46 protein-coding genes (2 of these 46 cut by a window edge) are annotated in these 57671 nt (G+C 46.7%); 13 read left to right on the top strand and 33 right to left on the bottom strand.

What is annotated here, in order from left to right:
- The 7 genes from J3P40_RS06475 to J3P40_RS06445 all read right to left on the bottom strand — a co-directional run.
- On the bottom strand, window positions 1-500 hold the 5' portion of the coding sequence (locus J3P40_RS06475; protein WP_256003942.1) for a hypothetical protein. 268 nt of this gene lie to the left of the window's left edge; 500 of the gene's 768 nt are visible here — the first part of the coding sequence; the start codon lies at window positions 498-500; its stop codon lies beyond the left edge, outside the window.
- Between the two features lie 20 nt (window positions 501-520).
- A complete protein-coding gene (locus J3P40_RS06470) occupies window positions 521-1606 on the bottom strand; it encodes a TlpA disulfide reductase family protein (protein WP_256003940.1) in 1086 nt (361 codons plus the stop codon).
- 9 nt (window positions 1607-1615) lie between these two features.
- Window positions 1616-2812 carry a TlpA disulfide reductase family protein gene (locus J3P40_RS06465; RefSeq protein ID WP_256003936.1) on the bottom strand — a complete coding sequence of 399 codons (1197 nt, stop codon included), beginning with the start codon at window positions 2810-2812 and terminating at the stop codon, window positions 1616-1618.
- 4 nt (window positions 2813-2816) lie between these two features.
- On the bottom strand, window positions 2817-4256 hold the full coding sequence (locus J3P40_RS06460; protein WP_256003935.1) for a RagB/SusD family nutrient uptake outer membrane protein: 1440 nt from the start codon (window positions 4254-4256) through the stop codon (window positions 2817-2819).
- A 40-nt stretch (window positions 4257-4296) separates the two neighbouring features.
- Window positions 4297-7740 (bottom strand): TonB-dependent receptor, encoded by a 3444-nt coding sequence (locus J3P40_RS06455; protein WP_256003934.1) that lies wholly within the window; start codon window positions 7738-7740, stop codon window positions 4297-4299.
- Window positions 7741-7955: 215 nt separating this feature from the next.
- Entirely contained in the window at window positions 7956-9059 is a 1104-nt protein-coding gene (locus J3P40_RS06450; RefSeq protein WP_256003933.1) for a FecR family protein, read from the bottom strand.
- A 78-nt stretch (window positions 9060-9137) separates the two neighbouring features.
- Window positions 9138-9707, bottom strand: coding sequence for an RNA polymerase sigma factor (locus tag J3P40_RS06445; protein WP_256003932.1), 570 nt, complete (start codon window positions 9705-9707; stop codon window positions 9138-9140).
- An 85-nt stretch (window positions 9708-9792) separates the two neighbouring features.
- Between J3P40_RS06445 and J3P40_RS06440 the strand changes: the two genes are divergently transcribed.
- Entirely contained in the window at window positions 9793-11616 is a 1824-nt protein-coding gene (locus J3P40_RS06440; protein ID WP_256003931.1) for an MGH1-like glycoside hydrolase domain-containing protein, read from the top strand.
- Here the strand turns inward: J3P40_RS06440 and J3P40_RS06435 are convergent.
- Entirely contained in the window at window positions 11593-14346 is a 2754-nt protein-coding gene (locus J3P40_RS06435) for a glycoside hydrolase family 2 protein (RefSeq protein ID WP_256003930.1), read from the bottom strand. The genes J3P40_RS06440 and J3P40_RS06435 overlap by 24 nt on opposite strands.
- A 133-nt stretch (window positions 14347-14479) precedes the next feature.
- Between J3P40_RS06435 and J3P40_RS06430 the strand changes: the two genes are divergently transcribed.
- Window positions 14480-15490: a LacI family DNA-binding transcriptional regulator gene (locus J3P40_RS06430; protein ID WP_256003927.1), complete on the top strand. Its 1011-nt coding sequence runs from the start codon at window positions 14480-14482 to the stop codon at window positions 15488-15490.
- A gap of 11 nt (window positions 15491-15501) precedes the next feature.
- On the opposite strand, the gene J3P40_RS06425 is transcribed toward J3P40_RS06430, so the two are convergent.
- The gene (locus J3P40_RS06425; RefSeq protein ID WP_256003924.1) at window positions 15502-15828 is read right to left on the bottom strand and encodes a hypothetical protein; all 327 of its coding nucleotides are present in this window, start codon (window positions 15826-15828) and stop codon (window positions 15502-15504) included.
- A 273-nt stretch (window positions 15829-16101) separates the two neighbouring features.
- Here J3P40_RS06425 and J3P40_RS06420 point away from each other — a divergent pair, with 273 nt between their 5' ends.
- Complete coding sequence (locus J3P40_RS06420) at window positions 16102-17814, top strand: alpha-amylase family glycosyl hydrolase (protein WP_256003921.1); 1713 nt, start codon at window positions 16102-16104, stop codon at window positions 17812-17814.
- Here the strand turns inward: J3P40_RS06420 and J3P40_RS06415 are convergent.
- The 5 genes from J3P40_RS06415 to truA all read right to left on the bottom strand — a co-directional run bounded on the left by J3P40_RS06415 (window position 17811) and on the right by truA (window position 23826).
- Window positions 17811-18641, bottom strand: coding sequence for an MBL fold metallo-hydrolase (locus J3P40_RS06415; protein ID WP_256003919.1), 831 nt, complete (start codon window positions 18639-18641; stop codon window positions 17811-17813). The two genes, J3P40_RS06420 and J3P40_RS06415, sit on opposite strands and share 4 nt — an antisense overlap.
- A gap of 12 nt (window positions 18642-18653) precedes the next feature.
- Window positions 18654-19718 (bottom strand): zinc-dependent alcohol dehydrogenase, encoded by a 1065-nt coding sequence (locus J3P40_RS06410; protein ID WP_256003918.1) that lies wholly within the window; start codon window positions 19716-19718, stop codon window positions 18654-18656.
- A 106-nt stretch (window positions 19719-19824) separates the two neighbouring features.
- On the bottom strand, window positions 19825-21246 hold the full coding sequence (locus J3P40_RS06405) for a PQQ-dependent sugar dehydrogenase (RefSeq protein ID WP_256003917.1): 1422 nt from the start codon (window positions 21244-21246) through the stop codon (window positions 19825-19827).
- Between the two features lie 44 nt (window positions 21247-21290).
- Window positions 21291-23063 (bottom strand): ABC transporter ATP-binding protein, encoded by a 1773-nt coding sequence (locus J3P40_RS06400; protein ID WP_256003916.1) that lies wholly within the window; start codon window positions 23061-23063, stop codon window positions 21291-21293.
- A complete protein-coding gene (gene truA, locus J3P40_RS06395) occupies window positions 23056-23826 on the bottom strand; it encodes a tRNA pseudouridine(38-40) synthase TruA (RefSeq protein WP_256003915.1) in 771 nt (256 codons plus the stop codon). The genes J3P40_RS06400 and truA overlap by 8 nt, the downstream gene beginning before the upstream one ends.
- Window positions 23827-23914: 88 nt before the next feature.
- Here truA and J3P40_RS06390 point away from each other — a divergent pair, with 88 nt between their 5' ends.
- Window positions 23915-24367 (top strand): DUF4293 domain-containing protein, encoded by a 453-nt coding sequence (locus J3P40_RS06390; protein WP_256003914.1) that lies wholly within the window; start codon window positions 23915-23917, stop codon window positions 24365-24367.
- 87 nt (window positions 24368-24454) lie between these two features.
- Window positions 24455-26278 (top strand): DEAD/DEAH box helicase, encoded by a 1824-nt coding sequence (locus J3P40_RS06385; RefSeq protein ID WP_256003912.1) that lies wholly within the window; start codon window positions 24455-24457, stop codon window positions 26276-26278.
- 52 nt (window positions 26279-26330) lie between these two features.
- On the opposite strand, the gene J3P40_RS06380 is transcribed toward J3P40_RS06385, so the two are convergent.
- The 3 genes from J3P40_RS06380 to J3P40_RS06370 all read right to left on the bottom strand — a co-directional run bounded on the left by J3P40_RS06380 (window position 26331) and on the right by J3P40_RS06370 (window position 30131).
- Window positions 26331-27329 (bottom strand): NAD(P)H-dependent glycerol-3-phosphate dehydrogenase, encoded by a 999-nt coding sequence (locus J3P40_RS06380; protein ID WP_256003910.1) that lies wholly within the window; start codon window positions 27327-27329, stop codon window positions 26331-26333.
- A gap of 81 nt (window positions 27330-27410) precedes the next feature.
- Complete coding sequence (locus J3P40_RS06375; protein ID WP_256003909.1) at window positions 27411-28754, bottom strand: efflux RND transporter periplasmic adaptor subunit; 1344 nt, start codon at window positions 28752-28754, stop codon at window positions 27411-27413.
- A gap of 39 nt (window positions 28755-28793) precedes the next feature.
- Complete coding sequence (locus J3P40_RS06370) at window positions 28794-30131, bottom strand: TolC family protein (protein ID WP_256003908.1); 1338 nt, start codon at window positions 30129-30131, stop codon at window positions 28794-28796.
- A 64-nt stretch (window positions 30132-30195) separates the two neighbouring features.
- Here J3P40_RS06370 and J3P40_RS06365 point away from each other — a divergent pair, with 64 nt between their 5' ends.
- Window positions 30196-30813 (top strand): polysaccharide deacetylase family protein, encoded by a 618-nt coding sequence (locus J3P40_RS06365; RefSeq protein WP_256003906.1) that lies wholly within the window; start codon window positions 30196-30198, stop codon window positions 30811-30813.
- Between the two features lie 133 nt (window positions 30814-30946).
- Complete coding sequence (locus tag J3P40_RS06360; RefSeq protein ID WP_256003904.1) at window positions 30947-33223, top strand: aconitate hydratase; 2277 nt, start codon at window positions 30947-30949, stop codon at window positions 33221-33223.
- A gap of 44 nt (window positions 33224-33267) precedes the next feature.
- Here J3P40_RS06360 and J3P40_RS06355 read toward each other — a convergent pair whose 3' ends face one another.
- Window positions 33268-35079 carry a MutS-related protein gene (locus J3P40_RS06355; protein WP_256003901.1) on the bottom strand — a complete coding sequence of 604 codons (1812 nt, stop codon included), beginning with the start codon at window positions 35077-35079 and terminating at the stop codon, window positions 33268-33270.
- A 61-nt stretch (window positions 35080-35140) separates the two neighbouring features.
- Between J3P40_RS06355 and rlmH the strand changes: the two genes are divergently transcribed.
- The gene (gene rlmH, locus J3P40_RS06350; RefSeq protein ID WP_256003898.1) at window positions 35141-35614 is read left to right on the top strand and encodes a 23S rRNA (pseudouridine(1915)-N(3))-methyltransferase RlmH; all 474 of its coding nucleotides are present in this window, start codon (window positions 35141-35143) and stop codon (window positions 35612-35614) included.
- Window positions 35615-35768: 154 nt separating this feature from the next.
- Here the strand turns inward: rlmH and J3P40_RS06345 are convergent, their stop codons facing one another.
- From J3P40_RS06345 to namA, 3 genes are all read right to left on the bottom strand, one after another.
- Window positions 35769-36305, bottom strand: a complete 537-nt coding sequence (locus J3P40_RS06345; RefSeq protein WP_256003896.1) for a DUF5606 family protein — start codon at window positions 36303-36305, stop codon at window positions 35769-35771.
- A 1-nt stretch (window position 36306) separates the two neighbouring features.
- Window positions 36307-36744, bottom strand: a complete 438-nt coding sequence (locus J3P40_RS06340) for a peptidylprolyl isomerase (protein WP_256003894.1) — start codon at window positions 36742-36744, stop codon at window positions 36307-36309.
- Window positions 36745-36812: 68 nt separating this feature from the next.
- On the bottom strand, window positions 36813-37877 hold the full coding sequence (gene namA, locus J3P40_RS06335; protein WP_256003893.1) for an NADPH dehydrogenase NamA: 1065 nt from the start codon (window positions 37875-37877) through the stop codon (window positions 36813-36815).
- A gap of 92 nt (window positions 37878-37969) precedes the next feature.
- On the opposite strand from namA, the gene J3P40_RS06330 reads away from it, so the two are divergent.
- Complete coding sequence (locus J3P40_RS06330) at window positions 37970-39199, top strand: asparagine synthetase B (protein WP_256003892.1); 1230 nt, start codon at window positions 37970-37972, stop codon at window positions 39197-39199.
- On the opposite strand, the gene J3P40_RS06325 is transcribed toward J3P40_RS06330, so the two are convergent.
- From J3P40_RS06325 to lpxK, 3 genes are read right to left on the bottom strand one after another with little or no spacing between them, the layout of a single operon-like run.
- Window positions 39196-41208 carry a putative porin gene (locus J3P40_RS06325; RefSeq protein ID WP_256003891.1) on the bottom strand — a complete coding sequence of 671 codons (2013 nt, stop codon included), beginning with the start codon at window positions 41206-41208 and terminating at the stop codon, window positions 39196-39198. The genes J3P40_RS06330 and J3P40_RS06325 overlap by 4 nt on opposite strands.
- Complete coding sequence (locus J3P40_RS06320) at window positions 41208-42023, bottom strand: purine-nucleoside phosphorylase (protein WP_256003890.1); 816 nt, start codon at window positions 42021-42023, stop codon at window positions 41208-41210. Before J3P40_RS06320 ends, J3P40_RS06325 begins: the two co-directional genes overlap by 1 nt.
- Window positions 41965-43056, bottom strand: coding sequence for a tetraacyldisaccharide 4'-kinase (gene lpxK, locus J3P40_RS06315; RefSeq protein ID WP_256003889.1), 1092 nt, complete (start codon window positions 43054-43056; stop codon window positions 41965-41967). Before lpxK ends, J3P40_RS06320 begins: the two co-directional genes overlap by 59 nt.
- 62 nt (window positions 43057-43118) lie before the next feature.
- On the opposite strand from lpxK, the gene pruA reads away from it, so the two are divergent.
- Window positions 43119-44750, top strand: a complete 1632-nt coding sequence (gene pruA, locus J3P40_RS06310) for an L-glutamate gamma-semialdehyde dehydrogenase (protein ID WP_256003887.1) — start codon at window positions 43119-43121, stop codon at window positions 44748-44750.
- Window positions 44751-44809: 59 nt separating this feature from the next.
- Here the strand turns inward: pruA and J3P40_RS06305 are convergent, their stop codons facing one another.
- From J3P40_RS06305 to J3P40_RS06290, 4 genes are all read right to left on the bottom strand, one after another.
- A complete protein-coding gene (locus J3P40_RS06305) occupies window positions 44810-45481 on the bottom strand; it encodes a carbonic anhydrase (RefSeq protein WP_256003885.1) in 672 nt (223 codons plus the stop codon).
- 8 nt (window positions 45482-45489) lie between these two features.
- On the bottom strand, window positions 45490-47094 hold the full coding sequence (locus J3P40_RS06300) for a SulP family inorganic anion transporter (RefSeq protein ID WP_256003884.1): 1605 nt from the start codon (window positions 47092-47094) through the stop codon (window positions 45490-45492).
- 105 nt (window positions 47095-47199) lie between these two features.
- Entirely contained in the window at window positions 47200-47475 is a 276-nt protein-coding gene (locus J3P40_RS06295; protein ID WP_256003883.1) for a hypothetical protein, read from the bottom strand.
- Between the two features lie 157 nt (window positions 47476-47632).
- On the bottom strand, window positions 47633-48823 hold the full coding sequence (locus J3P40_RS06290) for a porin (RefSeq protein ID WP_256003882.1): 1191 nt from the start codon (window positions 48821-48823) through the stop codon (window positions 47633-47635).
- An 85-nt stretch (window positions 48824-48908) separates the two neighbouring features.
- On the opposite strand from J3P40_RS06290, the gene J3P40_RS06285 reads away from it, so the two are divergent.
- Genes J3P40_RS06285 through J3P40_RS06275 form a run of 3 tightly spaced genes read left to right on the top strand, consistent with a single transcriptional unit; the run spans window position 48909 to window position 52525 of the window.
- Window positions 48909-50450 carry an acyl-CoA carboxylase subunit beta gene (locus J3P40_RS06285; protein ID WP_256003881.1) on the top strand — a complete coding sequence of 514 codons (1542 nt, stop codon included), beginning with the start codon at window positions 48909-48911 and terminating at the stop codon, window positions 50448-50450.
- Between the two features lie 25 nt (window positions 50451-50475).
- Window positions 50476-51591: a M42 family metallopeptidase gene (locus J3P40_RS06280; RefSeq protein ID WP_256003880.1), complete on the top strand. Its 1116-nt coding sequence runs from the start codon at window positions 50476-50478 to the stop codon at window positions 51589-51591.
- 34 nt (window positions 51592-51625) lie between these two features.
- Window positions 51626-52525: a nucleotidyltransferase family protein gene (locus J3P40_RS06275; RefSeq protein ID WP_256003879.1), complete on the top strand. Its 900-nt coding sequence runs from the start codon at window positions 51626-51628 to the stop codon at window positions 52523-52525.
- A 51-nt stretch (window positions 52526-52576) separates the two neighbouring features.
- On the opposite strand, the gene dnaK is transcribed toward J3P40_RS06275, so the two are convergent.
- From dnaK to rpsD, 5 genes are all read right to left on the bottom strand, one after another.
- Window positions 52577-54496: a molecular chaperone DnaK gene (gene dnaK / locus J3P40_RS06270; RefSeq protein ID WP_256003877.1), complete on the bottom strand. Its 1920-nt coding sequence runs from the start codon at window positions 54494-54496 to the stop codon at window positions 52577-52579.
- A gap of 150 nt (window positions 54497-54646) precedes the next feature.
- A complete protein-coding gene (locus tag J3P40_RS06265; protein ID WP_256003874.1) occupies window positions 54647-55837 on the bottom strand; it encodes a class I SAM-dependent methyltransferase in 1191 nt (396 codons plus the stop codon).
- An 83-nt stretch (window positions 55838-55920) separates the two neighbouring features.
- Window positions 55921-56460: a 50S ribosomal protein L17 gene (gene rplQ / locus J3P40_RS06260; protein WP_256003872.1), complete on the bottom strand. Its 540-nt coding sequence runs from the start codon at window positions 56458-56460 to the stop codon at window positions 55921-55923.
- Between the two features lie 87 nt (window positions 56461-56547).
- Window positions 56548-57540 (bottom strand): DNA-directed RNA polymerase subunit alpha, encoded by a 993-nt coding sequence (locus J3P40_RS06255; RefSeq protein ID WP_256003871.1) that lies wholly within the window; start codon window positions 57538-57540, stop codon window positions 56548-56550.
- 71 nt (window positions 57541-57611) lie between these two features.
- Window positions 57612-57671: the 3' end of a 30S ribosomal protein S4 gene (gene rpsD, locus J3P40_RS06250; protein ID WP_256003870.1), read on the bottom strand. The gene runs 549 nt beyond the window's last position; 60 of the gene's 609 nt are visible here — the last part of the coding sequence; its start codon lies off the right edge, out of view — the gene reads right to left on this strand; it ends in the stop codon at window positions 57612-57614.

Below are 57671 nucleotides of genomic sequence, written 5' to 3'. Positions count from 1 at the left end.
ATTTTACCCTCCTTAATGGATTCCAGCCGTGTATATTGCTGTGTTGTCGGCGCAAGGATATCGACGATAAAACCCGGAATCTCCACCACGATACCGTCGCCCAGTATGTCTTTCCCGGGAATCAGCCAGGTTTGTGTAGTTATTTTTTTCGTACCGTTTCTCCGGTTAACGGAGGCGATGACCTCTATGTCGACAAACGTCGGATCTGTGAGCTCCAGCGAAGCTTCAAACTTCGAGGTGCCCGCGTCGGCAAGCTGCTGATTGCGCTTAATAGCCTCTGCCATAATCACATCGGTGTTTCCAGATCCGCCTGTTGCCATACCCTTAGCCATAACCTCACCTGTCATATTGTTCCGAATGGTTACATGTACGCCAAGCGATGCAGGCAGGAACTTAGCATCTTTCGCTTTCGCTCTTACGATGATTTTGGTTGTTTGGGCGAGGCTAACCGCTGCATAAAGAATCAGTAATATGGCTATCCATTGTACTTTCACTTGCATAGTATGGGGGGCTTAACTGCTTATTTCGCTTTTTTTCCGAATAATTCCTCAAGTTTATGATTGAGCATCTCTCCGCGGAGGTCTTTTGCGATAATATTGCCTTGAGGATCTACCAGCAGCGTGCTCGGGATTCCGTTGATGCCGTAGTACTGCGACACCTCGTTCTTCCAACCCTTAAGATCAGATAGCTGTGTCCACGGCATCCCGTCGTCTTTGATCGCTTTCTTCCAGTTTTCACCTTTATCGTCCAGTGAAATGCCGACTACCGTAAAGTTCTTGTCTTTGTAGGTGTTGTATGCTTTCAGCACGTTGGGGTTTTCGGCGCGACAAGGTCCGCACCAGCTAGCCCAGAAGTCGACCAACACATATTTGCCTTTGAAAGCAGCGAAAGTAACGGGCTTACCGTCAACGTCGTTCTGAGTAAAGTTCAGCATTGGGGTACCGATGTCACTGCGCTTTAGAACCGTTAGACGCTCGGCGAGGCGCTGACCTTCGGCCGTTGCCTTTGCCTTTGGACCGAGCTTGTTGTAGGCCGATTGTATGTCTTTGTAACTGCCCATGCTTGCACGGTCGGTAACCAGACTAAGGCTTAAGGCACTTTCGGGATGCGCAGAAATGTATTTGTCGGCCAGCTCCCTTCTCTGACGTCTGATATCATCAAGTTTCTGCTCAATAGCAAGCTGCTCCTCCTTACTCACCTTTCCGTATTTCTCGTACAATGGCATTTGCTGATCGTCAAGAAATTTCTGCGAGGCAGCAAACACATCGGCCTCTGCCTGCGTTTTAGAACCTGTGACCTTTAGGGCATATAGAGAATCTGCTGTCCCTTTTATGGAAATATTCCCGGGTTCAAGGAATACCCATGCGGCCTGCCGCGGAAACATGATGGTCACTTTTTGCGGTTCCTTGAAATTGCCCGTCCAGGTAAACTTTCCGTCCTTCGTTTGCACCGTACCCGTTTTCGTTTCTTTGCCTTCGTAGTAGTAGATGTTAACTTCTACGTCGCCAAGGCCCTTGATGTCGCCCGTTACTTTAGTCTGCTGAGCATACACTCCGCCTACTACATAGAGGAGGCAGGCGCTTAATAATGTTCCAGTTTTTTTCATGATTAAATGTTAGTTAAATATTTCTGCTAGTTTTTTATCCATAGCCTCGTCGTTTTCACCACCTCCGCCGTAGCGTCCTACAATAACGCCGTTCTTATCAATAAGTATTTTCGTTGGCAGGGAATGAATAGCATAAGCATCGCTAAGATCCGATGACCGGTCGAAGTCGTTACCTACCCGCTTAAGGCCGCGTAGTACATGACGCCATACACCTATTTGATCCTGGGCAACAGCCTTCTTCCAGGCTCCAGGATTACTGTCGTCGTCAGACACGCCTACGATCTCAAGTCCTTTATCTTTGTATTTGCTGTAGAGCGATAAGAGGTGCGGGTTTCCTTTCCGGCAGGGTACACACCAACTGGCCCAGAAATCGAGTAATATGTATTTCTTGCCGCGGTAGTCGTTCAGGTCGAGCTGCTGTCCGTTGATATCTGTAGCTCTAAACAGATTGGCCTTTGCACCCGGAGATCCGCCTTCCAGGCTTCTAAGTTCCTCAGCAATCTCTTTCCCCTGGCTGGTTGCTTTAATTCTGTCAGACAATCCTGCATAAAGCGCCTTGCCCTCCGAAAGCGGCATACCCGAAACCCTCCACCGTAAGGCATAAACAGAGTAGTACGAATCTGGGTGCGTTTTGATATACTCCATATCAATTTTGTCCATCGCTTCCCTGTACGGATCCATTTGATCTTTAATATCGTTCGCTTTTTCTTTGAGCGCATCAAGTTCCGTCTCCGATTTCCCAGCTTGTCTTGCCTCGATATAACGTTTGTTGGCCTCATCATAAGCCGCACCTATTTTTGCGATCTGGTCGAGCTGCGCTTTCTTTTTGCTTTGTAAGTCAGCATACTCCTGGTGTGTTTTTGAACCTGTGACCTTCAGATTCTTGAAGTCGCCGGCGGTCAACTCTACCGATTGAGTCGCCGGCTCAAGGAAAAACGAGCCCACATTGGGATCGTCCATGGCACGGCCAGCATTGGGGCCGATAATGTAAGCCATTGCAGGTTCACCAAGCGAACCCTTAAAGACGAAAGAACCGTTGTTTATAACTGCGCTATCCTGTACATATTTGCCATTCGCAGCGTAATTAAGTTTGATATAACCGGATGATTGCCCTTTTATCTTTCCATTAAGAACAAAAGCGTTTTGTTGCGCGAGCGCTGGCATGAAGCCAGCGCTGATAATAAATGCGATTAAATGTTGTTTCATAGTTTTAGTTTTTAGTGTATCCTGTGTTTTGCTCACCAAATAGCGGATTGTACCGGAATTCGGTTACTGGTACCGGAATGATGTACTGTATCTGACTGGTAATGCTTGGCTTCAATTGCTGAACGGTTGCGAAAGGCAACCTGAGTAAAGCCATCCACTCGCTGCCGTCCTCACCTACAAGGCTTTTCGAAGTCTCTTTGTAAATTTCTATTAAGAGCGCTTCCGGAGAGTTTGCCGCTTCGACTGCCAGATATGGAATATTATTGGTAGTCGCAGTTATTCCCGCTTTTTCCTGGATCTGGTGTACCAGCCCTTTGGCAGTAGCCAGACTACCGCCAGATCTGACGATCGCCTCAGCTTTAAGCAGGTACACCTCAGTCAGACGTATCGCATAATCTGTTTCAGTAAGCAGAGACGGCGTTCCGTTTACTAGCTGATATTTAGTAAAATAAAATGTGTTCGGCGATGAAGTTGAGGGATTAGCAATGCCAATAACCCAGTTTTGCCGGGGATCGTTTGCGTACAGGTCTTTCAATTTTGCCTTTGCAACATACAAAGCCGATGCAGATGGCCAGTATTGCCTGCTTTTGCTATAGGGATCGGAAGGCTGGAGCGCTTGTGGTTTTACGCCCAAGATTACTTCTTTACTAGCCAGACCATTTTTATGAAATATGTCCTCTGCAATTGGCTCCAGTACAAAAGGACTATTTTGGATGATGTTATCAGCAAGGCTTATCACCTCGGCATAATCACCTTGCTGCCCCCGATTGATTAATACCCGCATTTTCAAGGCCATAGCCGCCCATTTGGTGGCATAATGATTTGGGTTTGTTGACGGTGCATTTGCAATGGCTTCATCGAGGTCGGAAAGGACAAAGTCGTAGCTTTCCTTTACTGTACTGCGCTTTTTAGCAATATTCGTCAACGTCGATAGCTCGTCACGAAGTAACACACCTTGGGTGCTGCCTATTTTGTACCACTCTGCGTAATAGCTCAGTAGCTTAAAATGGGAATAAGCCCTTATAAACTTGGCTTCGCCCAGGATTTCCTTTTTCCGGTTGCCTGTGAAAGCGTTATCTGGCAGCGCATTGACTCCCTTTAATACGCCATTTGCAGCATTTAGAGACCGGTATGACTCATCCCAAAAAGTTCCTGAAACGCTCAAAGTCTGATTATCTTCCTGTGGTAGCTGACCAAAGCCGTAGCCAAGGTAGCCGGCAAACATGGCTGGCGTGATCTGATGCATTTGCCAACCGGTTTTTATATTGGTTGCGTTGGCAAAGTTATAGTAGGCGCCGTTTAAAGCAATCTGAGCAGTAGCCTGATCCAGAATCGTATTTGATTCGACTTTAGCATTTTTTGGTAAGGCTCCAAGTTCCTTTTCACAGCTGTAAATCACCGTCAGCATGACGGCGGCTGTAAGAATTTTATATAATATTTTCATCTTCCATTTATTTGAATGTAAATCCACTCTTGTCTCTTCCCTACAAGCCAACACGTACGCCGAAACTGAACTGTCTTACGTACGGGTAACCCCCTGAATCGCTATAGCCGCCGATTAAACTATACGGATCGTTGCTCGTTTCGGGATCAACACCCGGATAATCCGTAATTGTGAACAGGTTGGTTCCCGAAACGTAAGCCGAGATGCCGTTTACCTTTAACCGGTCCGTTAAGCCCTTTGGAAACTGGTAAGCAAGCGTTACGGACTTTAGCTTTATAAAAGAGGCATCATAAACATTATTACTCGCTGCATAAGCATAGGTGCCCTGGCCCTGGATTAATCGCGGCCTGGTGGCACTGGGATTTTCCGGCGTCCAGCGATCCAGGATCGCTACACTTTTGTTAGTGCGTTTTGCCATATCCTGGTTTTGCACGTCAGCGAGATAGAAAATATCCCCACCGTAGGAGAAGGTAGCGAGAGTAGTAAGGCTGAAATCTTTGTAGGCTAACCTATTCGTGTAACCGCCGTAATACTTTGGCTCGGCACGCCCAATGATATCATCCTTAAAATAACGTATTCCCGGAACACCGAAAGCATTGTCGTCAAGAATATAGCTGGCGTCGCCAATTCCTAGATAAGGATAACTTCCGGCCAGTATGTTCCCTTGTTTATAAGCGTCTACCTCAGCCTGGGTAGTCAATATTTTATCGAATACCCGTCCATACAACAACCCGACAGGTTCACCTACTTTCAATACGGTATTCCCGTAGTTATATATCGTCGGATTATTCGGATCAGCGAAGTCGTTTGACAGTGCCAGAACCTTGGAACGATTTCCAGACACATTCATTGTACCCGACCACTGGAAGTTCTTGTTACGAATAAAATCACCGCTCAGTTCTACTTCAAGACCTCGGTTACGGATATTCGCAATATTTGCGGTAACACCGTTGAAACCGGAACTCGCCGCAACGGTTGTAGGGAACAAGACTCCTGTGGTCGACTTTTCGTAATAACCGACACCGCCGCGCAGCCTTGCATTGAAAAATGCAAAGTCAATTCCAGCATCTTTCTGCAGTGTAGATTCCCATTTCAGTTTATCATTACCGAGCTGACTGGGCGACAAGCCGTTCAGCCCTGCATAAGATACGGGTGCATACAGCGTGTAGAACAGGTTGTCTGCAATGTTTTGCGTTCCAGTATATCCAGCGCTTGCACGGAGTTTTATTTCACTGATCCAACTGATCTCCTTTAGGAAGTTTTCCTGTGAAATACGCCAGGCGACACCGCCAGAAGGAAAATATCCTACACGGTTTGCTTCAGGAAATTTGGATGACGCGTCTGACCTCCCTGTAAAAGTAAACAGGTATTTGTCCATCAGGCTGTAGTTAGCCCTCATGTAAAAACTTAGTAACGAGTTCTGGTCTGAAGTGCCGGTAGCAGGCAGGGTTACAGCTGCCGACGATAGATTGTTCAGATATGTGTCATCCGGGAAACCCTGTCCGCTTGCAGAAAAAGCGTTTGATTTGGTGATCTGCCAGGAGGTACCCACCAAAAGGTTAAGACGGTGGTTCTCGTTGAACTCCTTGTCCCAGGTCAGCGTGTTTTCAAAGAACGTATTCGTTTGCTGGGCCTGCGATTGCGTGGCGGTACCGTTATTAGAACTTCCCGTTCCGTTTGGTGTAGCTATGGAAGCCGTGCTTGGAATGTAATTGTTCTGACGGTAATTATTGTAATTCACCGCCACGGAGCTTCTGAATTTCAGATTGCTAAGAATATCATATTCTCCCGCGACATTTCCGATCAGGAATATGGTGTTCGACTTGTTTACGCCTTTAGTGAGCAATAAAGGATTTTGGAATCCCTCATAGGCGTATGCACCAATTGATGCGGGATCAATAACCTTGACACTTCCATCTGCATTGTATGGCTCTACAGTGGGCGGTGCAAACATCGCCTGCGTATAGATACCATTGGTAATGTTGTTTGTCATGAAGCCATAGTCGAGATTCGTATTAAACCGAAGTTTAGAAGTGATGTCGTTATCCAGGCTCACTTTACCAGCAAGGCGGGAGTAGTCGGTACCAATAACAGTACCCTCATTCTTGTTGTAGGTTATGGATGTGTAGTAGCGTGAACCTGTTCCACCACCCCTCACCGAAACATCGGCATTTTGTGTAATACCGTTTCTCAGCACAAGATCCATCCAATCCGTATTGGCTGTCCCAAAGAAATTTGGATCGGTGAGAATCTGCGTTGCGAGCGGATTGGGTGCCAATGCAGGAACAAGAGCTGCACGGGCATTATTCAGGTTTTGGGCAGCTTCCTTTACCAGCATAATATATTGGTCACGGTTCAGCACCTGCTCCTTTTCGGGACTGCTTATCGCTGTGTAATAGTTGGCTTCCAGAATTGGTTTTTGATTAGCCTTGCCCTTTTTTGTGGTAATAATTACCACACCATTCGCTGCGCGCGATCCGTAGATGGCCGTTGCGGACGCATCTTTCAGGATGTCGATGGTCTCTATGTCGTTGATATTCAGTCCACCCAAACTGTTTAATCCCCGGGCAAAAGATCCGGCAACAGTAAAGTTCGGGTCGTCGTTACCCCCTCTTTCTACCGGGCTAACAATATCCGCTGCGCCCGCCTGATAACGATTCTGCACCTGAACCTGCACCCCATCAATAATGTAAAGCGGGTCATTTCCGCCCATCAACGAAGTTCCTCCCCTGATACGGATCTTCGCTACACCTCCAGGTGATCCGTCTGCCTGTACCACCTGTACACCGGCGGCCTTACCGGTTAAGGCCTGATCTATGGTCGCGAAAGGCACATTGCGTACCTCATCTAGGTTTACAGATGCCACAGAACCCGTCAGATCCTTTCTTTTGGTAGTTCCATATCCTACCACCACAAGATCTTCCAGGTTATTCTGGCTCAATGTCATGGATACCCTCATATTGGGGGTGGCGCGCAGCTCCTTCGTTTCGTATCCCACATAACTAAAGACCAGAATCGTGTTCGCGTCAACGTTGATGACGAAAGCGCCCTGATCGTTGGTACGGACACCCCTGTTAGTCCCTTTTATTTTAACTCCGGCACCCGGAATCGGCTTGCCGCTTTCATCGACCACTACACCCCGAATGTCTTCAGCCGAAAAAAGTTGGCCTATCTGGTCGAGTATAGAGGGTTCCCTTTTTGATACTACCACCGAATTTTTCAAAACGGTATATTCAAAAGGTTGTCCTTCGAAAACCTGCTTCAGTACATCTTTCAGCTCGGTATTTTTTACGCTGATACTTACAGGGTTTGCATTTCTCAGGTTGCTGTTGGTGAACAGGAAATCGTATCCACTTTGCGCCCTGATCTGATCGAGCACCTTTTTTATAGGGGCATTTTTTTCTGAGAGCGTAATCTTCTGGGCATAGGTACCTGCGCTAACCTGCAGGATCGCTGCAATCATGATCAAAGTGGTCAGCTTCATAATGAGCAGAATTTTAGGGAGACGGCACAAAAGACCCCTACCCCTTGTGGTGTAAATATTGTACATTTGTTAGTTGGTTTTACATGGCTGGCCATCATTTTCGAAGATGGGAGGGCCAGTCAATAGTTGATCGTTCAGATTAGTTAATGTTAAGCCAGTTATTACGCCCCGGTTCCTAGGCCGGGGTGCTTTTTTACTGGAATTACCATGTAGAATTATCTCATAACGGTAACCCTCCTTTCCTCAATCTTAAAATGAACGGTTTTGGTTGTTTCGAGCATGGCCAGCACATCGCTGATTTTTTTGAACCTAGAAATTGTTCCCGTAAAACCTTCATCGGTGATGTCGCCCTCGTAGGCGACATCTATATCGTACCATCTCGCCAGCTTAGACATGATGTCTGTAATGCTTTCATTGTTAAACCGGAAATAGCCATCTTTCCATGAAACTGCTTCCTCCAGATCGGCTTTTGCCTGGCTCAATTGGCCACCTGTTAAAACGGCCTGGTAGCCCGGAGTTAAAATAAGCTCGCTATTGGAGGCAGTAACGCGGACGCTGCCCTCCAACAAGGTGGTTCGTATCGATCTGTTTTGTGTGTAACTGTTGATATTGAAGTGTGTTCCCAACACGCGAACTTCCTGCCCGTTCGTTTTTACCACAAAAGGTCGGGCCGGGTCTTTTGCCACTTCGAAGTAAGCTTCGCCGGAAAGCTCAACAATGCGGCTTTGATCATTGAAATACTGAGCGAAAGTAAGTTTGCTTTCCGAGTTCATTACCACCAGCGTGCCATCAGACAATTGAATCCTGTACGTGCCACCGCGCGGCGTTTCCGCAGTGATCTCCTCCGCAGAATCAGGATCAGCAGTCGCATTTGGACCACCTACCCTTGCACCATCCGTATAGGTTAATCCTTCAGCCCCGATCACTACACCAGCCTTAACCGAGCTGAGGTTCAGCGTATCACCGTTGGCAAGCGTAAGCACAGCCAGGTCTCCTCCCGGGGCGATATCCTGTTCGGGCGTTATTGAATCCTTAATGCCTTGTGGAGCAGATCCGTAAAAATAAATACCTGTGCTCAGGACCAGAAAAACAGTCGCCGCAGCCGCAACACGCTGCAGCAGCCTTATGCGCCGCCCCTTGTCGAGATAAGCATTCAGCCGGTGCAGACCCGCATCGTGCTCCGCCAGCAAGTTTTGTTCACTTAACCTGGCGCCTTCTGGATACTTGAGGTACCAGCTTTCTACCAGAGCACGCTCGGAAGCACTTGCCTTGCCGTTGTTGTATTTTTCAATTAACTGATCTGCCTCTTCTGATTTCATAATAATAGCGCGGGATTACGCGCTTTAATGATAAGACACGGCAAACCACTCCAGGGACTAGATAAAAATGAAAAAAAATTAAAATAGCAACAAAAGCCCTTTTTGGCCCAGTTTACCACGGAGGATTTTAAGCGCATTATGCACCTGATTGCGCACGGTGTGCGGTGATATGTTTAGCGCTTCCGCTATCTCCTGGTGACTCATCTCCATCTTCCTGCTCATTTCAAATACCATCCGCATTTGAGCAGGCATTGCCTCAATTTCTTTTTCAATTAGTCCCCGCAATTCTTTCTCTTGAAACTGCTCTTCTATGACCGTCTCCCCGCGATCAATAAATTCCTGCAGCGAAGCCGTAAAGTTGTCCCTTACCTTCTTATTCCTGAACAGATTGAGTACCCTGTTGCGCACTGAAGCATAGAGATAGGCGGATAGACTGGTATTGAGTTGAATTTGGTGCCGGTTTGTCCAGAGGTAGACGAATAATTCCTGTATAATGTCACGTACCTCCTCGCGGTCGGCCAGCCTGCGGTAAGCGTGGCTATAAAGAAGCCCCTGGTATCTTCTATATATTTCATTGAGCGCGCCGCGGTCATCCTGCTTTAACAGGTTCAGCAACTGCGCATCTGTTTGTGAACTATAAACACTCATAAACTTCCAGGGTAAAGCTAGTAAAAAACCATCCTTTTTTCCTGCTTTTGTGGTAACTTGTCCTGCTAATCAAACATAACACCAAATGTTCAGGATTTCCTCTTATATCATATGTGCGCTCGCTATTATCGCCCAAATGTTCGGTTTCTCGTTTTCAGGTTCCGGTCAGGACAATACCATATACAATGCAGAACTGCGCAGGTTAAAACTCGAATCGCAGAACCAGCTGGGATCGCAGATAGATCAGTTCAATGCCTACAAAGAAAGACCTGACTCTGACGGCCCCTACAATGCCACAAACAATAAGGCTTTCCTCATGAATAACGTTCCGCTGTTCATGAGCTCCGACAGCGTGATCTCTAAGGTGTACAACTATCGCTGGTGGATGATCAGTAAGCATCTTAAGGAATACCAGGACCCGTACGACAATAAGAAGTACTGGGTGGTGACAGAATTTTTCGGTGTTAAACCCTGGGCTTCGCTGAGCGGCGCGATTACCTGTCCGGCTGGCCACCAGTTTTACGATGTACGCTGGCTGCGTGACGAAAAGTATTTAAAATCTTACGCCGATTATTTCATGAGCGGGTCGGCATCTAAGCTGAACCAGCGCGAAAACGGCAACTTCCTTACTTACCTGAGCAGACCTGAAAGCCATCATTTTTCCAGCTGGATGGTGAACGGTGTGGATGCCTATTTGAAGATACACCCCGATAAACAGTGGCTCCAGCAAATACTTCCCGACCTGGAGCGTCATCAGCATGGCTGGGACAGCCTTTTTACCGTAAAAAATACTGCGGCTAAGACAGCAGGCATGTACAAGATACTGGACTTATATAACGGCATGGAGTTCAGTCTCTCGGCCGTGATGGGACTTATAGCGAGCAAAGGCCCATACAGCATTTACACGGATGAGACCTGGAGAGACTATTATCTGGGCTGGGGAACCACTGACAAAGCGGCACAAACGGAGCAGGCGAAACTATACCCAACGGCCTTCCGTAAAGGATATCCGGATTATTATATGGTGAGGCCTTCGCTGAACGCCTATATGTATGGCAATCTGAAATCTTTGTCTGATCTGTATCAACTGGACGGAAGAAGCGGTAAATCGGCTGAATACCTTACAAAAGCGACCCAACTGCAAAGCAAAGTGCTGACTGTATTGTGGAATGAAGAGGATCAGTTTTTCAATTCCTTAAGTGCGGGGGATAATGAGTTCGGCACGGGCGACTATGAGGCCCGCGTCCGCGAATCCGTTGGCTATTCGCCCTGGTATTTTAACCTCATCCCCCCTTTCAGCTACCAGAAATATAGCAAGGCATGGGAAATGTTTTCTTCGCCAAAGGGCTTTTACCACGAAAAGGGCATGACTACTGCGGAAAGGCAGCACCCTTATTATAATGAACAGGCTTACGCCTGGAACGGACGGGGCTGGCCCTATGAAAACTCGATGGTTTATAAAGGCTATGCAAACTACCTGAGGGACTATAAAAAGAACGCATCGGCGAAAGAAAAGGAGTTACTGCTCGATTATATCAGCAAACTCGCTGTAATGCACGGCAAGGAGCCCAACATCGGCGAATGGTACATCCCCAGTAACGGCGATGGCTTTGGCGGGGAGAAAGACTATTTCCATTCGAGTTTTCCGGACATGATCATCGAAGACCTGATCGGTTTTAAGGCATCACACAGCTCCAGCTTTGCCGTGCAACCTTTGTTGCCCGACAACAGCTGGGATTATTTTTACCTTGGCAACCTTCGTTACCACGGACATGATGTTGACATCATCTGGAAAAAGGACTGGGACACAGCCAAACCCGGCAATCAAAGCAGATTATGCGTTTGGATAGACGGCAACCTCCAGTCGCAGGCCACTACCTATAAACTACCGGCCAAAATGAAACCATAGCGTCCGCTTTATCCGCTCCGCTTTTGCTTCATTCTTCTGACCCTCCGGGCCTGTGGATCTTGCTGCGTGGAATTTGTTGCCGATCGGATTAATAGCATCCAGAAACCCTATGCTCCCTTCCGGAAAGACTGGTCCGACGTTATTATTCAGGACGTCCTTTTCTTTCGCCGGCCTGAGCATTTGAAAAAAGACATCTTCATCGTTGGAGTACACCGTAAACGGCGACTCCTTGGTCTGCACCGTTACCCAGCTTACCTCAGCATGGTAGCCCTTAAACTCAGGATACTGCCAATGCTCTCCGGTGACGGTATTGTTATAGGTTTTTTCCCATACGCCCAATTGCTGACCCTTCATGCGGTTTTTCCATACGCGAAAAGGTCCGCGCCCGCGCCATTTCATACCGGTGATCTTTTCCTCGGGATAATTAAAGGTTATACCGCTAAAATCCGCAGCGTCCGGCCGCCCATATTCATATTCGAGTTTTGCAGGTGTACCTGAAGCAAAAGTCCATTTAACATGCAAAGCACCTGTACCTCCATAAGTCGCTTCAACCACGTACTGGCCATCAACTTCATGATGGGAAAACTGCTTCAATACAGCTGCGCCGCTTGCAAGGACCGGTCCGCCCGACAAGGACACAGTTCCTCGTTTTTTGAGCACCTGGCTGATATACCCGGTTACCTTGTCGAATACGTAGGTAGTGCCGTTGCATAGGATCCGAAGATTGTTGCCCTGATCTTCTGCCTTTAGCTCTGCTGGACGAGCGGACCTCGCTTTCTGAACTATCACCTCAGCTGGCTTCAGCGCCCAGCTCCAGGTAAAAATCTCTTTTTTATCGGCCCCATAAGCAGTTAAATACAAGGTGCCGTAGTTTCTCCATGAGCCCGGCAGGTTCAGTTCCAGCCAGCCCTTTTCCCCCGGTTTTACATTCGCCAGCTTAGGATAACCCGATGCCCTTACGATAGGCTCCGTACCTTTCTTGTCTGCTGCAGGAAAATCGACCAGTTTCCACTGGAAGGTGCATTGATTGAGGTTCGTAAAGTCGTACCTGTTCTCTACCTCTATTTTACCTGAAAAGTCGGCCCCGATCTTGCGAAGTCCCACGTAGACGGGCGACCATATTTCCTTAATGGTATAAAAGCTGCCCTCCTTTTCACGGTGCGGACCAACGATGCCATCGGCTCCATGATTGCCGTCGGTATCGTATGCGCCGTTCTTATCCGTCCGAAGGATCGCCTCATCTACAAATGCCCAGATAAATCCGCCTGCGCCATGCGGGTGCTTCAGCATCTGGTTCCAGTAGTCGTCCAGACCGGCCCCCACTCCTCCGTCGTACAGGCCATGCATAAACTCGGTTGGGAAAAATACCTCTTTGCCGGTGGCAGCAGATTTTACCATGTAATCGTAATCGGGATAATGACGCGTATCTGTTCCGTTAAACTTTTCCCAGGGATGTATTACGGTCCGCTTCTGCGGATCGTACCAGGCATAGTCGTTATCGAGTGCGCGGTTGAATCCACCCTCATTACCATTGGCCCAAAACAGGATGGACGGGTGGTTAACATCCCTTACAACCAGTTCCTTAACCAGCTTGCGACCGGCTACGGTGTCATATTTCGACTGCCAGCCTGTAAGTTCGTCTATCACATACAGACCTACAGAATCGCACACGTCCAGAAAATCCTGATCCGGCGGATAATGGGACATCCGCACCGCGTTCATATTCATTTCCTTCATGAGGCGCACATCCAGGAGATGGACGCTATGGCTGAGCGTGCGACCACTCTCAGGCCAGAAGCTGTGCCGGTTACTGCCTTTAAGCAATATCTTTTCCCCGTTTACATAGAGTCCGTCATTTTTCCTCAACTCAACTGTTCTGAAACCAAACTTCTGTTTAACCTGATGGATAATCTGCCCTGCATTTTTTATGGTCACCACAACCTGATACCTGTTGGGGAACTCGGCACTCCACAATTGCGGGCTATTTAGTTGCGAGCGCAGTACGACCGAGTCGGCCGTATTCCCTGCATTGGCAGAAAATGACGCGCCCGCGGCCTTGCCGTTCAGGGTTTGGATTTGCGCCTCAATAGTTTCTGTACCATTCAGGTTTTTCGGAAACACCTGCATCTCAAAAGAGCCGTCGGCCTTAGCATTTATCGCTACCCGGTCTATAAACTTCTGCGGCACAATTTCCAGGTAAACAGGTCGGAAAATTCCGCCCAGGATCCAAAAGTCGCTTTTCCGCTCCGCCTGGTTCACCGAGGCATTTGCCGATGTTTTGCTGACCGTTACTTCCAGCAGGTTTTTACCTGACGGCTTCAGCAAATCGGTAATATCATATTTGAAGCGATAAAAAGCGCCTTGGTGAACCGGCCCGGCCGTTTTGCCGTTAATCATCACTTTGGTGTCTGTCATGGAACCTTCGAAGACAATAAACACCCGCTTTCCATCCACTTTACCGGTGCTGAACTCATATTTATACAGGCCCTGTTCATTGGACTTTACCTTGTCGTGCCCATAATTATAGGAACCAAAACCCTGCAATTCCCAGTTGGACGGCACCGGTATTTTTGTCCAGTACCCGCTTTTTCTGCCATCGGTGCAGAAGAAGTCCCAGTTCACCGTATGGTCTTTATCTTTACCTGAGAGGTATTTAACGATTGTGGTTTGCGCCACTGCTGAGGAGCAGGCCAGGATGAATAATATTGCGGTATAAATTCTTCTCATCATCGATACGTTTATCGCAAGATTAAGAAGTTCGGGCCTACAAAGCAAAAGCCGGCCTTGATAAAACTACGCAATCGTTCCCGGAAAAGTGATGATTCAAGCGCCATAGTGCCATGATTTTTTCTTATACTTGTTTATGTTCCAGGCAGCAACAATCAAGCAAATTGCTCAGGCCTTGTCGGTTTCCCCATCTACCGTTTCGCGGGCGCTGACCGACAGCCATGAAGTAAGTGCCGAAACAAAACGGCAGGTGCTTGCTTATGCAGAAAAGGTAAACTATCGTTCTAATCCCGTTGCACGTGGTTTGAGAAATAAGAGAACCAATTCCATAGGTGTCTCGGTGGCCGACATTGCCAACAGCTTTTTTTCCCAGGCCATCAACGGCATCGAGTCGGTTGCTTACGAGAGAGGCTACCATGTGATCATCACGCAAAGCCATGACACTTACCACCGCGAAGTGATCAACGTAGAGCACCTGGCAAACCGCTCGGTTGATGGCCTGCTGATCTCCATGTCGTCGCAAACAACAGACTACAGCCATGTAACAGACCTTCATCAGCGCGGCCTGCCCCTAGTCCTGTTTGATCGGATTATCCCGGAGATGCAAACCTTTAAGATAACTACAGACAACGTGAGGTCGGCCTTCGAAGCAACTGCCCTTCTCATCCAGAAAGGATATCATAAGATTGCGTTTTTAGGGAATGCCCCACATCTGTCGATTACACAAGAACGCCTTCAGGGATATTCAGATGCCCTGGCTGCACATAATCTAACGCCTGAGCAGCATCTCGTTAAGTACTGCTACGAAGGAGGAAGAAATCAGCATGAAATAAAAGCCATTGTACAGGAACTGCTGTCGGCACCATGGGGAACTGAGGCGCTTTTGATTGCAAGTGACCGGATCAGCACCGAGACCGTCCGGGTTTTAAGTATGCTCGACGTGCCCCGCCCCTTAAGTATTATAGGCTTCTCCAACTCGGAGGTGATAGACCTCCTGTCGCCAAGCATCTCCTACATCCGCCAAAATGCATTTGAAATGGGCAGGATCGCTGCCCAAAAACTCATCACGTTGATTGAAAGCAAATACCCGGTTTATGAATTTGACACAACTTTACTGAGCAGTGAGTTACACTGGGCGGGTATCTGAACGCGGAGGGTTTAAACACCCGCCAGCGTGATCAGCAATATAGAAGCGTGGATCAGTAAGCTCAGTCCGAATACAAATATCGTTGTCCTTGTTTTCATACCGCTCATATTACACACAATGTTTACGAAGAAGATAACCATGCTTGCAGCCAGACAGGGAAGTACATGTCCGCCTAAAGCGTACACCGCCACAAAAGTAAGCGGCACGAGAATGGTTGCATGAACCAGAATTGAGACAAGGAACCAACCCAGATGGTACTTTTGCTGACCATCAGCGAATTGGTTATATCTGTGTATTAAAGAAACTGAAGGTGCTGTTGTTAATGCTAGTGTTGCCATGATGTTATTGATTTAATAACTCAAAGATCAGGCTCTTGCGACTCGCCCGCCATGACATCTATCACCAGCATAGTAGACGCTGGTTATAACTTTTAGTGATGAGGGTCACGTAAGCAACGTTAAGTAAGTACTACGCAGTACCTGCGTGAAATTGCTGTGGGGTAGGGTAAACACGTGGAACTGCGTGAAGTACGCGTTCTGCGCCTTTGAGTAAACTATGTCTCATCTGACAGGTTGGTTCAAATGTTGGTAAAACCTATTGAATATCTGCACATGAAAAAACTAAGCGTTTCCTATCTGTATCTGCTCCTGTTCATACTTCCTTTTTTGGCTGCCGGTTGCCATGAGGCTCAGCGTGATTCTGACGGGGCAGACACGGCAACAACGGCGGCCAACTGGTACGCGAACGCCATTATCTATAATCTGGATGTGGAGACTTTTAAGGATAGTGACGGGGACGGCTGTGGGGATTTCAGGGGGCTGACAGCCAGGCTTGACTATTTGAGCGGACTGGGCATCAATACGATCTGGCTTGCACCTTTTCAGCCTACGCCAGGGGACGATGATGGTTATGATATTTCTGATTTTAAGGGCATTGATGAACGGCTTGGGACCATGGCCGATTTCCAGGCTTTTATTGAAGCTGCGCGTGAGCGAAAAATCCGCGTGATCATGGATATGGTTTTAAACCACACTTCTATTGAACACAAATGGTTTAAGGAGGCACGCAGAGATACGAATTCTACCTATCACAAATGGTATGTGTGGTCGGCCACCAAACCGAAGGACTGGGACAAGGGCATGGTGTTTCCGGGTGTGCAAAATGAGACCTGGACCTTTGACGAGCCGACAGGCAAATACTACTTCCATCGGTTCTACAACTTTCAGCCCGATCTGAACTATGAAAGGGAGGACGTGCGACAAATGGCTTTTGATGTACTGAGGTACTGGCTGGCTAAGGGTGTAGACGGCTTCCGGCTGGATGCGGTTCCTTTTATTATCGATAAACCGCTTACCAGTTCCGATAAACCTGAACATATGTTTGAGTTGCTGACCAAAATTGGCTCGGTGGTAAAGAAAGAAAAGCCTGATGCTGTGTTGCTGGGTGAAGCGAACGTTACCGCGGAAGAAAATGCGGACTACTTTGGGAAGGATGCAAACCGCATGCAGATGATGTTCAACTTTTACGCGAATCAGTACCTGTTTTATGCACTGGCAAAGGGCGATGCTACTGGTCTTGCTGAGGCCCTGGAAGATTTCAGGGTCAAGCCTAGGGCGGGTCAGTGGGCTTTCTTCCTCCGAAATCATGATGAGATAGATCTTGACCGGCTGAAGGATTCGGAGCGCAAACTGGTGTACGAGAAGTTTGGACCTGAAGAAAGCATGCAGTTGTACGACCGCGGTATTAGACGCCGGCTGGCGCCGATGCTTGCGGATCCCGCGCTGATCAGAATGAGCTACAGCCTCTTGTTCTCGTTGCCGGGTGCGCAGATGATCCGCTACGGGGAGGAAATTGGTATGGGCGACGATCTTGCACTGAGCGAACGCCTCTCGGTGCGGACACCGATGCAGTGGAATACCACGGCAAATGGAGGCTTTTCGACCGGTAAGAAAATGATCCGGCCGGTGATTGCGTATGGCGACTACAGCTATAAGCAGGTCAACGTAGCGCAGCAGTTATCAGACTCCAGTTCATTGCTAAACTTTATTAGATCGCTTATCGAACTGAGAAAGCGTCATGAAGAAATCGGGTTGGGTAGCTGGAAAGTCGTGGAGACGGGCTCAGCGGCTGTTTTTGCCATCGAGTACAGGCATGGCAACAAGCGACTGGTTGTGGCGCATAACTTTGGCGAAAAGTCGGTGCATGCGGATTTTGGAAAGACGCTGAACAAAGAGTCAGGTTTCAAAGCCCTCTTTGAGCGGCCTGCCGGGCAGGATCCATTTCTGCTTCCCGCCCGCGGCTTTCAATGGTATGAACTGGACTAGCCGGTATACTTTCCGTATGCCGGTCGGGCAATCTTGTCGAACTCAGCCGCTAGCTTCTGTAGTCCGGTCCTAAGCTCCTTGCCTTCCATAAACTGACCGTGACCTGATATCATCAGGCTTGGGTTCAATCCGGCCAATGTTATGGCAGACTGCCTGGCGGCATCCCAGTCGGTAGTAAGGTAACGCGGCGGGCCGTTTACCTCTTCTTTTTGAAGCAGTACTTTGTATAAGGAATCCTGTCGCACGGTAATTACGGCATCGCCGCTGATGAGCACGCCATCGTCTTCGCGGTAAAATGCCACATGACCAGGCGAGTGTCCGGGCGTGCTTATCCAGCTCCACTCGGGGAAACAGGGCATACGATCGTGATGCGGCAATTCGTGCAGCGCGGAGGCTACGTTGGTTGCTTCGTGCGGGTAGATGGATGCGATTTTTGCAAGTAGGCCGCCTTCTACTGAAGGATCGGGCTCGGGATAAGCGTGCGACCCGTTTAGGTAAGGAAACTCATTGATGTGTGCGTATACCGGGACCCCCCAATGCTCGAGCAGATAGGTAAGTCCGCCTACATGGTCAAAATGTCCGTGCGTGAGTGCTATACACTTTGGCGGATTGTCTTTTCCGAAACGCTCTTCAGCAACCTTTAGAATGGTAGGGCCGCTGCCTGGCATTCCTGCATCGATAAGCACCCAGTCGCCCCCCGGCCTGCCCACCATGACCACATTCACAATCTGGTTGGTGTAGTAATAAATATCTGGTTTTACTTCCTTGCCTGAACCGGCTGAGACGGAGGTCATAGGAATAAAGTGGTTGTCTTCGCTCTGTTTCATAACGATTGATGTTTACATGGTTAGCGCCACGAAAACTGCACCGGTCTCGTCCTTTTTCTGCGCGGTTTCGAAGGCTTTGTTAATTTCATCGAGCGGAAAGCTGTGCGTGATCATTTTCCTGGCGTTGAGTTTTCCTTTGGCCAGCAGATCGAGGCAGATCTTCATTTCAGGATAGATGTCCCAGAAAGAATAGCTTGCGCTCGGAATAAGCTGAATCTCTTTCATCTGCAGACTTTGCCAGTCGATCTCCATGGGCATCTTGCCTTTTTCAAATCCGCCTACGATGACCACCTTGCCGCCTATGCGGGTCAGCTCCACCGACTCAGCAAAGGTTTCCTGCATGGATGGTCCGCCTGCACACTCGAAGGTGATATCGGCGCCGCGATCGCCTGTGAAGGCCATGACGCGCGCGCGTACGTCTTCCTTGTTGCTGTTCACGGCTTCATCTGCACCCAGTTCGCGCGCCAGTTGGAGCGACGACTCTACGACGTCGATAATGAGCACATCAGCTCCGGACGCTTTGGCGAGCTGCAGTTGCCCCAATCCGATAGGTCCTGCGCCAATAACAACGACCTTATCGTTGATATGCAGGCCGCTTAGATGCTGTGCGTGCAGACTTACCGAAAAAGTATCCAGAAGTGTGGCTTCTTCGAAGCTTACATGGTCCGGAAGTTTATGAAATTTCGTGGCCGGTCCGATAAGGTATTCCGCGAAAGCGCGTGACACGGTTTCCATACGAACGTTATACAGGTTTGGGCATAAGTTGTACTGCTGAACCCGGCACCAGTCGCAGGTGCCGTCGCCCAGCAGGGTTTCGATAACGACACGGTCGCCTGGCTTCACATTCTTTACCTCGGGCCCTACTTCTACCACCTCACCGGCGAGTTCGTGGCCCATGATTTTACATTCCAGCTCTGGCTCATGTTTTTCCCAATGACGCAGATCGGTACCACAAATACCCGAGACCCTAACTCTAGCAAGCACCCAGTCGGGCGCCGGAATTTGCACCCGCTCTACTTCCTTGACCTCGAATTTGCCTTCCGCTGTTTTGAGCGCGGCTTTCATTGACTCACTCATGTTTGCCTTATTTGGTTATACATATCAACCTGATCTGCCGCGGGAAGGTTTATGCGATTAACAAAACCAGTAAAAGACGTGCCTGCGGCGTGAAATACCTGTATGCTTATCTGGACTGGTACGTCAGCTCGATAATACAGCCGCGGCAGGCGACCGACTTTGGATTTTCGGCGGATGGTCCGGAGGTTACCGAGGCACTGTCGGTAGCCAGATAAATCTTCTCGCCCGCCGCCGACACCGTGACATCGCGATAGCGCTGCCGCCCTTTTTGATATTCGAAAACCTGCTGACCTGCTATCTTTCCCTCATCGTTGAGTTTTAGCCGGAGCAGCGTGCCGCCTTTGAGTGTCGCTATAAGCAGCGAGCGTTTCCAGCCCGGGATTACATCTTTGTCGTACACCTCGATACCAGCTGGCGCCCATGCCAGCCAATCCGACTTTCCGCCACTATTGATCTTTTTGAAAAGTGGCTTCAGTGTATCGGCTGGCACTGGATAAAAGCTCTTGACTGGATCGCGATACGATGACCCGATCTTGCGGGCGTTATCCTGCTCTGTGCCGATTAGCGGATAGCTGGTGTGCCATGGCCCAGGATAGTCCTGGTTAGAAGAAACAGAAGCGGCGAGACCGCTGTAGTTGCCGTCGGCATACCCGATAACAAGCGGATGCCCGTAGTTTGCGCCACGCTGGATCAGGTTGATCTCATCATCGGAATAAGGACCGTGTTCTGATGCATACAGCATGTCGGTTCCCTCAATGTTTGCCGCTGCCAGACCTTGCGGATTGCGATGCCCGACCGTCCAGACCGCACTCCTGCGCTGCCCGTTAAAGGGATTATCAGACGGGATCCAGGCATCTTCCCCACTCGATTGAGCCGAAGGCTCCAGATGATAACGCAATATCTTGCCTTCATAAGACGAAACATTCTGGGCGTAATTTGGCGCTCCGCCATTTTTGAACTGCCCGGAACCCATGTCGCCAACGCTGTAAAACAAGTATGGAAGGCCCTTTTCACGGGCAATGGCTAGTCGCCCCCCGTTGTGATCATTACTGGCGGGAATGGAATCGCATATGGTTTGTCCCTGCTCCAGCATCTGAGAACGGGAATTATACTGGTAGCGCGCCAGCCTCACCAGGAAGCGGTTGCCCTGCAGATGTTTGTAGGCGTAGGCGAGGTAGACATAGGGCGTGCCACTGCCCATTTCGGGGTGTAGTGCCATGCCCATTAAGCCCCCCTGGGGCCACGGTAAGTTTTCGCCCTTCTTAAATTGTCGCGCTCCGGAAAGATCGAGCACGACCTGCTTATTGCCACTTGCCACATGGACGCGAATTACCCGATAGGCTTTGGCTTCCGTAGCCCAAACATAGTTATCCGGGCCCATCACAATCTCCCAGGGATCACTTAATCCCGAGATGACGACACGTTCGCTAAAAGATACGTCTTGCTCAGGCGCGTCGAGGGCCGGGCGGACGTAGCCGACCAGGAGAAGGAGTAAAAAAACAATAGAAAGGTATCTGAATATGCGCATAGGTATGATTTGTACTAGCGCATCCAATTTCTGTACCAGTCGACTCAGCCTGCGGAAATGCCTGCTGAACTGAACTGAAGTTCGTACAGGCGTTTGTAGTAGCCGTTTAGTTTGAGCAGTTGCTGGTGTGTACCCATTTCTTTGATCTCGCCTTTGTCGAGCACCAGTATTTTATCGGCCTTTTGTATGGTCGACAAGCGGTGGGCGATCACTATAGAGGTACGGCCCTGCATCAGGTTGTCGATAGCATTTTGAATGAGCATTTCAGTTTCCGTATCTACAGAAGAGGTTGCCTCATCGAGCACAAGCACAGCAGGATTGTACACCAGCGCTCTGATGAACGAGATGAGCTGCGCCTGCCCGGCAGATAATGTGGCTCCGCGCTCCATGACGTTGTATTGGTATCCGCCTGGTAAACGCTGGATAAAGTCATGCGCACCTACCTTTTTCGCGGCGTCTACAACGGCCTCCATGCTGATGTCGGGGTTGTTGAGCGTAATGTTATTGAAGATGGTGTCGGAAAACAGAAAAACATCTTGGAGGACGGTAGCAATGTTGCGTCTGAGATAATTAAGCTCGTAATCCTGGATGGACGTACCGTCGATACTGATTTCGCCTTTGTTGATTTCGTAAAAGCGGCTAAGTATATTGATAGTGGACGACTTTCCCGCGCCGGTAGCCCCTACAAGCGCTACGGTTTTACCCGGCTCTACTTCAAAAGAAATGTCTTTAAGCACATAATTATCGGCGTTGTAGGCGAACCAGACGTTCTTAAAGGAGATGTGTCCGTTTAGTTTGGCCGGCATGAATGTGCCCTTGTTTTCCGTGATCTCCTGGTTGTCGAGCACCTTGAACACTCTTTCGGCGCCTACCATACCCATCTGCAAGGTGTTAAACTTATCTGCAAGTTCGCGGATAGGCCGGAAAAGCATGCTGATGTACAAAATAAATTCGGCAATGATACCGGGGGTGACCACCAGGGGCTTGGCCAGTATGCTTCGGGAGCCGTACCACACGAGCAGACCGAGCGACATGGCGGAGATGATTTCCACTACCGGGAAAAAGATGCTGTAATACCAGTTAGATCTGATGTTGGCATCGCGGTAGCGCTTATTTATGCCCACAAACTTCTTATATTCCTGCTCTTCACGGGCAAAATACTGTATGATGGAAATGCCAGTGATATGTTCCTGAAGATAGGTGTTCAGGTTGGATACTTCGGTTCTTACCTGCTGAAATGCTGCTTTGATGGCGCGCTGAAAAACTGCAGTTGCGATAATGAGCAGCGGCATGGGCAATAACACGACGAGGGTTAACATCCAGTCTTTATAAACCATCACCCCAACGATAACGATCACCATCAGGATATCCCCTATGATGACGATCAGCCCCTCGGAAAAGATTTCAGCGATCGTTTCCAGGTCGGACACCGTTCGTGTAATAAGCTGACCGATCGGCGTATTGTCGAAATATTTGAGCCTGAGCCTGGTGATGTGATTGAACACGTCTATGCGAAGATCGCGTATGGCCGACTGCCCCAGTGTGTTGGTGAGCAGTGTATGGCTGAACTGAAAAAGGGTTTGCAGGGCGAGCAGCACGAGCATCAGGATGGTGATACTGAGCAGTCCGGCATAGTCGCCCGTCATAATATGGTGATCGAGCGTGTACTGTATAAGGAACGGGCGTACCGGCGCAATGAGGGCCAGCAGGATGGTTAGCACAATAGCCCAGATAAAAGTGCGCCTGTAGGGTTTGACGTACCGAAAGATTCGCCTGAGCAATCCTGTATTTATCGCTTCTCCGGGTAGTTTAGCCATGAGCATTGTTTAGATGAGCATTGTCTATATAAGGGTATTGCACTTCGGTAAGGTAGAGTCCGCATGCTGGAACTGACTGCCCTGCCGCGCTGCGATTTTTACTTTCCAGAATGGTCCGGACGCCTTGAAGGTCAATCTCACCTTTCCCAACCCGGATCAAGGTACCTACAACGGCGCGCACCATGTTGCGCAGAAAGCGATCGGCCTGAATGGTAAACTGTAGTCCGCCGGAATGCTCCGTAAATACAGCCTTTGTAAGCCTGCAGTTGTTGGTAAAGGTTTGGGTATTGGACTTACTGAAACAGGAAAAATCTGTATACTCGAGTAGAACCGCTGCAGCTTGGTTCATACGGTCGACGTCCAGGCGCCCTTTGTAGAGCCAGGACCTGTCGATTTTAAAAGGGTCTTTCTGAAAATGGATATGATAATGATAGGTACGGCTTGTGGCATCGAACCTGGCATGGGCGTCGTTTGCGACTTCGAAGATGCGGCTTACGGCGATATCGTAGGGCAGCAGGGCGTTTACACCAGTTACGTCGATCTCAGGGCGGGCAGACGCGGTATCCAGATCAAAATGAGCGTAGAACTGAGTGGCATGAACGCCGGTATCGGTACGTCCGCAGCCTAAGGTAGCCACTGTTTGGCGAAAATACACGCTCAGCGCCTTATCAAGCCGCTGCTGCACAGTTATGGCATTCGGCTGTATCTGCCAGCCGTGATATGCGGTTCCGTTGTATGAAAGCTCAATAAAGTAGCGCTGCATGTCAGTAGACAAAGCTACTATTCTAATTCCTTTTTTGAATTGCCTAGTTGCGCCCTTTTAATATCTTTGTTGAAATTATGGAATTGATATGATACAGCGGATTCAATCGATATGGCTCTTTCTTGCGGCAATCACCATGTTCCTGATGCTTGCTTTGCCGATTCTTTCTGTGCAGGGGGAAGGCGTTGAAACCTGGCTGAAAGGTTCGGGCATTTATACCTTAACTGAAGCTGGCCAGAGTCAAAGTACCGCTGCTACGCCATTGCTGATCACCATTGTTATTACCGGAATACTATTCTTTGTAAACATATTCAACTTCAGAAACCGGGCGCTTCAACGCCGCATTACGGGCATTTGTATGGTGCTGATCTTAGTGGCCTGCGGCTGGATGTATTACTATGCTTCTATGATCTCAGGCACGACGTTTAACTATGGTGCGGGCTTATTTATGCCGGTACTCGGACTTATATTTTCGCTGCTTACCATGCGCGGAATAAGGAAAGACGAGCAGCTGCTGAAGTCGGCCGACAGACTCAGATAAATTTAATTGCCTCATTTTTATTTAGTTAGGCTTCTGTAAAAATACGGATTATTAACCGTACCTTTGCGGCTTAATAAATTATAATACATGATAAACCCATTTAGTAATTTGGGGATAAGTGATGATGTTGTTAGTGCCGTAAAGGATTTAGGTTTCGAAAATCCTACGCCGATTCAGGAACAAAGTATTCCTGTACTGTTAGAGGGCAATAACGATTTTGTTGGTTTGGCCCAAACAGGAACAGGAAAGACAGCCGCATTTGGCTTGCCCCTGTTAGAATTAATTGACTTTTCAAGCAAAAAGCCGCAGGCACTGGTCCTGTGCCCTACCCGCGAGCTTTGCCTGCAGATTACAAGCGACATCCGCAATTTCTCTAAAAACATTCCTGGTGCTAATATTGTAGCCGTTTACGGCGGAGCAAATATTATGCAGCAGCTTCGTGAGATCAGGATTGGTGTGCAAATCGTGGTCGCCACACCCGGCCGTATGTTAGACATTATCGGCCGTAAGGCCATAGACTTCAGCAATGTGAAGTATGTGGTACTCGACGAAGCCGATGAGATGCTCAATATGGGCTTCCAGGAGGATATCAACGATATCCTGTCGACCACCCCTGACGATAAAAAGACCTGGTTGTTTTCTGCTACCATGCCCCCTGAGGTACGCCGCATAGCGAAAAATTACATGGATGAGCCTGTAGAGCTTACCATGGGTACAAAAAACACTGGTAACGTGAACATTGAGCACGAGTATTATGTGGTGAGGGCGCGCGACAAGTACGCTGCGCTGAAACGCATTGTCGATTTCAACCCGGAGATCTTTGGCGTGGTTTTTTGCAAGACCAAGCTCGATACTCAGGATGTTGCGGAACATCTGATTAAGGATGGCTACAACGCCGATGCGCTTCATGGCGATCTATCGCAGCAGCAGCGTGACAAGGTAATGCAGCGTTTCCGCGACCGGAGTATGCAGTTACTCATTGCAACTGATGTTGCTGCTCGTGGTATTGACGTGAACAACGTTACGCACGTGATAAACTATTCGCTGCCCGATGAGATAGAAAGTTACACGCACCGAAGCGGCCGGACTGGTCGTGCAGGTAAAACAGGTATTTCTATCTGCATTGTGAACTCTAAGGAGATCGGTAAGATCCGTCAGATTGAGCGGATTATCGGTAAGAAATTTACTAAAGCAGATCTTCCTACCGGATTTGATGTATGCGAAAAGCAATTGTTCGCCTTGGTGCATAAAGTACATAATGTTGAGGTGAATGAGAGCCAGATTGAGCAGTATATCCCGCGTATTATGGATGAATTTGCGGAGTTAAGCAAGGAAGAGGTAATCAAGCGTTTCGCTTCACTGGAATTTAACAGATTCCTGGAGTATTATAAAAATGCACCTGATCTTAATTCAACTGATGCAGATCGTGGCGACCGTGCTGAGCGCGGCGAACGTTCGGACCGGGGCCGTAGGGCAAATGATGGTTATACACGTTTGTTTATTAACATCGGTTCTGTAGATGATCTGACCAGAGGCGATCTGTTATCATTTATCTGCAATAACGGTAAGATAAGCGGTAAGAGCGTGGGCAAGATAGACCTAAAAGGTGTATATTCTTTCTTCGAGGTTGAAGATTCGGCCGTTAGTGCATTATTCAACAACTTTAACGGCGTTGAATTTTCCGGGCGCGGCGTCAGGATCGAGCGGACCGGCGAAACTGAGGGCGGCAGCAGCAGAGGCCGGAGCGATCGCGGTGGCTATGGTGAAAGAAGAAGCAGCGGAAGACGTGACGGAGGAAGCAGAAGCGGAAGGCGTGATGGTGGAAGCGGAGGCGGATTCAGGGATTTCTCTGGCAAAAGTCGCGAGGAACGCAGCAGCGGACGACGCGATAGTGGAAAACGAAGATTTTAATATCTTTTAATATATATCCGGAAAGCCCTTTTAGTTGTACTAAGAGGGCTTTTTAGCTTAACTGCTCGGTCAGCAGACGCATTTCTATGTGCGGTGAGTGCTTTTCATAGAGTACCGCGTAGACGGCCCGGCTGATCGGCATATCAACTTTATATTTTTTGTTGATGTGATGCATACAGTTGGCCGCATAATAGCCCTCGGCGATCATATTCATCTCCAGCTGGGCAGATTTTACGGTGTACCCTTTACCGATCATATTGCCGAAAGTCCGGTTACGGCTAAACTGTGAGTAGGCGGTAACCATCAAATCCCCAAGATAGGCCGACTCATTGATGTCTCTGGATATGGGATGTACGGCATCTACAAAACGCTTGATTTCACGTATGGCATTGGAAATAAGGACGGCTTGAAAATTGTCGCCATACCCAACACCGTGGCATATGCCACTGGCCACTGCATAAATATTCTTAAGCACAGCTGCATATTCGGTCCCAAAGATGTCGTCGGAAATGTTTGTCTTAATATAACGGGTCGAAACCAGGTCAGAAAACCGTGCGGCGAGGCTGGTATCCAAGCCTGCAATAGTCAGGTACGAGAGTTTTTCGAGGGCGACCTCTTCTGCGTGACAGGGCCCGCTTATAACCAGCAGGTCTTCATAAGGCACTCCGTACTTCTGATGCAGGAATTCGCCGATGATCTGGTTTTCATCGGGCACGATGCCTTTGATAGCAGACACAATCTTCTTTCCCTGAAGCTGCTCCGCTTTGATTTCTGCAAGCGTATCTTTCAGGAAGGCCGCAGGCACATTGAGCACCACATAATCGGCACTGCCGATGATATCGCTCAGATCGGAGGATATGTTTTCCCCTGGGATCCTGACCTCTACGGAACTTAGATAGTTTGGATTGTGTTTGTACTTCTGCAGGTGACAAATGGCGTCTGGATTGCGCATCCACCAGTAAATTTCCTTTTCCGTGAAGTTGTCTGACAGCATCTTAACGATTGCCGTAGCCCAGCTTCCGCCACCTACCATTGCAACTTTAGGCACCATATTATATAAATAAAAAACCCCGGTTCATTGTTTTTAACCCGGGGCAATTTACTTATTTAAAACGGATACGCGGAGCCGATTTTACTTAGGTTCGGCAAATAGCTGATCTTTAGTAGTTTTCTCGACCTTGTCTCCGTCTTTTAAACGGTTTTGAATAGCCGAGTACGGACCAGTAACGACCTCTTGCCCCGCCTTAAGTCCGGTTTTGACGATGATGTACTGATCGTCTTGTATGCCCGTGGTCACCGCTGTCTTCTTAATAGTTCCATTGCTGAGAATGTACACGAATTGTTTGATCGTCTTGTCGGTTAACCGTGTTTTCTGCTGGTCGCTATCGTTGTTATTTTCCTCCTTTCCTGGCTCATTCTTCTTTTTACCATCATCTGTAAATACCGCTTGTATGGGAATGGCCAGCCCTTTCAAAGACTCGCTTTCGATATCGACTGTGGCCGACAAACCCGGGCGAAAAGGTGAAGGCAGGTCTTTGGCACCCTGTTTCAGATTGCTGTACGACTCGGCCAGGATGCGGACCTTCACAATGAAATTGGTAACCTGGTCGGTCGACGCAGCTGTACCCACATCTTTAGACGAGCTGGCGATTTCGGTAACCACTCCCTTGAACTTCTGATCGGCAAATGCATCAACTTCAATGAGGGCGTTATCGCCTACGTTAACCCTGTTGATATCGTTCTCGTTCACATCTACGTTAACTTCCATGGAAGAAAGGTTAGATATGCGCATGATCTCCGTTCCGGCCATTTGCGCAGTACCCAGGATACGGTCGCCCAGTTCTACGGAAAGTTTGGATATGACGCCATCGACCGGTGCAAAGATAGTTGCCTTGGCAAGGTTTGCACTGGCTTCCTGAACGTTTGCACTGGTTTGGGCCAACTGGAATCTGGCCGCGGTTACTTCCGCTTTGGACCGTTCTAGAGTAGCCTTGGCACTCAGATAGGCGGCTTTAGCCGCATCGAACTCAGACGCAGAGATCACCTTCTTACCGTACAGTTCTACGTTTCTTTTATACGTAGCTTCTGCATTGGCGAAGTTTGCCTGATTTTGCTGTAAGGTTTGCTGTGCGGCAGCTACGCTTGCCCGTTGCGAACTGTTTAGTGCTATTGCACGGTCGTATCCAGATTGCAGGACGTCAGGCCTGACTTTGATGAGCAACTGGCCTTTCTTGACCACATCGCCCTCTTTCACGAGGAGTTCTGTAACCTCGCCGGAAACTTCCGAACTTAGCTTCACCTCGGTTTCCGGCTGTATCTTACCGCTCGCAGTTACGGTTTCTATGACGGTTCTGACAGCAGCTTGCTCTGCTGTTACCTTTTCGATCTTCTTTCCGCCGATGAGACCGGCAAATTTAGCGGCTACGAGCAGTACCAGAATTGCACCTACTACGATCAATATGGTCTTTAATTTCATTTTATTGAGTATTTGTATTGTGTGTTAGGGTTGATATGTTTAGAATGTGATCTGCTTACCAAGATAATAGTCGATGACCTTCGCCTTAAACAGCAAATCATACCTGGCCCGGATCATATCGATCTCCGCACGGTTACGGTTTGTCTGCGCAGTACTAAAATCAAGAGAATTAACCAGGCCGACGTTATAGCGCTGCTCAATGACGGCAAAGGACTCGCTTCGGGCATTAAATGTTTTAGTCGCCGACTCATAGGTGCTTCTGGCGCCTTTCAAATCGGCCACGGCTTGGTAGATTATCCGGTTGAGATTTATTTTGGTGAGCTCCTCATCAGTCTGCGACTGAAGGTAGTTGATCCGGGCTCTTTTAACATTCGACCTGACCTGGAACCCATTGAATATGGGAATGGATATGCTCATACCGATGCCCTTAGAGATGTTATTTTCCAACTGGTCCCGGAAACTTTGGTTTTGCACTGCGGGAGGCAGATTGTAGTTGTAATTGTAGTAAGAGCCATAACTTCCGTTCATAGAAATCCGCGGATAATAGCTACCCTTGGCAATATCAATGCCTTTCTCTGCCGCGAGGGTTTGAAGTTCGGCTAGCCTGATATCCGGAAAAAACTTGAGTGACTGGCTGTAAATTGACTCAGCATCGAAGGTCATTCCGGGCGCTGAAAACTCACTCAACGGAGGTGCCTGAACATTGTACTTAACGGACGAGGGCATGTTCATTAACTGAGCCAAAGTGAGGTAAGATATTGCCAGTGCATTTTCAGCTGTAGTTACATCGAGTTCGGATGTAGCCACAAGCGCTTTTGACTCTGCAATATCGGCCAGCGTTTTATTTCCAACATCAAAAAGCTCCTGCTGCTGTGCGAGTTGCTGTCTGGACACTTCGAGCTGCTGGGAGGCGGCACTAAGCCTGTCTTTGTTGAATAGTATATCCATGTAAGCCGTTACCACCTGCAAAAGCAAATCATTTTTTACCTTGTCGGTGTTGGCCTTACCCGCTTCGAGAAGGATTTTGTTCTGTCTGATCTGGTTCAGCTTGGCAAAGCCGGTAAAAACATCCACACTTGCTCCCAACCCGGGGCTGAAGCTGTAATTTTGGGTGTTTTCGTAGATACCCGTGTTACCGAAATTGTTACGTCCCCACCCCATATTCTGACTTAATGATGCATTTAGGGAAGGGTATAGCGCCAGTCTTGACTGCTGGAAGTTTTCGAAGGCCAGGTCTTCATTAAGTTGGGATTTCCTGATCTGCAGGTTATTATTAAGCGTCCTCTCGATGGCCTGCTGAATGGTGATAACCTCCTGAGCGCGCGCCGTTGTTATGGTGGCTACCAATGCCAGGCATATGGGGATGAACTTCATCATAGTTAACTTTTCACAATATTAATTATAAACAACCGAATCATTTGAATTTTATCTAAGTTTGGCTATGTACCTGATTAAATCGCCCCGCCTGCTTAAGTGGTATTACCCTGAGTTGACCTGGCACATGGAGCGCACTGATAAGGTTATATATCTGACCTTTGACGACGGACCTATACCGGATGTTACACCCTTTGTGCTAAAAACCTTACGGATGTTTGAGGCCAAAGCGACTTTTTTCTGTATTGGCGACAATGTCCGGAAGTATCCGGAAATATTCAGCGCCTTGAAAGATGAGGGGCACAGTATTGGCAATCACACCTTTAATCATTTGAAAGGCTGGAAGACGCCTGACAAGATATATCTGGAGAATTTTGAGTTATGCCAGGAAATTACAGGCACAGAGCTGTTCAGACCGCCGTACGGACGCGTCAGGAAGTCTCAGATTGCGGAAATCAAGCGCCGCTACCCTAACCTAAAGGTAGTTATGTGGGATGTTCTTAGCGGCGACTTTGACTTGCAACTTTCGCCGGTGAAATGCCTCAACAATGTTTTAACACATACTGAAAACGGTTCCATTGTCGTGTTCCACGACAGCCAGAAAGCGTTTGACAGACTAAAATACGCGCTGCCTAAAACGCTGGAACATTTTGCTGCGCAAGGTTACAACTTCCGGGCCCTTTGATGCACGGAACGACGGAAAACAGTCTATTTAGAAGAAGTATAAATAATATTATGATGTGTGGATGATAAGGGCGGCCTGTTTTTTTTTGTAAATTCGCGATATATAATATACTTACCTTTAATACATATTCTTAATGGCTTTTGATATAGAAATGATCAAGAAGGTGTATGCAAACTTCGGTCCCCGCGTGGAAGCAGCCCGTAAGTTAGTAGGCAGACCTTTAACACTTTCAGAAAAAATACTTTACGCCCATCTTTGGGAAGGACATGCAGGCGCCCCTTATAAGCGTGGTGCCGACTATGTGGATTTTGCCCCTGACCGTGTTGCCATGCAAGATGCGACTGCCCAGATGGCTTTGCTGCAGTTTATGCAGGCGGGCCGACCAGAGGTAGCAGTTCCTTCTACGGTGCATTGTGATCACCTGATTACGGCAAAGAATGGTGCTGAATTTGACCTTCCGGCCGCAAATACAGAAAGCCGGGAAGTATTCGATTTCCTTGCTTCGGTTTCAAATAAATATGGCATTGGCTTCTGGAAACCAGGTGCAGGTATCATACACCAGGTTGTTCTGGAGAATTATGCCTTCCCTGGCGGAATGATGATTGGTACTGACTCCCATACCGTTAACGCGGGTGGATTGGGTATGGTTGCCATTGGTGTTGGTGGTGCTGATGCATGTGATGTGATGGCTGGCCTGCCCTGGGAGCTAAAATTCCCTAAACTTATTGGTGTAAAGCTGACCGGAAAATTAAACGGATGGACCTCTGCAAAAGACGTGATCCTGAAGGTTGCAGGTATTCTTACTGTTAAAGGTGGCACCGGGGCAATCGTTGAATACTTTGGCGAAGGTGCTACAAATATGAGCTGTACGGGCAAAGGTACCATTTGCAATATGGGTGCCGAGATTGGTGCGACTACATCGACTTTCGGTTATGATGAGAGCATGGAGCGTTATCTGCGGGCGACCAACAGGGCCGACGTTGCTGATGCAGCCAATGCGATCAAAGAGTACCTGACCGGAGATCCTGAAGTTTATGCTGATCCTGAAAAATATTTCGATCAACTGATTGAAATCAATTTGTCTGAGCTTGAACCTTATCTTAACGGTCCGTTTACTCCTGATTTGGCCACCCCTATTTCTAAAATGAAGGAAGTTGCCCAGGCGAACGACTGGCCACTTAAGGTGGAATGGGGACTGATCGGTTCGTGTACGAATTCATCTTATGAAGACTTATCCAGAGCTGCTTCTATTGCCAAACAAGCCATAGATAAGGGCTTGACCACCAAGGCGGAGTTTGGTATTAATCCAGGCTCCGAGCAGGTTCGTTATACGGCAGATCGCGACGGTCTGCTTGGTACTTTTAAAGACCTGAACGCAACGATCTTCACAAATGCCTGTGGCCCTTGTATTGGCATGTGGGATCGCGTTGGCGCTGAAAAACAGGAGAAGAATACGATTGTACATTCCTTTAACAGGAACTTTGCAAAACGTGCCGATGGCAACCCTAATACATTTGCTTTTGTCACATCGCCGGAAATTGTTGCCGCTATCGCCATAGCTGGTGATCTTGGCTTTAACCCGCTTACAGATACGCTGACCAACAGCGCCGGCGAGCAGGTAAAACTCGATCCGCCTAAGGGTGATGAATTGCCGGTAAACGGTTATGCTGTGGAAGATGCGGGCTATCAGGCCCCTGCGGAAGACGGAAGTCATGTTCAGGTGATCGTATCGCCTACCTCGCACCGTTTGCAACTGCTTGATCCTTTTGCTGCATGGGAGGGTACAGATCTTAAGGGACTGAGATTGCTTATTAAAGCGAAAGGCAAGTGTACCACCGACCATATTTCAATGGCCGGACCTTGGTTGAAGTTCCGCGGACACCTTGACAATATTTCAAACAACATGCTGATTGGCGCGGTAAATTATTATAACGAGAAGACAGATTTCGTTAAAAATGCGCTTACAGGCGAATACGGACCGGTACCTGCAACACAACGTGCTTATAAGGCTGCCGGCATAGGATCTATTGTTGTTGGCGACGAGAACTATGGCGAAGGTTCGAGCCGTGAGCATGCCGCTATGGAGCCGCGCCATCTTGGCGTTCGCGCTGTGCTTGTGAAGTCATTTGCCCGTATCCATGAAACGAATCTTAAGAAGCAGGGTATGCTTGCGCTGACTTTCGCTGATAAGGATGATTATGACAGAATTCTCGAAGATGACGTTGTTGACATCGTGGGGCTGACCTCGTTTGCGCCTAATACTCCGCTGACTTTGGTATTAAACCATGCAGATGGAAGCAAGGAAGAGATTGTAGTGAATCATAGCTACAATGCGCAGCAAATTGAATGGTTTAAAGCTGGCGGGGCGCTAAACATCATTCGCCGGGAGGCGGCTGCAAAAAATGCTTAGCCTGTAAAAGCGATATAGGAAAGCTCCCCGGTTGGGGAGCTTTTTTATTTTATACTGAGTCCGATTTCCTTAAGAAGGATAGCTGCGTTGAAGGTGGTACATGGACCTTGTTTTAACAGGTAGTCAAATTGCATTTGTCCGTCATGGATCTGAATGTCGAAGTGGTAGTTTCGCACCTTGTCAGGATGGCTGTCCTCCATCTCTGACAATTGCAGATCGTGGGTAGCGAAAAGTGTTGGTGTTTGCTGACTAAGTAACTTTTCTATAAAGACCTTTGATCCCATGTATTTATCACGACTATTTGTTCCCCGCAGCATTTCGTCGACCAGCACTAGCGAATCGGAGGATTCAGAGGTCGCTTTCAGAATAACCTTGAGGCGGTTGAGTTCGGCCTTAAACGTGGAGGTCTGATCGTTGAGGGAATCTTTGATCCGCATATAAGACAGGATTTGAAAAATAGAACAGGACATATTTGCAGCACATACTGGCGCACCAGTGTAAGCAAGTACAAGATTGACCCCGACGGTACGCAAAAAAGTACTCTTGCCAGCCATATTTGACCCGGTAATGATGTCGGTAGTTGGAAGCGGAGCAAAGGCATAAGTATTGGTTACCCGCAGCGTCTCCGGAATAAGCGGGTGGCCCAGTTGTGTTGCCGAAAGGCTGAAAGATGGTTTTATGTCAGGAAAATTCCAGTCGGGTTGATTGAATGACAAGGTCGCAAAGGAGGTCAGTTCTTCAAATTGCCCAACTCGGTCGAGGCCCCGCAACAGATCGTCGGCCGAACTTTCATACCACCGGGCCAAACGGAGCGAACACCGGAGGTCCCATATAAGGAAAAGGCTTAAAAACGGGGCAAGTAGAAAGTTTAGCCTTGCATCAAAATCGCGAATAATTGCGCCCAGACGTCTGATGTCTGCACTTAGCTCCGAGCTATGCTGTTCACTATAAAAGCTCCTGATATAGCCACTTTGCCAATGGAACTTCTCAGTCCACCGGATGGTATCCGCAAAGTGTTCGAGGAGACCAGCGCTTTGACCAAAGCCAAGGTAAAGCCTGTTGACCCGGCCGATCTGAGACACGGTTACCACCGCATTAACAACTGCTGTCAATCCGAATACATTCCAATACAAACCGCCTTGCCATAGTGCGGCTATCAGGAGCGCAAACATGACATATGGCATTAAAAGAACATAAGGGCGCATCCACCCGGCCCTGGTGAACGTCAGCTGTCCGGCAAGCTGGTGACCAAGCTTTTCTTGAATCTGCTGCATTTTAACGCCATCGTGCTGGTGCAGTAGCGCCCGGAATTGGAAGGTCTCGTTGATCCGTTCCCGAAGTTCACGTATGGCTTCCTGACGTTGCAGAATGTACACAGCAGGTGCCGGAGCTCCAAGAGATTGACCAAGCAGGCTAAGACCTTGGCTTGTGTTGCAGCGGTTGACCATGGCGTATAACGAGCCGGGCCCATAGATGTCTAGATCGGACGCATACGAATGAGATTCATCGTCGAACACGCTTCCATCCGGGTATCCGTTTGCATGAGTTTCCAGCGCTTTTATCTCATTTTGATATACCCATAGCAACTTGTCGGCATACAATTTTGCTTCAGTTTTTCGGACCTGCATTTTAACGAGTACCAGAAACCCTACAACTGGCACTAAGAGCAAAATGACGAAAATCCAGGAAAACCCCAAGTTGATCATTGTCGCAACAATGATGATTTCGGCGATGAAACTGCCCAGCCGGGCCAGTGAAATCCTGTTCAAACTTCTTTGTAGCTTTTGTGCCGTGGATTGCTGCTGATCTGCCAGCTGCCTGTAGTACGCCAAAATATCGGCTTTTGTTCTACGCATTTTTAGCTTATTTTTCTATGTTTGATAAATATAGAAATTTGAATAGAACCCAGGATATCAGATGAGGATTACCCTGCTTATTATAGGAAAAACGGAAGAAAAATATCTGATTGAGGGCATTGAAAAGTACCTGAACCGGCTGAAGCACTACGTTAACTTTAATGTGCGTATGATACCGGAAATTAAAAATACCAAGAGCCTGAACGAGTCACAGCAAAAAAGTAAGGAAGCTGAACTACTGCTTAAACAGATCGGCACCTCCGATACAGTAGTTCTTCTGGATGAGCGTGGGAAAAAGTATACGTCGGTCCAATTTTCAAATTATTTGAACAAACAACTTATCGGAAGTGTTCAACATCTGATATTTGTGATCGGCGGGCCGTATGGGTTTGATGAGGCATTGTACAGACGAGCTAATAGCAGCCTTTCACTGTCAGACATGACGTTTTCCCATCAGATGGTCAGGTTGTTTTTTGTAGAGCAGCTATACCGGGCCTTTACCATCCTGAAGGGCGAACCATATCACCATCAATAATATAAGGAGGAATTATGAGACTACCATCGGAATACAAGCGGGATTATCGCTTCAAAAGTGATCCAAAGAGGGATCGCTGGAGTTATACTATCGCGATCATAATTTCCGTGATCGCTTTTGTGGTTATCTGGTATTTTTTATAAAAAAGGGAGTTTTAAACTCCCTTTTTGCTTATCATATTAGCTTTCTTCGCCGGTTGTGCAGCTCTTGACGGAGCTTTTGCATTGGCGGGCTTCGGTGTCGCCTTCGGCTTTTCAGCCTTTTCTTCCACTTTGATATTCTCCTCTCCTGCAGTGCCTGCCGGAGCTTCCTCTGAGAATAAGGGCAGGTCTTTAAGAATCTGGTACCAACTTACGATCTTCTTCATATCTGAAGCGTATACTTTATCCTGATCATGATTAGGCGCTACTTTTTCAAAGAAGCTGCGAAGCGTTTGAGTATCTGCCTTCACATCAGGAACAGAATCGGCTTCTGAACCTATATTAGAAAGGACATCTGTCAACTTTAAATCGTCGTCTTCGCCGTAAATGGTGATATCCTCAAGCGAAGCCAGTTTGGTGGTGGTCATACTGGCCACGATTTTGGTTTTCTGCCCATCAAGACTTTCAAGGATATATCCGCCCTTGTTCTGTCCAACCAATTTAAATAAGCCCGGGCGACCCGACACTGCTACTATTCCTCTCAGATTCATATTATTCTTCGATTATATCTATGCCTAAAATCTTGTCACCTTGTCTGATATCGTCAACCACATCAACATTTTCCACCACCTTACCGAAGCAGGTGTGATGTCTGTCAAGGTGTGCGGTATTGGTGCGGCTATGACAGATAAAAAACTGAGAACTTCCGGTATCTCTGCCTGCATGGGCCATCGATAAAACACCGCGATCGTGATACTGGTTATCACCGGTTAGTTCGCACTTGATGCGTGTTCCCGAACCACCAGCACCCGTACCTGTAGGATCTCCGCCCTGAATTACAAAGTCAGGGATCACACGATGAAAAGTTACGCCGTCGTAAAATCCTTCTTTAGCTAGTTTCAAAAAGTTGGCTACTGTATTCGGCGCATCCTGATCATAAAACTGAACGGTCATGTCGCCTTTCTCTGTTTTGATTATTGCTTTGCTCATGTTGTGTTTTTTGTAAATGGCAAACTTATGAAAATTGGGACGTATATCCAAAAGCCTTGAAAGGCCCCTTAGCGGGCCCGGCCGTACTGTACAGGCCAATCCAGGTCTCCCCCTAATTCTCTGTTAGCTCTTGATGGGAAATAGGGATCTCGAAGACTTTCCCTGGCAATAAAGATCAGGTCGGCCGACTCGTTATCAAGGATTTCTTCTGCTTGCTGAGGTGTGGTAATCAAACCTACGGCGCCTGTAGATATACCCGCTTCCAGCCTGATCTGACGGGCAAAGTCGACCTGATAACCGGGCGTATTGGGTATATCTGCTTTCGGCACGTTGCCTCCTGAAGATGTGTCAACGAGATCGACTCCCTTGGTTTTAAGTAGCTTAGACAGGCTTACAGAATCATCGATGGTCCAGCCGCCGGCTGACCAATCCGTAGCCGATACACGCAGGAAGAGCGGACAGTCGCTGCCCCAGGCTTGTTTAACAGCGTCAATTACCTCCAGTACCAGCCGAACCCGATTTTCAAACGAGCCGCCATACGAGTCGTTACGCTGATTGCTGAGCGGCGAATAAAACTGATGAAGCAGATAACCATGTGCGGCATGAATTTCAATCACATCATACCCTATCTGCTTTGCTCTTTTGGTAGCCTCGACGAAATCTCCGATCACCTTGGCTATGCCTACCTCATCGAGCTCTGCAGGTGCTTCATCCGGCTCCTTAAACGGCAGCGCACTTGGCCCGTAAGTTGTCCAGCCTCGCGGCTCTCGGGCGGCGATTTGATGACCACCTTTCCAGGGGACTTCGCAGCTGGCTTTCCGCCCCGCATGAGCCAGTTGGACACCGATTTTCGATCCCTGGCTATGCACAAAGTCGACGATCTGTCTGAGCTTTTCTATATGTTCATCTTTCCATATGCCTAGATCGGCATCGGTAATACGACCTTCGGGACTCACGGCTGTGGCCTCCTGCATAACTAAACCGGCGCCGCCAACTGCGCGGCTTCCCAGATGCACCAGGTGCCAGTCGCCGGCAAACCCGTCTGAACCGGAATATTGGCACATAGGTGAGACGACGATGCGATTTCTGAAAGTGGTATTGCGGATGCTGAAAGGGGATAATAGTTTGCTCATAGTTCTACGCTGAAAATTAAATGTATAACTTTATACATTTACATACGCTATAAACAGACATGATGTTTAAAAAATCGATAACTATGTTTTTCATGCTGTGGTTTAGTATTGCAGCAAGAGCCTCATCCTTACTTGTATACATGGATGAGGATCAGAAGGATCATCTTAAAAGTTACGGGATTGCTTTCTGGGCAATTAAACACAGTATCGAAGTAAACTGGCTTTTGAACTACCGCGGCGGAAGCTTCCTGCTTGGACATACTAAAACTGTGGAAGATGAATGTAAAGCGAGAGGTGTCTCTTACGAAGTGCTGGCCGATGCGCGGGTTAACACAATCTTAACGGAGGTTAGCGACACACAAGCCAATATGGAAATGGTAAAACTTGAGAAAGCTCCTAAGATTGCGGTATACTCGCCTAAAAGTAAATTGCCATGGGACGATGCTGTGACACTGGTACTGACTTATGCAGAAATACCTTACGACGTGGTGTATGATGATGAGGTGCTTAAAGGCAATCTTGCGGGTTACGATTGGCTCCACCTCCACCATGAGGACTTTACAGGTCAATATGGCCGCTTCTGGTCATCCTTCAGAAATGATGTGTGGTACCGTGAGGATGTGAAGAACCAGGAGGCCGCGGCTAAACGGAATGGCTTCAACAAAGTATCTGAGATGAAGCTTGCCGTAGCCAAACAAATAAAGCAATTCTGCGGTGGCGGGGGGTTCTTGTTTGCCATGTGCTCGGGCACGGACACTTTTGATATTGCTTTGAGCGCTGAGGGGGTTGACATTTGTGAGAGCATGTTTGACGGAGACGCGTCAGACCCAGGGGCGCAGGAGAAGATTGATTTCAGCAAAACACTTGCCTTTAAGGACTTCCACCTGGATGTTAATCCGGGAAACTACGAGTTTTCTGATATTGACGTTACCCAAACCCGGGGATTGACGCAGAATAATGATTACTTTACACTATTTGAATTCTCTGCAAAGTGGGACCTGGTTCCGGCTATGCTAACGCAAAATCATGACCGGGTAATTAAAGGTTTTATGGGGCAGACAACCGCTTTCCGCAAAAGTTTGGTTAAACCGAGCATTACCGTACTTGGTGAAAATAAAGCGGAAGGGGAAGTACGCTATTTAAATGGCCAGATTGGCAAGGGTCAGTTTACTTTTTATGGGGGCCACGACCCTGAAGACTATCAACATGCGGTGGGCGACCCGCCGACTGATTTAAGCCTGCACCCCAATTCGCCCGGGTACCGGCTTATACTGAATAATGTACTGTTCCCGGCTGCAAAGAAGAAGCCGCAAAAGACCTAGTCATAAAAATTCCACTGTACGCCGAACTTAAATAGCTGCCGGTCGGGCATAGGGTAGCGGTCTACCGTATAATATCCTTTAGAAAAGATACCCAGTCCCTGATTGATATAATCACATTTCACGAAGAGGTTAGCTCTTCTCAAGCTTGCTTTTACCCATATATCTATGATAGGCTCTGTATTAAATTTACGCTCTACGGCACCGATATAAAACTGTCCCGCCGCCGGCGAATATGAATAATTAAGATAAGGGGTGTTATAACGTACATCCAGGCCAACATTGGTCTTTAAGACTTTAAAAAAGGTGTTGTCGATATACAGGCTGTTAAAAGTATAAATTTCGGGAGTGCGCAGCTTACCAGGGTTATCTGTTTTCTGGTATACAACGTAGCTGTCGAGATTGAATTTACCAAAAGATATCTTTTTGGCCAGAGTTATTTTAAGCAGATTAAGGCTCTGGTTAAGTTGCTCCGGCAGAATGTATGTGCTCCCACGCGCCGGATCGGCTATGAAATACAAATAGTTAGTGATCAGGAAGTAGTCGCCCGAGGTTTCGATACCAAACTTGTCGTTAAGATAGCGGAACGAAAAGTTGATCGTTTTTGTCCGGTCGAAGTTCTTGACCCATTCATAGTGGTTGCTGTAGTATCTGATATAATTTTGCTCAGGGGATTTGTTTTGAAAGTATGCGCCCAGCACAATGCGGCCGGCTGATTTGCTCAGTAACACGTTGCTTTTGGCTTCGTACAGAAAATCACCTGTATTTCTTCCCTGGAATATTTGTTGCAGGTCTACGCTAAGGTCGATCCGGTTGCTAAATCGGTAACCGGCACTGCCAAGCAAAGTGGTGTTTTGGAAGGAAGCGTCATAATTGTAGTATTTCGTTGCAGCCTTGTCGAACGCTCCCTGGTTATAGTTGTAATAGTCATGACGGATACCGGCATTAACCTTCAATTCATTCTTTATGATCGAACTTGATTTGGCGCGTAAAAAGAAACTGTATATAAACTCGTTCTGAACATTGCTGTAGCGGGTACTGTCATTGGTAAAGACCGAATCTACCCGCCCTACTGGGATAACCGTTCTGTCATCGGCCTCATCCTTCTGAAAGGCATAGGAGTTGGCATTGTATTTAAAAGTATATGCAATCCTATTGGTGGGAAGGATTTTGGAGCTTACCTCCTGGCGCAGACTGTCGATACGGCCAACAAAATATGTTTGCTTCAACATCACCGAGCTTTGTCTCCAAATGCGCCTAGCACTGGAAAGCCTTATCCTTTCTGCCTGGCGGTCGACTGCAAAACTGGCATCTGTAAAGATGGAATCGTTCGGTGTAGAACCGTTTTCCTGAACCTTTAATGTATTGAATACGGCACTGCTCCAAAGATTATAGCGCTTGCTGGGCGACTGGTACCAGGTAAACAGTGCGCCGTTCAGATCGTCTCCACGCTGATGCCGATAGAATCCATTAGCACCAATTCGGTTAAAATTAGCGCCGATATTCCAGTTGGGCTTTATGTTCTGTGAGTGGATGATGCGAAAAACCTGTTCGACTTCACCGGCGCTGACGTAATACAGACTTGTAAAGGGTGTTCTTGCCTGATAATATTTTATATCGTCGTGTGTTAAGGAGTAAAAGTCGAGCGTATGGAATCCAGCATCAAAACCGATGGTTTTTAATGGTTCAAACAGTAGCGGCATTGCTGGCAGACCGAGATTCCCTGTTCCAACCGTAGGCCTTCGAGGCTGAACGAGCACATTGAAATTATGAAATTCGTTCAACGTGGTGTCTAAGGGTACAGTTTGAATGCTGTCTTTGGTAAGTGCAAGCGTGGTGTACCGGATGTATTTTGAATTAAACACAACAGAATCTTTGCCTTCTTCCTCCAGCTTTCTTAAAGAGTCCAGCGTCTTATTGTCGTTGACCCGGGTTTTCAGGTCTTGAGCATGTACATGAGCTGCGGCTGTGATAACGATAACGGCAATAAGAAATATGATCTTTTTATGCATTACAAACTAAATATGAGCTCACTTAATATCATTGTCATCTTGGGTTCCGCCTGATTTGCCGCTTCAATTATCTCGTCTAAGCTTACTGGCATTAATTCTTCCCCGAAGCCTTCATCGGTGAGGACGGAAATGGCAAAAACAGGCAAACTCATGTGATTAGCCACGATCACTTCAGGTACGGTACTCATTCCCACAGCGTCGCCTCCAATAATCCTGAGATATCTGTACTCTGCTTTCGTTTCAAGATTGGGACCGGTTACGGCTATGTAAACGCCGCTATGACACACAATGTTGTGCTGACCGGCAATCTTTAACGCAGATGCAATCAGACCTCTGTTATACGGCTGGCTCATATCTGGGAACCGGGGACCCATATCAGCGTCGTTACGACCCCGCAACGGACTCTCGGGTTGCAAATTGATATGATCCGTGATAACCATAAGGTCGCCTTTTTTGAACTCCGGATTAAGTGAACCGGCAGCATTTGAGACGAAAAGATGCGAAACCCCCAACGCTTTCATAACCCGGACAGGGAAAGTAATTTGTTGCATGGAGTAACCTTCATAGTAATGCAGACGGCCCTGCATAGCCACTACGCGCTTTCCTCTGAGCGTACCAAAAATGAGCTTCCCGGAATGAAATTCCAATGTGGATATGGGAAAGTTTGGGATGTTGGCGTACATGAGGCTGTATTCAACCTCTATTTCAGTGACAAGCGCACCAAGGCCGGTTCCTAGAACTATACCAACCTGGGGTTCAAAATTGCTTGTTTTCTTCTTTATATAGGCTACGGTTTCGTGTAGTGCCTGCAACATAGTCTAATATCTTTTGATCAAAGTTAGGTTTATCTTTCACTTGTAGGGTTATTTCGACGGGTAAATAAAATATCGCTGCGTCTAAAAATAATGGTTTCAGCTCCGGATCTATCAATCGTTTCGCGTCCTTCTCGGTGGTGATAATCATTTTATGCTCGGACTCGCTGGAGCGGTAATCGGTGAGCAGGGCATCAATATCTTTCTGCTTAAAGGCGTAGTGATCTGGATAGTCGTAATGGCTTAGCCTGAAGCTGAAGGATTGCAAATAGTTCATCAACGGTGTAGGATTAGCAATGCCGGTTAGCAAAAAGATGTGAGTGTTTTCTGGCAACTGACCTGTCACCACGCATTGACCTGTAAAGACATGCACAAGATCGGCATAAGTCAGATATGAAAACGCAAGTTGTTGGCTAGATTTCAGTCTAAATTTTTGTTTGCAGCGCATAAGCGATTGGGAATTTAACTGCTCGGGTGCTTTGGTGACAAGGATAATGTCTGCCCTGTGGTAACCGTTAAAAGGTTCACGCATATTTCCTGCGGGTAGCAAAAATTGCTGGTGAAGCAGCCTTTGATATTCGAAAAGCAAAATGTTTAGGCCTGCCTTTACCCACCTGTGCTGAAATGCATCGTCTAAAATGATTAAATCGTGCTCTCTTTGCAGGCGTTTGATGCCCTCTGCCCTGTCTTCACAAACGGCAACGGTGACCTGCGGAAATTTTTGGTAAAATTGCATTGGCTCATCCCCTATGGTTTTTGCACTGGCACTGTCGTCTGCGATTAAAAAGCCCTTAGTTTCACGGCCGTAGCCGCGACTTAATATCGCAATTCTATAGGATGACAACAGTTGAACCAGATACTCCGTGACCGGTGTCTTTCCGGAACCACCAACAACAAGATTCCCCACACAAATTACCGGAATCGGAAAACGGGCTGACTTGCATAACTGTACATCGAAAAGCCAGTTTCTGACGATAACCACTAGTCCGTATATCAGCGAAAATGGCAGTAGCAATAGTCTTAAGCTGTTCGTCATGTGCAGCTTCAAAAATAACAATAAAATAATTACTTATCTTTGTACAAATAATTATTCATAAGATGCTTAAAGGATTTTTCAACGTACCAATTCCCGTAAATGAGCCTATTTTAGGCTATGCTCCGGGAAGTAAAGAACGTGAATTGCTAAAGGCCGCATTAGCCGAGGCCCGTTCAAACCAGATCGATATCCCCATGTATATAGGTGGCGAAGAAGTTCGCACTGATGCTAAAGGAAAAGTTACCCCTCCGCACGACCATCAGCATGTGCTTGGCCATTATAGCAAGGGCACCAAGAGCCATGTGGATCAGGCAATAAGTGCTGCGCTGTCGGCAAAGGCCAACTGGGAAAACCTGGCTTGGGAACACAGGGCTGCAATTTTCCTTAAAGCGGCGGATTTGATCGCTGGTCCGTATCGTTATAAATTGAACGCAGCCACAATGCTAGGTCAGTCTAAAAATGCTTACCAAGCAGAAATTGACTCTGCTTGCGAACTGATCGACTTTTTGCGCTTCAATGTGAGCTATATGTCAGAAATATATAAGCAACAACCTCCCGTCTCGCCTAAAGGTTCTTGGAATCGCGTTGAGCAGCGCCCTCTTGAGGGCTTTGTTTTTGCGTTGACCCCCTTCAACTTCACGGCCATAGCCGGTAATTTACCAACATCGGTTGCCATGATGGGCAACGTTGTGGTATGGAAACCGGCGAACACGCAGATTTATGCGGCAAACGTGCTGATGCAGATTTTCAAAGAGGCAGGCCTGCCTGATGGGGTTATCAACCTGGTATACGTTTCAGGACCTGACGCTGGCGAAGTGATATTTAATCACCCTGATTTTGCTGGCATTCACTTTACCGGTTCTACAGGAGTTTTTCAGGATATCTGGAAGACAATCGGAACAAACATCCATAAGTATAAGACTTATCCGCGCATTGTGGGCGAGACAGGAGGTAAAGATTTTATCCTGGTTCATGGCTCTGCTGATGCGGAGGCTTCGGCTACGGCAGTAGTCCGCGGTGCATTTGAGTACCAGGGGCAAAAGTGCTCAGCGGCGTCAAGGGTTTATGTAGCGAAAAGCATCTGGCCTAAGGTTAAAGAACTCATGCTTCGTGACCTTTCGACGTTTAAAATGGGCGGAACTGAGGACCTCAGTAACTTCATCAATGCTGTTATCGACGAAAATTCATTTAATAAACTGGCTAAATATATCGATGAGGCCAAGAATGACCCACAGGTCGAGATGATTGCAGGAGGTAATTATGATAAATCAAAAGGGTATTTCATTGAGCCTACCGTGCTGGTAGTATCGGATCCAAAATATACGACAATGTGCGAAGAGCTTTTCGGTCCGGTGCTTACGGTATACGTGTATGAAGATGGGGCTTTCGAGGAAGTTCTAGAAATTATAGATACCACCTCCATATATGCACTGACCGGCGCGATATTAGCGCAGGACCGCTATGCCATTGAAAAAGCTACCCATCGCTTGAGAAATGCAGCAGGAAACTTCTACATTAACGATAAATGCACTGGTGCAGTGGTAGGGCAGCAGCCTTTTGGTGGAGCAAGAGGATCTGGAACTAACGATAAAGCCGGTTCAATGATCAACTTGTTGCGCTGGGTATCACCCAGGACTATTAAGGAAACCTTTGATCCGCCTAAGGATTACCGCTATCCGTTCCTGGCAGAATGAAATAAAAAAGCCTGATCACATGATCAGGCTTTTTTATTGGTTGACTAGGCCAGTTTAGGCTATGCGCCGGCCTGCATCTTAAATACTGGAGAAACCCCTTCAGCACTCGACGTGCTAACTTTCAAATCAGTAATAAGCCCGGTACTCAAACTGTAAACCCAAGCGTGAACAGATAACTCCTGGCCGGATGCCCAGGCGTTTTGCACAATTGAAGTGCTCATTACATTTGCTGCACTTTCTATAGCGTTGAGCTCTACCATACGATCTGACTTTTTTGCAGGATCCACAATTCCGGCTAACTCCGATTGGTGTATACGATAAACATCCTTGATATTGCGTAGCCAGTTATCAATGAGACCAACTTGCTTATCGCCGAGGGCCGCGTTAACGCCTCCACAACCATAATGTCCGCACACAATGATGTGCTTCACCTTTAGAACATTTACAGAGTAATCGAGTACACTGAGCAAGTTCATGTCTGTGTGTGTAACTACGTTTGCAATGTTGCGGTGAACAAAAATATCGCCAGGCATTGTATTCGTGATCTGATTGGCCGGAACCCGACTGTCCGAACACCCGATCCAAAGTACCGGCGGCGCCTGACCTGCCGATAATCTGTTAAAAAATTCCGGATCTTCCTTTAGGGTTTCAGCAACCCATTCTCTATTACCTTCCAGAAGGCTTTCGTAAGTTATTGCTTTGGTATCTTGTTTCTCTAATTTAGCACACATAATATATCTTAATTTTTAATTTCTTCTATGAATTTATCATTTAGTTTTGGCACAATGTATTGCTTTTTTACGTTCTCCAAAGTTACGATAATGCCTTTAGTGTAGGCATTATGCTTAAAATTGAAAATCGTCTCCAGCACATCAGGATCTATATAACGCGAATTGGTTCCATCTATAACTACATTGGTCTCTTTTGGTATTTTATTCAGCACAACCTGAATAGCGGCTTTATTTAAAAATGAAACCTCTTCCGCTAACTTTATGCGCAGATTTTTCTTGTTGCCTTCTGCATGTATTTTATAAAAATACGGATTCCTCATATTGGTCCGAAGCAAATAGAACACAGAGAAAAGCATTCCGACGGCCACTCCTTTGAGCAGGTCGGTGAGCAAAACGGCAATAATGGTAACTACAAACGGAACGAACTGGTCCCAACCTTTGTGATACATATGCTTAAATAGTTCAATGCGTGCAAGTTTATAACCTGTAACCAATAATATAGCGGCCAAACACGCCAACGGAATCATATTTATGATACCTGGAATGAAGAGAAGCGATAACAGTAGCCAGCAACCATGAAAAATGGCCGACATTTTAGTACGCCCGCCCGAATTTACATTGGCTGAACTGCGCACAATTACTGAGGTCATGGGTAAACCTCCTAACATTCCACTCACGATGTTACCAGTTCCCTGAGCCATCAATTCGCGATTAGTAGGTGAAACGCGTTTGATCGGGTCGATCTTGTCGATCGCTTCGATACTAAGCAAGGTTTCCAAACTAGCTACGATAGCTATAGTAAATGCGACCACCCAAACCTGTGAGTTGGTTATCTGCGAGAAATCGGGCATGGTGAACAAGCCTAAAAATTCCGAGAAACTGTTTACTACCGGAATCTCAACCATGTGTTTAGCATCAAGCGCATAGGGTGTTCCTTGAAAAGCTATAACCAGCAAAACACCTACAATAACGACAACCAAGGGAGCAGGCACAAGCGCCAGCTTCTTGAACTTAGGCCAAAGAAGTAATATGGCGATAGAAATACTGCTGATTATAATGGCGGCCAATCCGAAATTACTGAATGCACTTGTGATTGCTGAAAACGTATTTTCATTATCGCTCTGCACAAAACTCTCATCACCAAAAAAATCGGAATCTACCCCGAGTGCGTGGGGTAATTGTTTAAGGATTAACGTTAAACCTATCGCGGCGAGCATGCCCTCGATAACGCTCGACGGAAAGTAATTCCCTATCGTTCCACCTTTAAGAAAACCAAGGATAAGCTGAATTCCCCCGGCAAGCACAACTGCAAGCAAAAACGTTTGGTATGCGCCTAATTGAGTAATAGCCCCAAGAACAATTGCGGTTAACCCTGCCGCTGGCCCGCTCACACTTAGCTGGGAGCCGCTTACGCTCGCTACCACAATTCCGCCAATTACGCCGGTTAACAGTCCGGCGAACAGGGGCGCTCCTGATGCGAGGGCTATGCCCAGACACAAAGGCAGCGCTACGAGGAATACCACGATACTGGAGGGCAGGTCCTTCTTTAAATTTTTTGTTAAAATATATTTCTTCACTTCAAATCTTGAAAAGATTGAATTTTCTTGTTTCATCGGTATCTAATTACTTTTAACTGCAATTGAAAAATTGCTGGATTTTTTCCTCTAACGGTTGACAAAAGAGTACACTTCTCGTCGGTCGACGAGATGACTCGGGTGTTAGCACCGGTTTGGAGGAGGCGTAGGAACCGAAGGGTAGTAAGGACTTACATACCGTTTGAAGTGTTCTATAAAGCTTTTTGAAGCACTTACCTCACCGATCAGTGAGGTGTATACATGACTATGATAAAAATCAACTAACTTATATTCAATAAATTTCAACCCCGTTTTTCCTTCGCCGTCTGTGCTGTGCTCCTGTTCGATCTGCATGATCACGGAGATCATGATATCTTTATCTATATGAGCGAAGAAAACTGGCGCACCAGAGATAGCCATCTTGGTTGAAAAGATAGAAAGAAATAATATAACTATCAGAAAATAATACTTTCTAAGGAACATCATATTTCTCTTGCGACTTTCCAAAAATAGTTTCTGTAAATTACTAATTCAACATTTCGCTGTAAAATATTTGTAACGGCACGACCGGTTTTAGTTAAATCCCCAGTTCAATCTGAAATATTGCGCCCCAATTATTATCCTGATTTGAGAAACTGAAGTTGTTATCATCAACATTGTAATTGATATTCAACTGGGCTTTCACTTTGTGCCCTCTCAGATATTTGCTGAGTCCAAGTTCAAGAACTTCGCGGCGATTTCTGTAGATAGCGATATCCTGAGAAGGCTTTAGATTTGAATATCTGAAGGCAGTCTCAACATTGTTTCTGAAAACGTACGAGCCCTGATAGTTGGTACCGCTACCTTCGAATGCATAACTTAGTTCGTCATCATCGTTGAACGTTAAAGGGTTATCAACCTGACGGTTCATATGCTCAACCGAGAAAGCCCAGCCCTGGTATTTGAATATGGCATCCAGCATAAGAGTTCCCATGTCAACCGGCGAGAAAAGGTCTTCGCCAAGTTGTCCGCCAGTATTCGTTGTCGCCTTATTAAAAGAATAACCACCCGCGATGCTCAGCTTTGGCTTTTCCTCTCTTTCTAAATCCCCCTCCGAATAATCTCCCCCGTTTTTAAAATTGCCGAAAGGTAAAAATTCGACTCTGCCTGTATAAGCTAAGCCCTTGTCGGTCGTATTTACGGACCTTCCCTCGCCGGTGCTTATTGCCCCTTTGATGTGATATACTGCGTTGCCTATAAAATTATTGTAATAGGCCTTAATTCCGAAGTCGCGGTCGATGGTAAGTGCGGAGTTAACAATTGAACGTTCTGCAAACTGTAGCTGCCCTGAAGAGTTCACACGCTGCCTGTTACCGGGAAGCTTGTTCTGACCAAAAGCAATATAAAATCTGTCGCTGAAGTTGTAGAATATCACCGCGTCTCTCACAATATTTGAAATTCCGGTGTTGTCGATATCCTGATCGCCCCGCGAGAACGATAACTGAAAGCTATAGCCAAGTTGCTTTCCCAGAATATATCCATCGCCTCTTAGCCTCAGCCGTCTCACTCTGGCGTCCCACTCGCTAACGCCCAACTCTTTAGGGGCATTGCTATAGTAGCCTACCCTGTTCTGCATACGGAACCTGAAATTGATGTAGAAAAGCGAGTCCGCGGATTTAAATTCCATGCCGTTAAACTTCATCGGCTTTTCGTCACCTTCGCCTTGCGCTTTTAGCTGGCCTGCGAAGGATAATAAACTAAATAATAATACTAACGCTCTAAATTTCATCAATTCTTGATATTAAGTTAACTTGGCCTGCAAAAGTAATGCATTTAAGGTTTAACATAAATTTTCTAACCACGAATTATTTGAAATGCAAAATAAGATTGAGGAATTAGGGCAGAAACGGGCTTTGGCGCTTCAGGGGGGTGGCACTGCAAGAATCGAGAACCAACACCGAAAGGGCAAGCTGACGGCACGTGAACGCATTCATTTTTTGCTGGATGAAAATACTTTCGAGGAGATCGGTATGTTCGTGACACATCGTAGCGCTGATTTTGGGATGGACCGCGAAAAGTATCTCGGCGATGGTGTAGTTACGGGATATGGAACTATATCGGGAAGATTGGTATATGTGTTTTCACAGGATTTTACGGTATTTGGCGGGTCGCTGTCTGAAACCCATGCAGAGAAGATCTGCAAACTTATGGACATGGCCATGAAGAATGGTGCACCTCTTATCGGCTTGAATGACAGCGGTGGCGCACGGATTCAAGAGGGCGTGGTTTCCCTAGGCGGATATGCCGACATCTTTTACAGAAATGTACAGGCATCCGGGGTCGTGCCACAGTTATCGGCCATCATGGGGCCCTGCGCTGGAGGAGCAGTCTATTCGCCTGCAATTACGGACTTCATATTCATGGTTGAACAGACATCCTATATGTTTGTGACTGGGCCAAATGTAGTGAAAACCGTTACTCACGAAGAAGTGACGTCTGAAGAGCTGGGCGGAGCTTCTACTCATGCTACCAAATCCGGCGTTACCCACTTCGCTTGTGGCAACGAAATGGAAGCTATAGGGTATCTTAAGCGGGTTTTAAGTTACATCCCTCAAAATTGTGAAGATTTACCCCCCGTCTTAGAATACATCGCGAACGACGAGCGCCGCGAGGCCCTTAATGGTCTTATGCCTGAAAGTGTTAACCAACCGTATGATGTCAGGGAAATTGTTGATGAGCTGGTTGACCCTGACAGCTTTTTGGAGGTACACAAAAACTATGCGGAGAATATCGTCGTGGGTTTCGCCAGACTCGCAGGAAGAAGTATGGGCATCGTGGCAAACCAGCCCGCATATTTAGCCGGGGTTTTAGACAATAGTGCATCAGTCAAAGCTGCGCGGTTCGTAAGGTTCTGCGACTGTTTTAACATTCCGCTTCTCGTGTTAGAAGATGTTCCTGGCTTCCTGCCAGGGACTGATCAGGAATGGAACGGTATCATCACAAACGGGGCTAAACTGCTTTACGCTTTTAGCGAAGCTACTGTTCCTAGAATAACCGTAATTACCAGAAAGGCTTACGGTGGTGCTTATGATGTAATGAACTCGAAGCATATTGGTGCTGATCTGAATTATGCTTGGCCGAGTGCCGAAATTGCTGTGATGGGAGCAAAAGGCGCAGCCGAAATTATATTCAAGAGAGAAATTTCTACAGCTGAATCTCCGGAGGAAAAATGGTTAGAAAAAGAACGGCTATATTCCGATATCTTTGCTAACCCTTACAGAGCCGCGGAACGTGGGTTTGTAGACGAAGTAATTGAACCTTCTGAAACCCGCTTGAAACTGATCAAAGGTTTTAAAATGCTTGAAAACAAAACAGTAAACCTTCCGCGAAAAAAACACGGAAATATTCCATTATAGTTACATTCTTGAAGACACCTATAAAATGAACAAAATGAAAGATGAAGAAAAACCGAAACACTTATCAGTAGTGACTGATGAATCGTTAAAATTTTTTGAAAATTATATCAATAACCCATCTCCAACCGGATTTGAATACCCAGGTCAGAAACTATGGTTAGATTACCTCGCGCCATACGTCGACGAAAGTTTTATAGACAGCTACGGAACTGCCGTCGGTGTGATAAACCCTAAAGCCGACTTCAAGGTTGTAATTGAGGCCCACGCAGACGAGATATCATGGTTTGTGAACTATATTACCGCTGAAGGATTGATATATGTAATAAGAAATGGTGGTTCTGATCATCAGATAGCGCCATCAAAGCGCGTAAACATCCATACAGAAAAGGGATTGGTAAAAGCCGTATTCGGTTGGCCTGCAATACATACCCGCAATGGTGAAAAAGAGGAAGCTCCAGCATTAAAAAACATTTTTCTCGATTGCGGATGTACCTCAAGAGAGGAAGTCGAACAATTGGGAATTCATGTAGGCTGTGTGATAACCTATGAGGACGAGTTTATGGTGCTCAATGACAGGTATTACGTAGGAAGGGCGCTTGATAACAGAGCGGGCGGTTTCATGATTGCTGAGGTAGCTCGTTTGCTCAAGGAGAATAAAAAGGACTTGCCTTTCGGACTCTATATCGTCAACTCGGTACAGGAAGAAATTGGTTTGCGCGGCGCAGAAATGATTGCTCAACGTATCAAGCCTAATGTCGCTATCGTTACAGACGTAACGCACGACACCTCTACCCCTATGATTAATAAAATTACCCAGGGCGACTTAGCTTGCGGAAAAGGTCCGGTTGTTTCATATGCACCGGCTGTACAAACGAATCTAAATAAGCTCCTGATCAAAACAGCTCAGGAAAACAGCATACCTTTCCAACGCCAGGCCTCGTCAAGATCTACAGGCACCGATACGGACGCATTTGCGTATTCTAACGGAGGTGTTCCGTCGGCACTTATATCATTACCGCTGAGATATATGCACACGACGGTAGAAATGATCCATAAAGAAGACGTAGATAACGTGATCAGTTTGATTTATCATTCACTATTAAACATCCAGAACAATCATGACTTCACCTACGGTAAATAGTACAAGCCTGAGCACATTAAAATAAATTTAACAAATGAAACCAACTTTACTAATACTGGCAGCCGGAATGGCAAGCCGGTACGGAAGCATGAAGCAGATAGATGGCTTCGGCCCCAATGGAGAAACAATTATAGACTACTCAATTTTTGACGCAATCAGAGCCGGTTTTGGTAAGGTTGTTTTTATTATAAAGGAGGAATTCCACGAAAACTTTAAATCAATCTTTGATCCCAAATTGAAGGACAGGATAGAGGTGGACTATGTGTTCCAGAATTTCGACTTGAAGCAATTCGGAATTGAAGAAGAAATACCTCGTGAGAAACCCTGGGGAACTGCTCATGCCATTCTTTCTGGAAGAAAGGTTGTAAAAGAACCGTTTTGCGTTATCAATGCTGATGATTTCTACGGCTTTGACGCATTCGAAAAAATGGCCCATTTTCTTACAGCTGAAACGGATGATCAGAGGTATGCCATTGTCGGATATCAGATTGGTAAAACGCTTTCTGAATTCGGATCGGTGTCGCGCGGCGTATGCAAAACCAATGAAGCAGGGTTCCTTGAAGATATTACTGAACGGACCCAAGTATATAAAAAAGAGAACACGATCGTTTATCTGGAGAATGAGGTAGAGCATCCTCTGAGTTATGAAACCCCTGTCTCTATGAATTTCTGGGGATTTACGCCCGCCGTTTTCCCGTACACGGAGAATATGTTCAGAACCTTTGCGCTTGAGAATAAGGACAAACCTAAAGCGGAATTTTTTATTCCATTGATTGGAGAAACGTTAGTCAAGTCAGGCCAGGCAAGTTTTAAGGTAATTCCCACAGACAGCCAGTGGTTTGGCGTAACTTATAAAGAAGATAAGCCATTTGTGCAGGACAGCATCAATGCTTTAATAAGCGAGGGCACATACCCGGAAAGTCTCTGGAACTAAAAAGAGCGTTTACAAAAAAAAGCCCCGGGAATATCCTGGGGCTTTTTTTGATTACTTTTTATCGTCTTTAACTTCTTCGAAATCAACATCAGTAACATTATCACCTCCGTTGCCTGCGCCATCCTGTGGCTGACCAGACGCCGAATCTCCGGCCGGAGCACCAGGTTCCTGACCTGCCTTATACATTTCTTCCGAAGCGGCATTCCAAGCTGCCTGAAGTTCTTGTTGGGCAGAATCGATATCTGCGAAGTTTCTGGCAGCATGAGCATCCTTCAGCTTTTGTAGACCAGCTTCGATGGTCGACTTTTTATCCGCAGACAGTTTATCGCCGAACTCTTTAAGCTGCTTCTCTGTGGAGAAAATCAATGCATCCGCACTGTTAATTTTCTCTGCTTCTTCTTTGGCAGCTTTATCAGATTCTGCATTTCTTTCTGCCTCCTCCTTCATACGTTTGATTTCCTCATCAGTCAATCCGGAGGACGCCTCGATACGTATCTTTTGTTCCTTTCCAGTTGCCTTATCTTTTGCGCTAACATGTAAAATACCGTTTGCATCTATATCGAAAGCAACCTCAATCTGTGGAACTCCCCTAGGCGCAGGTGGAATACCATCCAAGATAAACCTACCAATGGTCCGGTTTTGAGCTGCCATTGGACGCTCGCCCTGAAGAATATGTATTTCCACCGATGGCTGATTATCTGCAGCTGTTGAGAACGTTTCCGCTTTCTTAGACGGAATAGTAGTGTTGGCTTCAATGAGCTTAGTCATCACACCACCCATAGTTTCGATACCTAATGATAGCGGCGTAACATCAAGAAGCAAAACGTCTTTTACTTCTCCCGTAAGAACCCCTCCCTGAATTGCTGCACCGATTGCCACAACCTCATCAGGATTCACACCCTTAGACGGCTCTTTCCCGAAGAACGCCTTTACAGCGTCTTGAATAGCAGGAATACGTGTCGAACCACCAACTAATATAATCTCATCTATATCACTGGTTTTCAAGCCAGCATTTTTTAAAGCCGATTTACATGGTTCGATCGTACGATTTACAAGATCTGAAGCCAATTGCTCAAATTTTGCGCGGCTTAACGACCGCACCAAATGTTTCGGCCCTGTCGCATCGGCAGTAATATAAGGTAAGTTGATCTCAGTTGTAGTTGTGCTGGAAAGTTCAATTTTAGCCTTTTCAGCAGCTTCCTTCAAGCGCTGAAGCGCCATCGGGTCCTGATGAAGATCCATTCCGTTTTCAGTCTTAAATTCTTCTGCCAGCCATTCAATGATCACATGATCAAAGTCGTCTCCACCCAAATGCGTATCTCCGTCGGTAGATTTTACTTCAAAAACGCCATCGCCTAATTCCAAAACTGACACATCATGTGTACCACCACCACAGTCAAACACAACAATCTTCATGTCCTTATGCGCCTTATCAAGACCATAAGCCAATGCAGCCGCAGTTGGTTCATTAATAATACGCTTCACATTCAACCCAGCGATTTCTCCCGCTTCCTTAGTGGCTTGCCTTTGGGCATCATTAAAATATGCTGGCACAGTGATTACAGCTTCAGAGACCTCCTGACCTAGGAAATCCTCGGCCGTTTTTTTCATCTTCTGCAGAATCATTGCGGATATCTCCTGAGGAGTATATTTCCGGTCGTCAATCTCAACTCTGGGAGTATTGTTATCTCCTTTAACAAGTTTATAAGGAACTCGTGTAGCTTCCTTTGTAACCTCAGCAAAACTGCTCCCCATAAAACGCTTTATAGAGGAAATCGTCTTAGTTGGGTTCGTTATAGCCTGCCGTTTTGCCGGCTCCCCTACTTTACGCTCGCCATTTTCTGCAAAAGCCACAATTGAAGGCGTAGTTCTTTTACCTTCACTGTTGGCGATCACAACAGGTTCATTCCCCTCCATCACAGAAACACAAGAATTTGTTGTTCCTAAGTCTATACCAATAATCTTTGACATCCTAATTATATCTTTAATGTTAGAAATCTTTGTTTGCCAGATAATAACAAGCAATGTGCCAATAGACTTTTGTCAGACAAAAAGGGCACGGGAACGGCATGAACCTAGCGCAGCTATTTGCAAACACGTTGATATATGACAGGATGACAGCTATTGCTGCAGAAATGCCCTTTCCAAATAGTGTTCAGTAATGCCGAAGTATCTCTTAAGTGCTGTCAAATCTTCTAAAATAGCAGCCTTACGAGCTACGGATACATTCCCTTTCACGCCTGCAATCAACACATTCTTAGGTGTATGAACGTCAGAGATAAACTCTATAACTTTAACTCTATATCCAAAATATTCCAAAATAAGAACCCGGATAGCATCTGTTAACATCTCTGACTGCCGATCCATAAAGACCCCATGCCTGGTCAGGGGTGACAGATGATTTCGGACCTTAACCTTCTCCATCTGTCTGCGGACCTGCTTATGGCAACAGGGTGCTACAACAACCAGTTGAGCCCCACACCTTATACCTTTTATTATCGCATCATCGGTCGCCGTGTCGCAGGCATGCAACGCTATTAAAAGGTCAACTGAGTCAGAAGAGAACTCAGCAATCGTGCCCTTCACAAACCTCAATTTATCAAAGGAAGCCTTCTCAGCTATATTATTACATAAGGCTACAAGATCGGCTCTGTATTCAACTCCCGTGACACTAACATCCAGCTTGCGCACATTAATAAGATAGTCATATAAAGCAAAAGTAAGATATCCCTTGCCCGAACCCATGTCACAGACATGCTTTATAGATCCAGAAGGCACAGAACACACCAAACTATCAAGTATCTCTATATATCTGTTAATCTGCCTATACTTATCCTGCCCTGATTTGAGAACCTTGCCTGACTTATCTGTAAGCCCTAACTGTGTTAGATATAGCTGATTCGGGCCAGATTCAATCAACCGCTTTTTAAAACGGTCATGGCTAAGACTAACCTGCCGGGTGAGGTCAGTCTGCGACTCACGCAAAGAAACCTTTCCCTTCTTATTCACCTCCAATACAAACTCGCCAGAAGTGCTTAAAACAGTGCATATCCGAAATCCACTAACTACAAACTGCTCCAACAGCGCTATGCCCTCGTCAACAAAAAAATTCTTGAATATATCCCTGGTTTTATAGCGATATGTAAACGCCAACATCTTATGACCCTTAATTAAAACTGGCCGGATATAAATTTTTTTTAACTCAGGCTCTATCCCATGGTAATTACCCAAGGAAGCCTTCACGAAAGCCCCACTAGCAACAACCTGGTCAATTCTTATACGGAACTCTTCAAATATTTCGGGATCAATCATCTGCAAACACATTTCCTGCAAAACTAAACATAAAAAAAATGCCCCACTCAAAAGAATGGGGCATCTTTAGAATAGAATATCTCCTATTCTCCTTTGTTCTCATTTGTATTTTCAGAGTCCTTAGTCTCGTCAGCTTCAGCTGCGGCAGCTTCTGTCGAAGCTTCAGCAACCACGGCGTTCGCAACTGATTCAGACTTCTTGGCTTTACTTCTACCACGTCTAGTTGTCTTCTTCTCAACTACCGCAGTATCTTTACCGTAAACTTCATTGTAATCAACAAGTTCGATTAATGCCATTTCCGCATTGTCACCCAATCGATTATTTAGCTTAATGATCCTTGTATAACCCCCAGGGCGATTCGCAACCTTAGCAGCAACATCCCGGAATAACTCAGTCACCGTTTCCTTGTCTTGCAAATATCCAAAAACTACACGACGAGAATGCGTAGTATCATTTTTAGACTTTGTAATAATAGGCTCAACATATGTACGCAACGCCTTTGCTTTAGCCAAAGTAGTTGTGATTCTTTTATGTTTAATAAGCGAGGAAGCCATGTTGGCCAGCATTGCCTTTCTATGTGAATCTGTTCTTCCTAAATGGTTTACTTTTTTACCGTGTCTCATTTTTTAATGTTTCAGCGTATACCGTCTCTTTGAATCTAATACGAGGGAATTATACACTATTTATAATATAGTTAATTAACTTAAAGCCTATTCCTCGTCTAATTTGAATTTGGCCAGGTTCATACCGAAAGACAAACTCTTAGACTTAACGAGTTCCTGAATTTCAGTGAGAGATTTTTTGCCAAAATTCCTGAACTTAAGCATGTCAGCCACATCATATGAGACTAAATCCGCTAAGGTTCTAATGTCGGCGGCCTTCAAACAGTTAAGGGCTCTCACAGACAAATCTAAGTCTACCAGCTCAGTCTTGAGTATCTTACGCATATGTAGGATCTCTTCATCCACTTCCTTGGTTTCCTCCTTAGCCTGAGACTCCAAAACAAGATTCTCGTCAGAGAACAGCATAAAGTGCTGAATTAAAATCTTAGCTGCCTCCTTGAGTGCCTCTTCAGGATGGATAGAACCATCGGTGGAGATATCTAAAACTAACTTTTCGTAATCCGTTTTTTGTTCTACACGATAATTCTCGATCGTATACTTCACGTTCTTCATCGGTGTGAAGATAGAATCAATAGCAATCACCCCAACAACCGCATCACTGACCTTATTTTCTTCTGCCGGCACATAACCGCGGCCCTTGTTAATCGTCATCTCAACTTCCAAAGTTACAGACTTCTCCATATTGCATATTACAAAATCAGGATTTAGCACTTCGAAATTATTTGAGAACCTCGTGATATCGCCGGCAAGAAACTGGTCTTGTGCGCTTATCACAATAAATATCTTTTCTGTATCACCTGAATCACCCACCTTCTTAAAACGAACCTGCTTAAGGTTCAGGATAATTTCAGTAAGATCCTCAACAACACCTTTGATAGTAGAAAACTCATGAGAAACGCCAGAAAAACGAATGCTCGTAATGGCATAACCCTCCAAAGAAGAAAGTAAGATTCTCCTCAAGGCATTACCAATTGTTACACCGAAACCAGGTTCTAATGGACGAAATTCAAATGTACCGTCGAAATCAGTCGATTTCTGCATGATCACCTTATCGGGTTTTTGAAAAGCTAAGATTGCCATTTATAATGTTTTTAGATCGTTATTAATTTGTGCAAACAAGAATTAATTGCCCTAAGGCAATCAATTCTTTATTACTTAGAGTATAACTCTACTATTAGGTTTTCTTTAATATTTTCAGGAATCTCGTCACG

Origin of the sequence: Pedobacter deserti (genome assembly GCF_024436415.1) — a bacterium.
GTDB lineage: Bacteria > Bacteroidota > Bacteroidia > Sphingobacteriales > Sphingobacteriaceae > Pedobacter > Pedobacter faecalis.
Note: the sequence above shows the minus strand (reverse complement) of the source record. Positions and strands in the feature narration are given on the sequence as shown.

Excerpts from the sequence above, each read along its gene's own strand:
- J3P40_RS06470 (WP_256003940.1), bottom strand. The coding sequence starts at position 1,606 with ATGAAAAAAACTGGAACATTATTAAGCGCCTGCCTCCTCTATGTAGTA.
- J3P40_RS06465 (WP_256003936.1), bottom strand. The coding sequence starts at position 2,812 with ATGAAACAACATTTAATCGCATTTATTATCAGCGCTGGCTTCATGCCA.
- J3P40_RS06460 (WP_256003935.1), bottom strand. The coding sequence starts at position 4,256 with ATGAAAATATTATATAAAATTCTTACAGCCGCCGTCATGCTGACGGTG.
- J3P40_RS06455 (WP_256003934.1), bottom strand. The coding sequence starts at position 7,740 with ATGAAGCTGACCACTTTGATCATGATTGCAGCGATCCTGCAGGTTAGC.
- J3P40_RS06450 (WP_256003933.1), bottom strand. The coding sequence starts at position 9,059 with ATGAAATCAGAAGAGGCAGATCAGTTAATTGAAAAATACAACAACGGC.
- J3P40_RS06445 (WP_256003932.1), bottom strand. The coding sequence starts at position 9,707 with ATGAGTGTTTATAGTTCACAAACAGATGCGCAGTTGCTGAACCTGTTA.
- J3P40_RS06440 (WP_256003931.1), top strand. The coding sequence starts at position 9,793 with ATGTTCAGGATTTCCTCTTATATCATATGTGCGCTCGCTATTATCGCC.
- J3P40_RS06435 (WP_256003930.1), bottom strand. The coding sequence starts at position 14,346 with ATGATGAGAAGAATTTATACCGCAATATTATTCATCCTGGCCTGCTCC.
- J3P40_RS06430 (WP_256003927.1), top strand. The coding sequence starts at position 14,480 with ATGTTCCAGGCAGCAACAATCAAGCAAATTGCTCAGGCCTTGTCGGTT.
- J3P40_RS06425 (WP_256003924.1), bottom strand. The coding sequence starts at position 15,828 with ATGGCAACACTAGCATTAACAACAGCACCTTCAGTTTCTTTAATACAC.
- J3P40_RS06420 (WP_256003921.1), top strand. The coding sequence starts at position 16,102 with ATGAAAAAACTAAGCGTTTCCTATCTGTATCTGCTCCTGTTCATACTT.
- J3P40_RS06415 (WP_256003919.1), bottom strand. The coding sequence starts at position 18,641 with ATGAAACAGAGCGAAGACAACCACTTTATTCCTATGACCTCCGTCTCA.
- J3P40_RS06410 (WP_256003918.1), bottom strand. The coding sequence starts at position 19,718 with ATGAGTGAGTCAATGAAAGCCGCGCTCAAAACAGCGGAAGGCAAATTC.
- J3P40_RS06405 (WP_256003917.1), bottom strand. The coding sequence starts at position 21,246 with ATGCGCATATTCAGATACCTTTCTATTGTTTTTTTACTCCTTCTCCTG.
- J3P40_RS06400 (WP_256003916.1), bottom strand. The coding sequence starts at position 23,063 with ATGGCTAAACTACCCGGAGAAGCGATAAATACAGGATTGCTCAGGCGA.
- truA (WP_256003915.1), bottom strand. The coding sequence starts at position 23,826 with ATGCAGCGCTACTTTATTGAGCTTTCATACAACGGAACCGCATATCAC.
- J3P40_RS06390 (WP_256003914.1), top strand. The coding sequence starts at position 23,915 with ATGATACAGCGGATTCAATCGATATGGCTCTTTCTTGCGGCAATCACC.
- J3P40_RS06385 (WP_256003912.1), top strand. The coding sequence starts at position 24,455 with ATGATAAACCCATTTAGTAATTTGGGGATAAGTGATGATGTTGTTAGT.
- J3P40_RS06380 (WP_256003910.1), bottom strand. The coding sequence starts at position 27,329 with ATGGTGCCTAAAGTTGCAATGGTAGGTGGCGGAAGCTGGGCTACGGCA.
- J3P40_RS06375 (WP_256003909.1), bottom strand. The coding sequence starts at position 28,754 with ATGAAATTAAAGACCATATTGATCGTAGTAGGTGCAATTCTGGTACTG.
- J3P40_RS06370 (WP_256003908.1), bottom strand. The coding sequence starts at position 30,131 with ATGATGAAGTTCATCCCCATATGCCTGGCATTGGTAGCCACCATAACA.
- J3P40_RS06365 (WP_256003906.1), top strand. The coding sequence starts at position 30,196 with ATGTACCTGATTAAATCGCCCCGCCTGCTTAAGTGGTATTACCCTGAG.
- J3P40_RS06360 (WP_256003904.1), top strand. The coding sequence starts at position 30,947 with ATGGCTTTTGATATAGAAATGATCAAGAAGGTGTATGCAAACTTCGGT.
- J3P40_RS06355 (WP_256003901.1), bottom strand. The coding sequence starts at position 35,079 with ATGCGTAGAACAAAAGCCGATATTTTGGCGTACTACAGGCAGCTGGCA.
- rlmH (WP_256003898.1), top strand. The coding sequence starts at position 35,141 with ATGAGGATTACCCTGCTTATTATAGGAAAAACGGAAGAAAAATATCTG.
- J3P40_RS06345 (WP_256003896.1), bottom strand. The coding sequence starts at position 36,305 with ATGAATCTGAGAGGAATAGTAGCAGTGTCGGGTCGCCCGGGCTTATTT.
- J3P40_RS06340 (WP_256003894.1), bottom strand. The coding sequence starts at position 36,744 with ATGAGCAAAGCAATAATCAAAACAGAGAAAGGCGACATGACCGTTCAG.
- namA (WP_256003893.1), bottom strand. The coding sequence starts at position 37,877 with ATGAGCAAACTATTATCCCCTTTCAGCATCCGCAATACCACTTTCAGA.
- J3P40_RS06330 (WP_256003892.1), top strand. The coding sequence starts at position 37,970 with ATGCTGTGGTTTAGTATTGCAGCAAGAGCCTCATCCTTACTTGTATAC.
- J3P40_RS06325 (WP_256003891.1), bottom strand. The coding sequence starts at position 41,208 with ATGCATAAAAAGATCATATTTCTTATTGCCGTTATCGTTATCACAGCC.
- J3P40_RS06320 (WP_256003890.1), bottom strand. The coding sequence starts at position 42,023 with ATGTTGCAGGCACTACACGAAACCGTAGCCTATATAAAGAAGAAAACA.
- lpxK (WP_256003889.1), bottom strand. The coding sequence starts at position 43,056 with ATGACGAACAGCTTAAGACTATTGCTACTGCCATTTTCGCTGATATAC.
- pruA (WP_256003887.1), top strand. The coding sequence starts at position 43,119 with ATGCTTAAAGGATTTTTCAACGTACCAATTCCCGTAAATGAGCCTATT.
- J3P40_RS06305 (WP_256003885.1), bottom strand. The coding sequence starts at position 45,481 with ATGTGTGCTAAATTAGAGAAACAAGATACCAAAGCAATAACTTACGAA.
- J3P40_RS06300 (WP_256003884.1), bottom strand. The coding sequence starts at position 47,094 with ATGAAACAAGAAAATTCAATCTTTTCAAGATTTGAAGTGAAGAAATAT.
- J3P40_RS06295 (WP_256003883.1), bottom strand. The coding sequence starts at position 47,475 with ATGGCTATCTCTGGTGCGCCAGTTTTCTTCGCTCATATAGATAAAGAT.
- J3P40_RS06290 (WP_256003882.1), bottom strand. The coding sequence starts at position 48,823 with ATGAAATTTAGAGCGTTAGTATTATTATTTAGTTTATTATCCTTCGCA.
- J3P40_RS06285 (WP_256003881.1), top strand. The coding sequence starts at position 48,909 with ATGCAAAATAAGATTGAGGAATTAGGGCAGAAACGGGCTTTGGCGCTT.
- J3P40_RS06280 (WP_256003880.1), top strand. The coding sequence starts at position 50,476 with ATGAACAAAATGAAAGATGAAGAAAAACCGAAACACTTATCAGTAGTG.
- J3P40_RS06275 (WP_256003879.1), top strand. The coding sequence starts at position 51,626 with ATGAAACCAACTTTACTAATACTGGCAGCCGGAATGGCAAGCCGGTAC.
- dnaK (WP_256003877.1), bottom strand. The coding sequence starts at position 54,496 with ATGTCAAAGATTATTGGTATAGACTTAGGAACAACAAATTCTTGTGTT.
- J3P40_RS06265 (WP_256003874.1), bottom strand. The coding sequence starts at position 55,837 with ATGATTGATCCCGAAATATTTGAAGAGTTCCGTATAAGAATTGACCAG.
- rplQ (WP_256003872.1), bottom strand. The coding sequence starts at position 56,460 with ATGAGACACGGTAAAAAAGTAAACCATTTAGGAAGAACAGATTCACAT.
- J3P40_RS06255 (WP_256003871.1), bottom strand. The coding sequence starts at position 57,540 with ATGGCAATCTTAGCTTTTCAAAAACCCGATAAGGTGATCATGCAGAAA.